Here is a 55,955-nt window from a genome sequence, read left to right as displayed (position 1 = left end):
AGCGACTATGTAAGGACCTCCAGAGAGAACACAGCTCGTGAGGTCCGCTGCCAAGCGCGCCGTTTTCAGCACAGGATGTGGATTGAAGGACGATAAGCTCTTGCTTCAATCCGGTGATGATGTCGCAAAAGCCGACATCCGGAGAATCTTATCGTGCATCTACCTGCACTGGCCTAATTGTTGCAAACTTTCTTGCATCGGTGACGACGTTGCGTATCTCACCAAGTCTCGAGGAGCTCGCTTGCCCCTTCATGGATTAGATGGAGACGGTGTTGTTAATCGAACCCCTGTGCCGGATCTCGCGCTCTGTCCGTTTCACGACGATAGGTCGCGTGCACGAGGTGGCGAGGGGAAGACGCTTGTACTAACCGGCGCCTCGCGCGGCATTGGTCATGCGACGGGTAGATTGTTCTCGGAAGCCGGATGGCGAGTCATCTCCTGTTCTAGGCAGCCTTTTGATCGCAGTCGATGTCCCTGGGAGTCGGGCATCAATAACCACGTCCAGGTGGAATTGAGCGATCATCGCGCATTGCCCGGCGCGATCACCGAAATCAAGCAGAGGCTCAACGGAGAGCCGATTCACGCGCTGGTCAATAATGCCGGCATCTCCCCAAAGGCGCCCGACGGCAGTCGATTGAACTCCCTAACAACATCCATCGAAACCTGGATGAGCGTGTTTCACGTCAACCTTGTCGCGCCTATTCTACTTGCTCAAGGCCTGTTCGAAGAATTGAAAGTGGCATCCGGATCGATCGTCAATGTCACGTCAATTGTCGGCAGTCGCGTGCATCCGTTCGCCGGTACTGCCTATGCGACCTCCAAGGCAGCGCTCGCCTGCCTCACGCGCGAGATGGCGCATGACTACGCTCCATTTGGAATTCGGGTCAATGCGATTGCGCCGGGCGAGATCAAGACCGATATCTTGTCGCCGGAAACCGAGGCAAAGTTGGCGCCGATTATACCGCTGCACCGTGTCGGCACGCCGGACGAGGTTGCGAAGGTTATTTTCTTCCTCTGCTCGAGCGCGGCGAGCTACGTCACTGGTGCGGAAGTGCCGATCAATGGCGGACAGCACGTGTGATATTGCGGCGCGGATGACGTCGATAAGTCGCGTGAGATTAATTGGAGATATCCGCTAGAAACTGGACGAAGGCAACGAAGCCGTTGTCGGTAAGTCGACAGCGTGGGTATGACTGTCTACATAACCCACAGTGGTGCGGAGTCCGAAATGGGGGCCAAGGTCGTCGCGCTTGCGCGGGTCCACGCCAGGTCGGGCGTACCCGAAGACCCGCGCGGGTTCGAGAGGCCACGCCAATTCGTCGTGGCATCGCGCAGATCGGGTGCGGGCTCAAGACCTTCGCTCTTGGGGTCAGACATTTCCGGTGGGGTCACCACGGGGTGTGACGTGCTGTATGGCTCACGACGACCGTCGCAGCCACATGTCATATCGGGATTTCAAGTGTCTGGAATGTGGCACGCGGCTTGAAAGGGGATATCCAACGGCATCATTTATCTCCTAGGAGTCGCAATCCATGGCTTACAAGATCGTCGCCTCGCAATGCTCGGTTTGCGGTGCATGTGAGTTCGAGTGTCCGAACGGCGCGATCAGCCTAAAGCGCGACATTTATGTGATCGATCCGAAAAAGTGCACAGAGTGCGAGGGACATTGCGATACGCCGCAATGCGCGGTCGTCTGTCCAATCGAGGACACATGCGTCCCCGCCTGAAGATGTCCAAGAAGATGTCGCCGCCGACGGGCTCAGTCGAAGGATTGTCGGCGCATGCGCGCTGGCTGGCGGCTTGACGCCCGTTGTCGCTGGCTGGTCATGATTGTGCCCACCCAGGGGCGCGTCGATTATCCTAAGGGCGAATTTCAGCTCGCTGTCCGTATCCAGGACTGCCAGCCGGAGCTGAAAAAGGCGTGCGCGATTGTTCCTGCCGATCTTGCAAGCCATTCGCGAGCATCCCGAGAGGGCGTAGGTCGAAACAATTTGGCCGATCGAAGGTTGGGCTAGAAGCTCCTGTCGAACGCGATGCGAATGAGACGGGATGGCTTATCAGGAGCGATCGATGCACCGAGAGCTATGCTGACGGCACTGCAGACGGAATCGTAGGAGATTGGCTTGCGGATGACGCCGTGTGCGCCCCGTTCAAGCCCGGCCCGTACCACAGGATCGGAATTCCGTTCCGCGATGAGCAGGATCTTAGCACGCGCAAAGACGTTGCCGAGCTCTGCCAGGACCGCGTCGCCTCGCTCCCGCAGGATAGCAATACCCAGCAACATTGCGTCGGGAGCTGTTATCGGACAGGTCATGGCCCCTTTCACAGAGGAAAAAGCATGTGTCTGATAGCGTTCGCGCAGAATGTAGTCGAGCGCGGAACGCACCACCTGTTCGCGCTCGATCAGGAAGACGGTCGGACGGTCTCGGCTCGCATCAACCTCGGTCGCGAAGTGCATGATACCCTCGGTGTATTGATTGATACACATCGAGCAAGCTCCGTACCTTGACGTGCCGAAAAGGAAAACTACCGATTTCGTTAGTCGGACAAAGCGATCATTGCTTTGTTTCTGACAGGCGTGTGTGACCGCTCAGTCAAACTTGCCGATGTCAGACTTACAACAATGCCTATCTGCACCACCATTATCTATCTCTACTGACACCATTTTTCGCCTCGAGCCGGCGCTGGCACGCAGGTTGCAAAAGTCGTTACGCAAGGGCTCGGCTATCGCCTTTTCACCGAGCTGCCAATGCGGCGCGCTAGGCGATAGGATCAGAGAGAGCGCAGTCCGCAGATCATTAACCGGTTGACGGAGAGCAACATGTCTTCACTGAGACAAATCGCGTTTTACGGCAAGGGTGGTATCGGCAAGTCCACGACCTCGCAGAATACGCTCGCAGCCCTGGCCGAGTTGGGTCACAAGATCCTGATCGTCGGCTGCGACCCGAAGGCGGACTCGACCCGTCTGATCCTGCACGCCAAGGCACAGGACACGATCTTGAGTCTCGCGGCGAGCGCCGGCAGCGTCGAGGACCTCGAGATCGAGGATGTCTTGAAGGTCGGCTACAAGGATATTCGCTGCGTCGAATCCGGCGGTCCGGAGCCGGGTGTCGGGTGCGCCGGCCGTGGCGTCATCACCTCGATCAACTTCCTCGAAGAGAACGGCGCCTACGAGGACATCGATTACGTGTCATACGACGTGCTCGGCGACGTCGTCTGCGGCGGCTTTGCGATGCCGATACGCGAGAACAAAGCGCAGGAGATCTACATCGTCATGTCCGGCGAGATGATGGCGATGTACGCCGCCAACAACATCTCCAAGGGCATTCTGAAGTATGCCAATTCAGGCGGCGTGCGGCTCGGTGGCCTGATCTGCAACGAGCGGCAGACCGACAAGGAGCTGGAGCTGGCGGAAGCACTCGCCAAAAAGCTCGGCACCCAGCTGATTCACTTCGTGCCCCGCGACAATGTCGTCCAGCACGCCGAGCTGCGCCGCATGACGGTGCTGGAATATGCGCCGGACTCCAAGCAGGCGGACCACTATCGCAATCTCGCGACCAAGATCCATAACAATGGCGGCAAGGGAATCATCCCGACCCCGATCAGCATGGACGAGCTTGAGGACATGCTGATGGAGCACGGCATCATGAAGCCGATCGACGAAAGTCAGGTCGGCAAGACTGCTTCCGAGCTCGCCGCGCTGTCGGCGTAACGCAGACCTCACATTCGGCGTGCGTCGAGAAAACGTCGGCCCCTAACGCGCACAGGACAATTGGAAGGGATATTCGTATGAGCTTGGCATCCACCAAGAGCGTTGCAGAGATTAAGGCCCGCAACAAGGATCTGATTAGCGAAGTCTTGAAAGCCTACCCCGATAAGACCGCCAAACGGCGTGCCAAGCACCTTAATGTGCACGAGGCTGGTAAGTCCGACTGCGGTGTCAAATCGAATCTTAAATCGATCCCCGGCGTGATGACCATTCGAGGCTGTGCCTATGCCGGCTCCAAGGGCGTCGTGTGGGGTCCGATCAAGGACATGATCCACATCAGCCATGGTCCGGTCGGCTGCGGCCAGTATTCCTGGGGATCGCGGCGCAATTATTATGTCGGCACCACCGGCATCGACACCTTTGGGACTATGCAGTTCACCTCCGACTTCCAGGAGAAGGACATTGTCTTCGGCGGCGACAAGAAGCTCACCAAGGTCATCGACGAGATCCAGGATCTATTTCCGCTCAACCGCGGAATCACCATCCAGTCGGAATGCCCGATCGGTCTGATTGGCGATGACATTGAGGCGGTGTCGAGAGTAAAGTCGAAGGAGTATGACGGCAAGACTATCGTGCCGGTGCGCTGCGAAGGTTTCCGCGGCGTGTCTCAGTCGCTCGGGCACCACATCGCCAACGACGCGGTACGCGACTGGATTTTCGACAAAATCAACCCTGAGACAGAGCGGCGATTCGACCCAACGCCCTATGACGTTGCCATCATCGGCGACTATAACATCGGCGGCGACGCCTGGTCCTCTCGCATTCTCTTGGAGGAGATGGGCTTGCGCGTGATTGCGCAATGGTCAGGCGACGGCAGTCTCGCCGAGCTTGAGGCGACGCCAAAGGCGAAGCTGAACATCCTGCACTGCTATCGCTCGATGAACTACATCTCTCGCCACATGGAGGAGAAGTTCGGCATTCCGTGGTGCGAGTACAACTTCTTCGGCCCATCCAAGATCGCGGAGTCGCTGCGCAAGATCGCGAGCTTCTTCGACGACAAGATCAAGGAGGGCGCCGAAAGCGTCATCGCGAAGTACCAGCCGCTGATGGATGCCGTCGTCGCCAAGTATCGACCGCGGCTAACGGGCAAATCCGTGATGCTGTTCGTTGGTGGTTTGCGCCCTCGGCACGTAATTGGTGCCTATGAAGATCTTGGTATGGAAGTTATCGGGACCGGCTACGAATTCGGTCACAACGACGATTATCAGCGCACCGCCCAACATTACGTCAAGGACGGCACATTGATATATGACGACGTCACTGGCTACGAATTCGAGCGCTTTGTCGAAAAGATTCAGCCCGACCTCGTTGGTTCCGGCATCAAGGAGAAGTACGTGTTCCAGAAGATGGGCGTGCCGTTCCGGCAAATGCACTCGTGGGACTATTCGGGTCCTTATCATGGCTACGATGGGTTCGCGATCTTCGCCCGCGACATGGACATGGCAATCAATTCCCCGATCTGGAAGAAGACCAAGGCGCCGTGGAAGGACGCTCCGCGTCCGAGCCTTATGGCGGCGGAATAAGCGAGCCGGGCCACAGATCGAACACGAATCCAACAAGGACGCCATGATGCCCCAGAATGCCGAAAACGTGCTCGATCATTTCGAGCTGTTCCGAGGTCCGGAATACCAGCAGATGCTGGCCAACAAACGAGCGCTCTTTGAGAATGCGCATGATCCCGCCGAGGTCGCGCGTATCCGCGAATGGGCCAAAACCCCCGAATATCGCGAGAAGAACTTCGCGCGTGAGGAACTGACCATCAATCCGGCCAAGGCCTGCCAGCCGCTAGGTGCGGTGTTTGCCTCAGTCGGCTTCGAGAGCACGTTGCCTTTCGTGCACGGTTCACAGGGCTGCGTCGCCTACTATCGGAGCCACTTGTCGCGGCACTTCAAGGAGCCGACCTCCTGTGTTTCCTCGTCCATGACCGAAGACGCGGCCGTATTCGGTGGCCTCAATAACATGATCGACGGGCTAGCCAACAGCTACAATATGTACAAACCGAAGATGATCGCGGTTTCTACCACCTGCATGGCGGAAGTGATTGGCGACGATCTCAACGCATTCATCAAGACGTCGAAGGAAAAGGGGTCGGTGCCGGCTGAGTTCGACGTTTCCTTTGCTCATACGCCCGCCTTCGTCGGTAGCCATGTCACCGGCTATGATAACGCTTTGAAAGGCATCATCGAACATTTCTGGGACGGCAAATCCGGATCTGAGCCCAAGCTCGAGCGCGAGCCGAACGAGAAGATCAACTTCATCGGCGGCTTCGACGGTTACACCGTAGGCAACATCCGCGAGATAAAGCGGATCTTCGAATTGATGGGGATTGGGTACACGATCCTGGCGGACAACAGTGACGTGTTCGACACGCCCACTGATGGTGAGTTCCGCATGTATGACGGTGGCACGACACTGAAGGACACCGCGGACGCCATCCACGCAAGGGCGACCATCTCCATGCAGCAATATTGTACGGAGAAAACGCTACCGTTCATCGAGGGGCATGGCCAGCAGGTCGTTGCGTTTAACCATCCGGTCGGCGTCAGCGCGACCGATGACTTCCTAATGACGCTGTCGCGTATTACTGGCAAGGAAATCCCAGAGGTCCTGGAGCGGGAGCGCGGTCGTCTGGTCGACGCCATGGCAGACTCCAGCGCACACATCCACGGTAAGAAGTTCGCAATCTATGGCGATCCGGACCTTTGCTATGGCCTGGCTGCCTTCCTGCTCGAGCTCGGGGCCGAACCAACCCACGTCCTGTCAACCAACGGCAACAAGGCCTGGGAAGGGAAGATGCAGGCGCTATTTGCCAGTTCGCAGTTCGGCAAAGACTGCCACGCCTATCCTGGTAAGGACCTCTGGCACATGCGTTCGCTGCTGTTCACCGAGCCAGTCGATTTTCTGATCGGCAACACCTACGGGAAGTACCTGGAGCGCGATACCGGAACACCGCTGATCCGCATCGGCTTCCCCGTGTTCGATCGGCACCATCATCACCGCTATCCGGTGTGGGGCTATCAGGGGGGATTGAATGTGCTGGTGAAGATACTTGATCGGATCTTTGAGGAGATCGACAGGAATACCAACGCGGTGGGTAAAACCGACTACAGCTTCGACATTATCCGCTGATGCGGGCGAGTGCCCGCCTCATAGCCGCTTGTCGCGGCTGTGAGGTGGGGATGTAAACACCAGTCGGGCCATCGTCCGTGCTGACCGGAAAACGTCCGCGCAAGGAGAAAACCGTGACTTCGCTGTCGTCCACAATCCAGAACGTCTTCGACCAGGCGGACTGCGTCAAGAACGCCAACAAATCGGAGGCTGCCCGCAAGAAAGGCTGCACCAAGCAGCTGCAGCCGGGCGGGGCCGCCGGAGGTTGCGCTTTTGATGGCGCCAAGATTGCGCTGCAGCCATTTACCGACGTAGCCCATCTCGTTCATGGCCCGATCGCGTGCGAAGGAAATTCCTGGGACAATCGCGGCTCCGTCTCCTCAGGCTGTGATCTCTGGCGCAGGAGCTTCACGACGGACATGCATGAGATTGACGTCGTGTTCGGTGGCGAGAAGCGGCTATACAAAGCCATAAAGGAAATCATTGAGAAGTATGATCCCTCGGCGATCTTTGTCTACCAGACTTGCGTGCCGGCCATGATCGGTGACGATATCAATGCGGTCTGCAAGTTCGCCGCGACGAAATTCAGCAAGCCCGTCATTCCTGTCAATTCGCCGGGGTTTGTTGGTTCGAAGAATCTTGGCAACAAGCTCGCCGGCGAAGCTCTGTTGGAATACGTGATCGGCACGCAGGAGCCCGACTCCACCACGCCCTACGACATCAATCTCATCGGCGAATTCAACCTATCCGGCGAACTCTGGCAGATCAAGCCACTGCTCGACGAACTCGGTATTCGCATCCTGTCCTGCATCTCCGGCGATGGAAAATATCGCGAGGTTGCCTGCTCACATCGGGCTCGCGCCGCGATGATGGTGTGCTCGAAGTCCTTGATCAATGTCGCGAGCAAGATGAGGGATCGTTACGGCGTCCCCTTCTTTGAAGGATCATTCTATGGCATCCAGGACTCGAGCGAATCTTTGCGCCAGATCGCGCGCCTGCTGATCGAGCGCGGCGCGCCGACCGAGTTGATGGAACGAACCGACGCCGTAATTGCACGCGAGGAGGCAAAGGCCACGGCTGCAATCGAGCGCTTCAAGCCACGCCTTACCGGCAAGAAGGTGCTGCTGTTCACTGGCGGCGTGAAATCGTGGTCGGTCGTCTCAGCTTTGCAGGAGGTGGGGCTCGAGATCGTTGGCACTTCAGTGAAAAAATCGACCACGGAAGACAAGGAGCGCATCCATAGATTGATGGGCCATGATGCCCACATGATCGAGGATCTGAGGCCGCGTGAAATGTACAAGATGCTCAAGGAAGCAAAAGCGGACATCATGCTCTCCGGTGGCAAGTCGCAGTTTGTCGCCCTGAAGGCTGCGACGCCATGGCTCGACATCAATCAGGAGCGCTGCCACGCCTATATGGGGTATCTCGGAATCGTGAAGTTGATGGAAGAGATCGACAAGGCGCTCTACAACCCGATATGGGATCAGCTCCGAAAGCCCGCGCCGTGGGATGATCCCGACATTAATTGGCAAAGTAAGGCGCCTTTGCAGGTGGATGTGGCGACCGCCGATGTTGCTCCGAATCGGGGCCGCGCCGAAAAGGCCGCTCGCGCCAAGAGAGCCTTCCGTCGCGTCGATCTCGGCGTCATCAAGGATGGCGTTGTCCTTCACGGCTTGACTGCGATCCACGACGTCGCGCAGCACACCGAGGCTTCCGGCATCTGCGGCGCCCGCAAGCAAGCCATCGAGGATATTACCGCGGCCCAGCCTGCGCCCATGCAGCAGGCGGCGGAGTAGGATGGCGAAGCAGGTTCCTGGCCATGGCTATCGTTACCAATTCCAATAAGGCCTGCTCGATCAATCCGCTTAAGATGAGCCAGCCGATCGGCGGCTCTTTCGCCTTCCTGGGCGTTCGGGGCGCAATGCCGCTCTTGCACGGCTCTCAGGGCTGCACGTCCTTCGGCTTGACCCTGTTTGTCCGCCATTTCAAGGAGGCGGTGCCGCTGCAGACCACGGCGATGAGCGAGGTTGCTACCGTGCTCGGCGGGTATGAGAATGTTGAGCAGGCGATTCTCAATATCTACAACCGCACCAAGCCCGAAATTATTGGAATCAATTCGACCGGTGTTACCGAGACCAAGGGCGACGACGTCGAGGCGTTCATTCGTCTTGTTCGACGGAAGCATCCGCAGCTCGAAAAAGTTCCGCTCGTCTACGTTTCGACACCGGATTTCAAAGACGCATTTCAGGATGGCTGGGAAAAGACCGTGGCGCGAATGATTGACGTGCTTGTCGAGCCTGCCTACGCGGTTGCGCCGCGTGACTGCTCGCGCATCAATGTCTTGCCTGGCTGCCATCTTACCCCCGGCGATCTTGACGAACTGCGGACAATCTTTGAGGACTTTGGGCTAAAGGCGTCCTTTCTGCCGGATATTGCGGGTTCGCTCGATGGTCACATTCCCGATGAGTTCACACCAACCACGATCGGCGGGATCGGGGTCGACGAGATCGCCACCATGGGGCAGGCGGGCTGGACGATCGGGATCGGAGCGCAGATGAGGCGCGCGGCCGAGGCGATGCAGGCGAGGACGGGCGTGCCGTTCCGGCTGTTCGAGCGGCTCTGTGGCCTCGTCCCCAATGATGAATTCATCACTTTCCTGAGCAAGATCAGTGACAAACCGGTGCCTGCAAAATATCGCCGCCAGCGTGGCCAGCTCGCGGACGCCATGCTGGATGCGCATTTCCATATCGGCGGTCGAAAGCTCGCCATTGGGGCCGAACCGGACCTCTTGTTCGATATCTCCAGTATGCTCTATGAGATGGGCGCGCAGGTGACCGCGGCGGTTACGACGACGGCCTCTCCGGTGCTCGAACGCGTCAAGGCTCGAGAGGTCCTCATCGGGGATCTCGAAGATCTGGAGCAGCGTGCCAAGGCGTATGACTGCGATCTCCTGATCTCTCATTCGCACGGCCGCCAAGCAGCAGCACGGCTGAACATTCCATTCTTCCGTGCCGGCTTTCCGATGTTCGATCGCCTCGGCGCGGGCCACCAGATGACGGTTGGCTATCGTGGCACGCGCGAGCTGATCTTTGACCTCGCCAATCTGATCATTACTGACCGCGAGGACAACCGTCAGCCGACGCCGGAAACCTGGCGGAACGCCGATGCGGGTCTGCATGTCGATCCGTCGCAGCTGAACTGACGCGAATAGAGGAATTACTCAGATGAAAGTCGCATTCGCCACCCAGGATCTGAAGCGCGTCGATGCACATTTTGGCTGGGCTAAAAACATTGCCATCTATGATGTCAAGCCCGAAGGGCATCGCCTGATCGAAGCTATTCAGTTCGATGGCGACTTGAGTGAGGACGGTAATGAGGACAAGCTCGCGCCGAAGATTGAAGCCATCAAAGACTGCGCCATTCTCTACGTTGCAGCGATCGGCGGCTCCGGCGCTGCGCGCGTCGTCGCAAACAACATCCATCCGATGAAGGTAAGCGAGCCTGAAGCGATCGACGATCTCTGTATCAAGCTCGAAGGTGTCTTGAAAGGCTCGCCGCCACCCTGGCTACGCAAGGTACTCGCCAAGGCCCACGAACGATCGTTTGATTTCGAGGACTGAGAGAAGCGACTATGACAGAGGCGGCTGAATTGAGCGAGCCTGACCCCGCGGGGGAGGCGCCCTTTGTGAGAGAGCTCGTCAAGATTTGGCGCGCCGAGGACAGCCATGGCGCTTGGGAGGGTAAGAAAGATCTCGAGCTGCTCGAGCCTTATGTTCTCGATAGGGAAAAGCGCCGTGCATTGCCGATCGTTGGCGATCCCGATCCGGACACGATCTGGCGGTTGGAATTGTTCTTCAACGCCGTTGCAGTGTCCATTGAGAAGGCGACCGGCCTGATGATCTCGCCGATGCTGAAGATGCACCATGAAGGCTTTGGCCGCATCGTGCTGATCGGCGGCCGGCTCATTGTCGTAAATAAGCAGCTGCGCGACGTTCATCGCTTCGGTTTTGATAGTCTCTCAAAGCTCGTCGCGGAAGGTGACAGATACGTCGACAGCGCAGTTGAGATGGTCCGCAGGTTCCCGGAAGTTGCGAATTACTGAGGTAACGAATGAGCGATCTTGAAGAACTTAAGGCCGAAATCAAAAAGCTCTCGGCCAAGGCGACCCGGGCAAAGATGGATCTCCACGATCTGGCGGAGGAACTGCCGGTCAACTGGACCTCGATCCCGAGTGTTGCCCAAAAGGTCCACGATGCCTTCGACGAGCTCGAGCGCAAGCGCGAGGATCTCAAGGCGAAGGAAAAAGCATACGGATCCTGACCATGTCATTTGCAACACGAGATGGTCGCGACTGGCGGCCGGAATTTTTGGTATGCATCGATCCCAAGAAGTGCATCGGCTGTGGCCGCTGCTACAAGGTGTGCGGCCGCGAGGTCATGATGCTGAAGGGCCTCAACGAGAAGGGCGAGATGATCGACCTCGAAGACGACGATGACGAGATCGAGAAAAAGGTCATGGTGCTAAGCGATGACGGTGCGTGCATCGGCTGCGGCGCCTGCGCCCGGGTGTGTCCGACCAACTGCCAGACCCACGCTCCGGCTGCTTGAGCCGAGCCATTGCGAGCAGCGAAGCGGAAAATGTCAGGGTCTTTCTGCAGCTGTCAGCGCCGGAAAACGTAACAAGAGTGCGAGTAGCATTGTTCCTCCTGGCGCAGACGTTAGGATCAGAACGAGTCGACGACGTAGTTGGTCCTGCCATTTCTCCGAACTCATCGCGGTTGTGCCCGAGCGATTTGGCATGCGGCGGAGAGCTCGGCGCTTGGAATTCTTGATGCCAGCCTCGGGGGCACGACAAGCAAGTTATGGCCCCTCAGCCCGGCGGCTACTCGATCCCCTGTTCACATGCCTTCATCATCGCAGCAATCCGAAACCGCTCGTGGATTGCTGCCGGATTGGCGAGCATATCGGCCTCGGCCTTTTTGAAAGCTGCAAGAACGATCTCCGCTTCCTCGCGCGTCAGCGGGACGCGGCCAGCCATATGGGTAGCTTCGGGCACTACGGCCAGGATCGCTTGGCGGTAAGGATGGTTCGCGACCTGGATGAGTTCGTTAGCTTCGAGCTTGCCCCCAAGCATGATTGCGAGCCCGACGACTTCGAGCTTGCGGCCGTCGTTGGTGTTCTTGACCAGCGTGGTCATCTCAATTCTGTCTCCTGTTCGGCAACCCACATATGTCTCTGCAATCCCTGAGCTGCGCCAGACCGTGCGCCTGACTCCCCCGCGCGGGGTGCTACAACCAGACCACGAGGTAATATCCTTGAAGCGAAACGCGTTCGCGCAGATCCGCCATCTGGGAATCTGCCTTGGATCACAGCACGAAGTCGGGCGGGTCTGCCGAGGCCACCAACTGGAATAGACTCCCTCCAACGGCAGGCGCGCTGGAGCTCCACCTGTCATCTCCTGCTTCTTCGCGGTGGGGATTCATTAGCGCGGCAAAACCTTGACGGTAATGGGCTTCGTAGTAGTCAGCCGCTCTCCAGCCAGCCGTCTTCAGTGATGAACTGAAATTACACCATCTGCCACCCGGGGCGCCTTGCGCGCCCGTCACGCAAACGGCTTTGCCGCGTAGAAGAAGAGATCTGGCGCGATAACGTCAGACAGGGCGATTTTCGTTACGGTTCTTCACCGGCTTCATCTTGGCGAGGACTTCCTCGTAGGAGAGTTCGGCATAGGAGGCGTCGACGGACTTGGCGGCATCGAGCAGATAGTCGAGCTTGCCGGCAGTATCGAGTTTCTTGATGTCGTTTTTATCGACGCCGGCGAGATCCATCATCTCCTTCCACACCGTCGACTCGTCACATGGCAGAACGCAAAATGTGATGTCGCCGATCTTGGTGCGGTATTTCGCTAATAGATCAATGTTGTTGCAAAACATGAAGTAGCTGCCCTTCGGGCTTAATGCGCCGTCCAGCACCTTTGCGACATCGGCAAGATAGGCAACGGAATGCAGGTAGCCGGCCAGTACCGGGATCGTGGTCTCTCCCTCGTCCGCGACCGTTAGTACCTGCTCGATCGAATAGTCGGGTGGACGCTTTTCGTCGGCGACCTGGGCCTGGAACCTTAGCGCGATATCGCCGCGGAAGCCGAATCGACCGGGCTTCTTGGTGTCACCCTTCAGCACCGCATTAAGCAAACGGCCTTCCTTATCAAGCCGGCCAAGAACGGTGTTGTCGATCAATGTCATGAAGTCCTCCTCGTCTGATGTGCTGGCGCGGATGTCGCACCGTGTGAACTCAACTTTGCCCCCCTATGCAAATTTTTTGCCGTCTGCCCACGTATGCGGCGAACGTCAAAGGCTCCGCTTCGTTTGTGCGGCTTACGCAGAGATGAGGCGCCGGCCACGACGGTGTCTCGCTCGGGTCCTCCCAGGTCGCAAAGCCTCGTGTCGCAAGCCCGACATGGCTTGCAACGCAAACAGGCGACAATAGCAAAAGCCGAGCATTGTCAGGAGTGCGATCCTTGGCATGGGACTTGCCAAAAGTATCCCGGACCGGCGCTGATGGTGAGTGATAGCGATGATTAATCTGACGAAGAGCGCGGAGAATGCCATGAAGAGCGCGATCTCTGGGGGAGCGCAGGGGACGAGGGGCGTGCGGATCATGGTCGAAGAGGGCGGCTGCGCCGGGTTCAAATACACGATGGGACTTGCCGATGAGCCGAAGCCCGATGAGACCGTGATCGAGCGAGGCGGCATCAAGGTGTTTGTCGACAACAATAGTCACGAGCATCTTGCCGGAACTACGATTGACTTTGTGGCGGCGCTGGAAGGGTCCGGCTTCACCTTTGACAATCCCAACGCAAATTCGAGCTGCTCATGTGGCAAGTCATTCAGCTAGGGCCGGTAAACCAAGAAACGACAGAGATATCAGAAGATGCTTGTCGAGACCGAACGAACGAGACAATCGGCAGCCGATGAACCCTCCGAACGGGAACAAATCGTTCGCGTTGTGCTCGAGGAAATCCGGCCGAATTTGAAGCGTGATGGCGGAGATTGCGAGTTTGTTGGGATCGATGGTAACAAAATCATGGTTCAGCTCACGGGCGCCTGCGTCTACTGCAAGCTCGCGAGTGCGACGCTAGAAGGCATCCAGACGCGCCTCATCGAACGGCTGGGCGAGTTCGTCCGCCTGATCCCGGTCGCTGGCCCCGCCAAAGCCCGACACTAAAGAAGGCGTACGGTGCAGCCGGTCTACCTCGATAACAACGCGACGACTCGCACGGATCCGTCCGTCGTCGCGGCGATGCTGCCGTTTTTCTCCGAGCGATTCGGCAATGCCTCGTCCACGCATGCGGTAGGCAGAGAAGTCGCGGAAAGCATCAGAGAGGCGCGCAGGTGCGTGCAGGCGCTGATCGGTGCTGCCTTTGATCATGAAGTCGTCTTCACCTCGGGCGGCACCGAATCAGATAATACAGCGATCCTCTCGGCGCTTGCCGTGCAGGAGCGACGCGACGAACTCGTCACGACGAGTGTGGAGCATCCGGCCGTGCTGTCCCTCGCAGACGAGCTCGGCCGTCGCGGCAACAAATGTCATCTAATTCCTGTCGACCGCTCCGGGCGGCTCGACATTGATGCCTATCGCCGCGCGTTATCCGCCCGTACCGCGATTGTCTCCGTCATGTGGGCCAATAATGAGACCGGAACGATCTTTCCGGTCGAGCTCCTCGCCAAAATGGCGCGCTCGGTCGGCGCACTGTTCCACACTGATGCGGTACAAGCCGCGGGGCGAATTCCGATCGACGTGAAGACCACGGAGATCGACATGCTGTCGCTCTCCGGCCACAAGCTGCATGGTCCGAAGGGCGTCGGCGCGCTCTATGTGCGCAAGGACACCAAGTTCAGGCGGCTGATCTTCGGAGGGCCGCAAGAGCGCCGCCGACGTTCCGGCACCGAGAACGTGCCCGGGATCATTGGGCTGGGTAAGGCTGCGGAACTTGCTGCCTTGGAGCTCGAACGCGAGGCGGGCAAAATAGCCGCGCTGCGCGACCGGCTGGAGCATGGCGTTCTGAGGTTTGGCAATTGCGCCGTGCTCGGCGACAACGAGAGCCGCCTACCTAACACCTCCAATATCGCATTTGAGAATCTCGAAGGTGAAGCAATTATCCATCATCTGAATAGCGCCGGTGTTGCTGTCTCCCTCGGATCGGCCTGTGCATCGGGCTCCATGGAGCCGTCGCATGTGCTTCGCGCGATGAATGTACCATCAGCCTCGTTACGCGGCGCGATCCGCTTCTCGCTGTCCCGCGAGACCACCAGCGAGGAGATCGATCATGTCCTTTTTGTGCTACGAAGTATCATCGCGAAACTAAGAGAGGCGTCACCTACGTGACCGGAGCGGGCAAAATCGACCTCTTGATGCAATGAGTATATACCATGAAAGTTATCATTCGGCGTTCACCTGAAACCGGCCTGTCGATTTACGTGCCCAAGAAGGATCTTGAAGAACCGATCGTTGAATTCGAGCACGAGACGCTGTGGGGCGGATGGATCAGAATAGCCAATGGCTGGGTGCTCGATCTGCCGCCGATGACGAACGACACAACCTTGCCGGTTACGATCAACGCCAAGAAACGTGGCGGCGACAGGGAAGAGACGTGAACGCGCCGGCTTCGCAGATCGAGTTCGTTATTCGGTCGGTTGCCGAAGCCATTCTCGGCAAGGTCGCCGAGAAGCTTCGCAGCGGCAATGTCGTTCCCTATCTCGGGCCCGGCCTAGCTGAGTTGTCGAACGCGAGTGCGCCGATAAATCTGGAGGAACTGGCGGAATTCTTCGGTACAAAGGTGGCGCTGCCAAAGCGCGCGAGAGGGAACGCCTCGGCCTCCGCACAGTATATCGAAACCACGAGGCACCGCACCACCCTGACAGCGATGATGGCGGACGCCTTTAGTGCGCCGATCGAGCCTACGCAGCTACAGCGGTATCTTGGAACGCTGCCGCTGCCACTGATCGTTGACAGCTGGTACGATGGCGCGATGCGAAATGCGTTGGCCGGCCGTCGCAATTGGGGCGAGATCCAGGGAATCACCCGCGCCGGCCTCAGTGAAGATCGCTGGTACCGCTTCTACGACGCCGCAGGCACCGAAGTCGATTGCTCTCTGGCAAAAAAGTGGACAACGATCCTCTATAAGCCGCACGGTGGCGTCGCCCCGGCTAGAAATTTCCTGGTCTCCGACGCCGACTATGTTGAGGTGCTCACCGAAATCGATATACAGACGCCGATTCCCGACGAGGTGAAGGCTCGCCGCGCTGGCCGCAGCTTCCTGTTTTTGGGCTGCCGCTTCAACGACCAGCTCCTGCGCACCTATGCGCGACAGGCGTTAAAGCGCTCGTCCGAGGTCCACTATGCGGTCGTCGAACCCGACGTGCTTTCCAAGAATGAGCGCCGCTTTCTGGTTGACCAGGCCCTGACGCCACTCGCAATTCCGCTTGCACGTGCCATTCAGATCATTTTGGCGGATTAGCTGACGCTTCTCGCATGGTTAGGTGACCAGCAAGTCGCGCAAGTACCCCTCACGGCGTCTCGAAGCCATCTGACCAGCCATCCTTCCGACAAAAGACAAGAAAAAGAGCGGCGATACTTCAATCAACATCGCTTCTCGCACCGCTGCGTGCCGTTTCAATCACAACGCATGTCAGCTTTCCAACACAGGGCGGCGGCAATACGGCACTCGACGCGTTAACTCATTGAACGCAGACACGAAAGACGCCTGCCGCTGCCGTGGCACGCCGGTTGCTGAGACCCGTACCTGGGAAGCTTTTCACACCTTAAATGGAGAAACTGACAGATGGATGCCCCATCGCAACGGGAAGCATCGCGCGGTGCCATCGAGATCGGCAAGATCACGCAGGCGTTTGCCGAACACAAAGGCTGCGGCACCGGTAACCGCAGCGGCACAGCTAGATGCGGCTCGCCGAAAGTCCGCGGCGATTTGCCAGCCGAGACATGGGAGAAGGTGAGAAAGCACCCCTGCTACAGCGAGGACGCGCATCATCACTACGCGCGCATGCATGTTGCGGTCGCGCCAGCCTGTAACATCCAGTGCAACTACTGCAACCGCAAATATGATTGTGCCAATGAATCGCGTCCGGGTGTGGTCAGCGAGAGGCTCACGCCCGAGCAGGCCGCCAGGAAGGTAGTGACTGTCGCCTCTACCATTCCACAGATGACCGTGCTCGGCATCGCCGGTCCCGGCGACCCACTCGCTAACCCGGAAAAGACTTTCAAGACGTTCGAGCTTGTCCACAAGGCCGCACCGGATCTCAAGCTGTGCCTGTCAACCAATGGTCTTGCGGTACCCGATCACATCGACACCATCGCCGAACTCAATGTCGACCACGTCACGATCACAATCAATATGATTGCCCCCGAGATCGGCGCAAAGATCTATTCCTGGATCTTCTACAAGCACAAACGCTACACCGGCGTCGAAGCGGCAGAGATCCTCACCGATCGCCAGCTCCAGGGCCTGGAGATGCTCACTGGCCGCGGCATCCTCTGCAAGATCAACTCGGTCATGATCCCTGGGATCAACGATCAACACCTCGTCGAGGTCAATAAGGCCGTGAAGTCGCGCGGTGCCCTCCTGCACAACATCATGCCGTTGATCTCTTCTCCCAAGCACGGAACCGTGTTCGGTCTAAACGGCCAGCGCAGCCCGACGGCGCTCGAATTGAAGGCGCTGCAAGATAGCTGCGAGGGTGAGATGCGCATGATGCGCCACTGCCGACAGTGCCGTGCTGATGCTGTCGGACTTCTCGGCGAAGACCGCAGTACCGAGTTCACCACCGAAAAGATCATGGCTATGGATACCAAATACGATGTCGAGAGTCGCAGCGCTTATCAAGACAAAGTTGAGAAAGTTCGCGCAGCCAGATCAGAAGTCATGCGCGCGGCCGCTGCGGAAATCCAAGATGGATTCGGCGACATTAAGGTGTTGGTGGCCGTCGCGACCAAAGGCTCGGGCCTGATAAACGAGCACTTTGGTCACGCCAAGGAATTTCAGATCTATGAGCTCTCTAGCGGCGGCACCAAATTCATAGGCCATCGCCGCGTTGATCTGTATTGTCAGGGTGGCTATGCCGAGGATGGAAAGCTCGAGACCGTCATCCGCGCCATTAATGATTGCCACGCGGTGTTCATCGCCAAGATTGGCGGCTGTCCCAGAGCCGGCCTGATCAAAGCCGGCGTTGAGCCAGTCGATCAATACGCGCATGAGCTTATCGATAGGTCGACGCTCGCCTGGTTCAAGGCCTATCTCGGCAGGGTTAGCAGTGGTGCCATCAAACATGAGGAACGCGGCGATGCTGCGATCCGCCAGGGCGCGTTGATTTCCGCGGCATGAGAGAGGGCAGAAACAATGCCGTTTAAGATCATCGCCTCTCAGTGCACGAGCTGCTCGGCGTGCGAGCCGGAATGTCCGAACGTCGCGATCGCGGAGAAGAATGGAACATTCATGATTGATCCTCAAAAATGTACCGAGTGCATCGGCCATTTTGACGAACCGCAATGCGTGGCGGTCTGCCCAGTCGACAACACCTGTGTCGTCGACACCTCGCTTGCGCGCTACCAGGCGCGCGCTTGAGCGAAAGACAGGACATGAACTTTGGGAATATTCGAGTGGTGCGGCGAGCCATCCGAATGATGCTCCAAGCCGGCGGGTCCGCCGGCTGCGACCTTTGCCTTGCGATTAGCCCGAGCGGATGTTCCGGGCTTGCCTGCGGTGCCAGTCCGCCCGAAAAGCCGCGGGTCCCGGATGGCCTGGTCGAGCGCACGGAGGGTCCGCTGCCGAACGACGGTTTGACCATCGATTTCGTCGATATGCCGAAGCGTATAGGGCTCGTGTTGGAAGATCGTAAGCAGGTCTCCCGCCCGCACGATTGATTGCAATAGGCGACCCGCGATGCCAGATGCTCTGTTCAACCCACAATCCGAGATCAACGAGGCGCTCCTCACCAGCACCTTGCTTGGACCTGGGCTGCCCAGCGAGGCCGAGCACCACCTATGGCAAGCGAGCCTCTCCTATCACGTTGATGAAGTCGCCGAAAACCATCTGCGAGAGGCCGAGGCGCTCGCCCCGGGCCACGCGGCAGTGCTGATCGGCCTCTTTCGTTTCCATTTCTACAAGGCGCAGCTCGCCGAGGCGCTTCAGGTCGCCAAGCGGTGCATTAGCAAGGCGGCCGAGATGAACAATCTCTCGTCCGACTGGCACCTTGTCCGCGCCCATGATGCGGAGTTCGGTCGATATGACGATATTCGGCCGCGCTTCTTTCTGTTTTCGCTGAAAGGATACGCTTATTTGCAGATGCGCCTCGGTCAAACTGAGGAAGGGCGGATAGCCGTTCAAAAGCTTCTGGAGCTCGATCCCACCGACAAGATCGGCGCCAAGGTCCTCCAGCGTGTGCTCGAACGCATGGGGCAGGAAGATGACTAACAACATCGACGAGGCAAGAAATTGGCAGGGCGATCAGATCGATTGCGCCTGCTGTGTGCATATTGCTCTGAATCGCACTGGCTGCTGTCAACTCAAGCATGCTTGCGTCAACGACCGCTATGCCCGACGTATCGACCGTTTCTTCGACCGGAATCCGGGTCTCGCCGACGCCTACCTCGCTCACCCGCATTTTGAGGTACGCGCGATCGCGGCGAGATTCGCCAGCGTCTTTCTGCTGCCGCCGTTGCTCCACGACCAAGATGAAACCGTACGTTGTAGCGCCGTCCGTCGTCTGCCCAAGCGCTTCGCTGTGCAAGTTCGCAACGACCCTCATCACGAAGTTAGGATGTGGGTCGCGACACTGCTTGAAGGTGACGAACTGCTGCCGATGGCCTCGGATGAATATTACTACGTGCGCCTTGTCGTTGCGCGGCGGATCACGCCCTTGCTACTCCGCGGAATGACCCACGACGAGGAAGCAGAGGTCCGTCGCGCGGTGGCGCGACGCCTCCCGGAGGAATGGTTGCTCAGCATGGTCGATGACCGTGACGCATTGGTGCGGTTGGAGGTCGCTCAACGCCTGTCGGCGCAGTTATTGTCGCTTCTGCGCCACGACCCGGATTGGCGTATCCGGCATGAGGTAGCAAGCCGGATTTTGCCGTCCGAACTCATAGGCCTTGTCGATGATCCATATAGCCTGGTGCGCGAGGTCGCGCGCTCGCGACTTGCCCTGTAGCTGGGACAAGAACAAGGGAACTCCGGCATGAACAATATTGTTGCTGACGATGACATCATCGAGCTGACGGCGCCACCCTTCTTCGACTTTGGAGAGAAGGTGCGGGCTAACCGCACCATCCGCAATGACGGCACCTATGCCGGCAAAGAGATCGGCGACATCCTGGCCAAAAAGGACGAGGTCGGCTACGTCGTATCGATCGGCACTTTCCTGCAGCGCTTTTACATTTACGGCGTCGAATTCATCGAAAGTGGAAACCGGGTCGGCATGAAGCGCAAGGAGCTCGATCCTGTCATCCCACGCGACGAAGTCGAGGACCTGCCTTTGCGGGAGGCAATATCACGATGATTGAATCCAGCCCGGCAAAATATCAGCGCGGCCAACGCGTCAAGGCGATGTTCGACCTGATCAATGATGGGTCCTTCCCCAATGCTCCAGCGCAAGGAGTCCTGGTCAGCCTCGGTGACATCGGCGAGATTGTCCAAGTCGGGCGGCACACGGAAGCAAACCTGCCGATCTATCTCGTTGAGTTCGGTGAGCGGTTGGTGGTCGGCTGCCTCGAAAGAGAAATTGGGCTGATCTAGGATATCGACGCGATGCACGCCGCCTTAGGCACAAATCCAGGGCTACCCACGCACCCTAACGACATCGATCGCAGGCGAATCGAGCGCGCGCTTAAGTCGAGAGAACGCTATCGTTATGTCTCGGCGAACATCACCGGCGTTGCCGGCGGCTACTTGATTGAAAGTCCATGCTGCTCACGCAACATTGACGTTAAGGGCGGCATAATTGACGTGGCCATGCTGCACCACGACGGGGCAAGCGCCAGCTGGCAGCTGTTCCGAAAGGATCACAAGCATGGCGTCTGGAAGCTGCACTCGACGCACCAGCGCCTGGCATCGGTTACCGATCTCTTGAACACCGATCCGGAACGCGTGTTTTGGCAATAAGGACCCGCTCGATGGCTTTGGGAGCAGACGAAATTGCGGACATCGAGCAGACGCTCGCGTCATTCGATGATGCTGCTCGAGCCTCTGCGACGTTGCGAAAGAGGTACCCGCATCTCGACTGGGTCCGCTGCGACTCCTCCGACTTCACCGAAACACCTTTTCGCAGTGCCGGGCAATTCGACCTGCATTTGCTCGATAGTGCTGATCGTTGTGCGCGGATCACGGACGATCCGACACGGGCGACCGGCATTGTGCTGGTCAAGCGCACGGTCGAGCCGTGACCCGACCAACCCTAGCCAATGGCTGCGTTGCAAAGGCCGACGAAGAGCCGGGGCCAACAAGACTGGAATCGTTAATTCCATTTTCGGACCCTGACATTACCCTGGCCGAAATCGCGGCAGTAGATCGCGTGTTGCGCTCGCCGCGGCTCTCTAACGGCCCGCTCACCGAACAATTCGAGGCAGCATTTGCCGCCTATCTCGGGCGGAATTATGCTGTTGCGGTAGCAAGCGGCACCATCGGCCTTCTACTTTCTCTGAAGGCCTGCGGCATTGCCGCTGGCGACGAAGTGATCGCCTCGTCCTATTCATATCGTGAAGCTGCGCACGCCATCAGCCTGGCGGGTGCGCGGCCGGTATTTGCCGACATCGACTATTGGTCCGGGACGCTCGCACCGCAGAAAGTCGAGGAGCGCATCACGCCAAAAACCCGCGCCATTCTCGCCGGCAACGTTAATGGCCATCCTGCAGCCTGGTCGGAGCTGCGCGCTATCGCGAGAAGGCACAATCTGCTGCTGTTAGAAGATTCCACTGAGGCCATCGGCTCTCGTTATAAAGGCCAACTGGTCGGCACCTTTGGCGATGTCGCCGTGTTTGACTTCGCCCAGCCCTCGCTTCTGACCTGCGGCGAGGGCGGCATAGTGGTGACCAATGATATCGACCTTGCAGTGGCGCTGCGCCGTCACCGGTCGCATCGGATGGATGAGCGTGCTTCCGTTACCGTCGGCTCGGCTGCACCATATCAGGCCGGGATGAGCGATCTCTCCGCTGCGCTGGGGCTTACGCAGCTTAGTCGCATCGATGAGATCCTGGAGCGGCGCCGCTTGATCGAACAGCTTTACACGATACACATGCAGTCGTTCGAAGGCATCAAGCCGCCCTATGTCGAGCCCGATGTGACCGAAGTGAACTGGTTTCTCTATGTTGTCCATCTCGGGACGCGTTTCACGCGCTCCAGCCGCGACGCTATCGTCGAAGATCTATGCGTGGAGCAGGTCGAAGCTGCAGCCTACAGCCGTCCCCTGCACCTGCAACGGCACTATTTCGATCTCGGCTATCGCCGCGGCGATCTGCCGGTGACGGAAAAGATTGCCGATCGCGCCGTGACATTGCCATTTCATACGCATCTCACTGATAGGCAGATCGAATTCATTGTCGAGACCATGAAAGATGCTTCAATCAATGTAGGCGCGGGCGCGGCGATCTACTGAACAGCGGAGAAATGCAGCAGAGAAGACGTGCAAATGACGATGCGGCCGGTGAAAGTCCGCCATTTACGATCGTCGTGACCGTGGTACTCGAGGACGCGAAGATCGAGTAATCAACGCTTGTCCCGCGTGCCGGGGCTGGGCTCAATATCGGCAGGAGCTACTCAAGTGTGGCCGCGATGACGTGATCTTTGAGATCCAGGCTGGACAATCGATCGCCTTCGTGGCCCTCGATGGCTGCGGCCGGGGATTGGTCGACGCCGCAACGGGAGATGATGTCGGCAATCGACATGTTCTTGTTGTCTCCGCGACAGTCCCTTCGCAGCCTCGTCCAAGGGCAGACATCAGATTGGCATCGGGCGTCGGGAAACCCCTCCAATGGCCCTCACCACAGTTGGTTTAGTGCTTGCATGAAAGTGTTGGTGAACAGCGAAGTGAGCGATATGGTGATGGCCGGACCGGCAATTGAGGCCCTGATCTGCGAAGTGAGTCCGAGGGTCGGATGTGATCGTGACCAATCTGGGCGGGCACCGGACACGACTGTGGGCACAAATCGTCTAAAGCTTGTGCAGGCAAGAGCCGCATCCAACATCATCGGATGATCTATGCCGCGTTAGCCAGAACAGTGATCGACCACTCGTGCTCAAAATCGCCGCGCCGAAATGAGCCAACTATAAGAAAGACACAATGAGCGATCTAACCGAACAATGCTTTGAGCACTTCAGTTCTGGAGGTGGCATCAAGCCATATTTCGAGTGGCCGATCATCCTGCAGCTTTGTGTCAAAGCACGATTTCCCGCGATTGGGACATCGCTGCCGAGAGTTCCAGCGCGGGTGAGCTCACCACTCTTGACGATCAATGCATTGCGGTAACATAAGCATGAGCTACAGCATGAACGAGTTCGAAGTCCCGCAGCTCTACCGGCATCACGTTTTTGCCTGCCACACTCAGCGCCCACCTGACCATCCGCACGGCAGCTGCGGGGCGGCGGGCGCTCGACCGTTGTGGGAACGGCTCAGCAAAGCGATCGAGGCGAGAGGGCTGACCGATATCGGCTTCACCGCAGCTGACTGTCTCGGCTTTTGCAGCTCCGGTCCTCTGATGGTCGTCTATCCTGACGGCATCTGGTATCGTCCGAGGACTCCTGAAGATATCGACGAGATCGTCGAGTCCCACCTCAAGAACGGCCGCCGCGTCGACCGGCTCGTCATCGTGCTCACGCGGAGTTAGCGTCTCCTTGCGTTCCGCTTGCGGGAGAAGGTGCCATCGGCCGTCTCGGGCCACAGGGACGCCGATGCATAGCATCGGCGATGGCGCGGATAAGGATGTCTCGTTGCACTCGCGCGGAAGAAGTCAGGCGCTGAATGAACGAATCCGCCCTCATGCCAATCCCGGTTGTCTTGCGATAGAGATGGACAGAATTACGTGGATGGAGTGTGCTTCTGACCCTGATCAGCAACAGTTACCAAGTACTTGCGATATTGTGCGGTTGTACGGCAGCTGTCCATACACAGCTTTGAAGCCTATGCCGCGGATCTGTGAGTTTCGTCGCTTTGTAGGCGTGAATCATTCAGCGGAATCGGTAGGTCGTGCGGATCTCAGAACGTAACTTACCGATCAGTGAGAGAAGCGAACGCTTTCGATGTCAACGGCGTGCCGACGCTTCGCTCGGCTACGACATTTTACTGGCGGAAGGCACCTTCGGAGGCCGCTTCCATGCTGGCAGGCGCCTGCTTCGCTCGCTCGCCACTCGGTGCGGCTTCTTTTGCACAGAATCTCCTCGATGGCAGCTTGGCCGCGGTAAGCCAATGGCGACGCTTTCATTCCGGGCATCCCAGTCTGGCCCAAAGAACCTGATTTCCCGCGGGTGTCAGGCATAGCTTGTACGCCATAAGCATCGGCCCGCTGGGATCCTTGTCCTGTTTCTGACGGAACAACATAAACACCGTGCCGGTCGGTCAGGTCTGTCGATTAATTCCAAGCATGGGCAAACGCTTAACGCACGCGCGGCGAATGGCACGCCAGTTGCTACTTAAATGCAGCAACTGCGAGTAGGGGCTGAGGCCACGCCGGCGCTTATGGCGAGCGATGTTCTCCTTCCCGACGCCCGTGTGCCCACGTTTCTGAGAAAAGAAACAAACCCGCGTAAGTCCCGCGCGACAAATTGGCAATCGGTTGATGGAGAGCGACATGTCTTCACTGAGACAAATCGCGTTTTACGGCAAGGGTGGTATCGGCAAGTCGACGACGTCGCAGAATACGCTCGCAGCCCTGGCCGAGTTGGGTCACAAGATCCTGATCGTCGGCTGCGACCCGAAGGCGGACTCGACCCGTCTGATCCTGCACGCCAAGGCGCAGGACACGATCTTGAGTCTCGCGGCGAGCGCCGGCAGCGTCGAGGACCTCGAGATCGAGGACGTCTTGAAGGTCGGCTACAAGGATATTCGCTGCGTCGAATCCGGCGGTCCGGAGCCGGGCGTCGGGTGCGCCGGTCGTGGCGTCATCACCTCGATCAATTTCCTCGAAGAGAACGGCGCCTACGAGGACATCGATTACGTGTCATACGACGTGCTCGGCGACGTCGTCTGCGGCGGCTTTGCGATGCCGATACGCGAGAACAAAGCGCAGGAGATCTACATCGTCATGTCCGGCGAGATGATGGCGATGTACGCCGCCAACAACATCTCCAAGGGCATTCTGAAGTATGCCAATTCAGGCGGCGTGCGGCTCGGTGGCCTGATCTGCAACGAGCGGCAGACCGACAAGGAGCTGGAGCTGGCGGAAGCACTCGCCAAAAAGCTCGGCACCCAGCTGATCCACTTCGTGCCCCGCGACAATGTCGTCCAGCACGCCGAGCTGCGCCGCATGACGGTGCTGGAATATGCGCCGGACTCCAAGCAGGCGGACCACTATCGCAATCTCGCGACCAAGATCCATAGCAATGGCGGCAAGGGCATCATCCCGACCCCGATCAGCATGGACGAGCTTGAGGACATGCTGATGGAGCACGGTATCATGAAGCCGATCGACGAAAGTCAGGTCGGCAAGACTGCTTCCGAGCTCGCCGCGCTGTCGGCGTAGCCCTTCGTACCGGCCTTCAAAGGGCCGGCATCATAATTGACAAGATCCAACCGATGGAGTTGTCCGTGATTGCAGCGCGAGCTGATCCAATCGATGCGATGTCAACTCTATCGCGGGAAACCCCTGCTGACAGACGGCATGCCGGAATTGAACTCTACCGCCTCCTTACTGGCTGCGATCCAGCAGACGCCGACATAAAGGATAACGACAATTTTGACCGGCATGTGCTCGCCTCAGTTCTTTGTGCCGCCGTGATGGATGGCGGCCCGCTTTCCGAACGTGCGGGCCTGACCGCGGAGGAGCTCAATGAACTCCTGATGCAATGTTTCCCATCCGTGCCTGCGCGGGCCATCATCTCGATGGAAAAGTCCGGTTCGATCTGTGACGAGGAGATGATCTTGGTCCGCGATCTCCTGCTCGGACAGCGATCGACCAAGGGTAAGATCAGTCGCTGGTTGGCGGCCATGATCGCGCGGCGTGTGATGGAGCCGAACCATTTATGGGAGGACCTCGGATTACGTGAACGGACTGAGTTGACGCGCTTGCTGACGCGCCATTTCGCGCCGCTGGCGATTCGGAACACCAAGAATATGCGCTGGAAGCGCTTCTTCTATCGCACGTTGTGCGAAAACGAAGGACTCTTGATGTGCACGACGCCTGTGTGTACGCAATGCAACGACTTCTACCTCTGTTTCGGTGAGGAGAGCGGCGAGAGCCGAATGGCGGGCCGCCGCCGCGACCATTTGCGCGGGGGCGGCGGTCATGTCGAAGCCGTTGATAATCCGCAGGCGTGAGTAATCGACAATGCTCGCGCGCTCCGCCAACTGTCTCACAGATGCCCCAGAAGCAGCGCTCTCCGAAGCCTCGTGCGACGGCTTTGCCGAAAATTCCGCTGCAGTGTGCATGCGACGGTTGCTTGACGCAGGCCTGCGCGCGACGCGCCGGCGCGTGCTGTTGGCTCAGTTACTCTTCGCAAGCAGCGACCGGCACGTCACCGCTGAGATACTCTTCAACGAGGCGATCGCAGCCAACATTAAACTCTCGATTGCGACCGTATACAACACACTCAACCGGTTCACACAAGTTGGCTTGTTGCGCCGGATCAAGCCCGACAGCTCAAGGACATTCTTTGACACTGATACCAGGACACATGCGCATTTCTATCTCGTCGGCGAAGACATTTTGATGGATATCCCCGAAAAGCTCGTGCTCGCGCAGATGCCAGAGACCGTGCCGGACCACGAGATTTCCCGCATCGACATCATCGTCCACATCCGCCGTAGGTTAGTCGACACCTGACACGTCAGATCTGCGACATCGTCGTATTTGCGACAATTTCAGTCGCGGCGCAGAAGCGCCTTAATCTAAGCGGTCTGCGTCATTCATCGCGCTGGCACAGCTGTTGCTCAGATTTAGCTGGAAAGGCGGAACGCGCGCATGACCTTCGGTGGAACAGATCTGTCTGGCAAGTCGCATATGAGGCAGATAGTCCTGAACGACACCACGTTACGCGACGGCGAGCAAGCTCCCGGCGTGGCTTTTACAACAGCGGAAAAGGTATCAATTGCGTCGGCGCTCTCAAAGGCCGGGATCACGGAGATCGAAGCCGGTACGCCGGCGATGGGCCATGAAGAAGTCAGCGCGATCCGCGCTATTGTCGAAGCCGGCCTGGCGGCCTCGATCATCGGCTGGTGCCGGATGAAATCTTCCGATGTCGACGCGGCAATCGAATCCGGCGTCTCAATGGTCAATGTTTCGATCCCATGCTCCGACGTGCAGATAGCTGCCAAGCTCGGCAGCGCCCGGGTCGCCGCGCTCGAGCAGGTGAAGCGGGTCGTCGGCTATGCTCGAGATAGGGCGCTCGATGTCACGGTTGGAGGGGAAGACTCCTCGCGCGCCGACGTCAACTTTCTGGTTGAGCTGATCACCACCGCAAAAGGCGCCGGCGCCCGGCGCTTTCGCGTCGCCGATACGCTCAGCGTGCTGGATCCCGATGCAGCCTTTGCGTTGGTGGCGGCGCTGCGTGCCACCACCGACCTCGAGATCGAATTCCACGGTCACGACGATCTGGGCCTCGCGACCGCTAACACGCTCGCTGCAATCAAGGCCGGCGCAACGCACGCATCTGTCACCGTGATTGGCCTCGGCGAGCGCGCAGGCAATGCCCCGCTGGAGGAGATCGCTGTCGCGCTCAAGCAGCTCTATGGGTGCGACACGGGCGTCGTGTTACCAGAACTCAAAAATGTCGCGGCTGTTGTCGCGGCCGCCGCCGTCCGCATCGTTCCGCTCAACAAGGCGATCGTCGGCGAGCATGTCTTTACCCACGAATCCGGTATCCATGTCGATGGCCTCTTGAAGGACCAGCGCAGCTATCAAGCGCTCGATCCGCGGCTGCTTGGTCGCTCTAATCGCTTTGTGATTGGTAAGCATTCAGGGCTCGCCGCTATCACCGCGCTGCTGTCCGAATTGCAGCTTTCGGTCAGCGCCGAGGAGAGCCGGGCGATCCTTGCCCGCGTTCGCAAGCATGCCGTCGAGCACAAGGGCGGGGTCGCGCGCGAGACTGTGATGGCGATCTGGCGCGAGGTCCGTGAGCAATATCGGCTTGACGGAATGTGAGGCCAGCATGTCGCGAACATCCGCCATCTCGAACAGGTCGTTAAGGCGGCATGCCAACCTCACCGGGACGAGAAGCAGGCCGGGCCGTGCCCAATATTGCGCCATGGCAGATGGAGACGACGAATGACTGACGGAATCCTTTCGCAATTAAAAAAGACAGCCGCGGCCGAGGAACTCTTCGACCTGCTCGGCGTCAAGTACGATTCCAAAATCCTCAACGTGGCCAGGCTTCACATCCTGCAGCGCATGGGACAGTATCTCGCAGGCGAAGACTTGAGCGCTGCAACCGATGTAGCGGTCGCGGAACGGTGTAGGGCGGTGCTGGAACGAGCATATGCGGACTTCGTTGCCTCCTCTCCTATCGACCAACGCGTATTCAAGGTCCTGAAGGACGCCGTCGCACCACAGTCGAAGAAGGCGACGTTCGTGCAACTTGACTTGAAGTGACAGCACTTCACTTTACCCAGCTTTAAGGTTCGGTCCTGTTCGTCGTCGAACCGCCAGGAAGCGTAGATTCGGGATTTACTCGGAGAGCTTTGTGGTCATGAAGGTGCGATTTACGAACTCGGGCTAACATTCCTTCCCGTGACAGATGTCGGTCTGTGGGATGACCAAAAGGGTGGACCTAGCGCCTCTGTTCGAATTCCGACGCGTGTCGCGGCAGCCATGTCGGCTGCGCTGTCGCAGTCAGACGAAGGTCATGCCGCAGTTGTCGTAAACCTCTGTACTGACGCTAAAATTCGATCGCGCGCACAGTTGGTACGACACTTGCTGTCTCCATTCGCAGCCAAGCCTTGGAGAAGCGCATGCACATCGTCGACGGCATCGAGCAAGTTCCCGTTTCCGCGCAGAGTCAAGTGCATCCTGTGAGCAACGCCATAATCCCTCGAAGGAAAACGACCAACCGCCTAGACCCATTTGTGCCTCTGCAATGCGGCCTCCGCGGCTCGCAGCCTGCGCCAAACGCATCGTTGGGCCGGCCCAGCGCAACAAGGTGGGACTAATCGAAGTTCGGCGAGCACCGGCCGAGGCGATTAAAGCGGCGACCCTCGAGCGCGAGCAGAACCTGGAAGCCGATCTCGCGACGCTGGCGCACGGCTAGCAAAGCAAGGAAATCAATACCATGAGTACTACGCCAAAAACTCGCGCTCCGGCCGCCGCCTCTGGCCGCGCCGCGACCAAGAAGGAGTTGCCTGAGCGCTTTAAGGCCTACAAGCATGTCTGGGTCTTCGTCGAGCAGGAACGCGGAGTTGTGCACCCCGTGTCCTGGGAGCTCATGGGGGCCGGCCGCAAGCTCGCCGACAAGCTCAAGGTCGATCTCGCCGCAGTCATCATCGGTCCGGAAGGCGAGGCGACCCAGCAGGCGGCTGCCCAGTCCTTCTGCTATGGCGCCAACCTCGTGTACATGGTTGCACACAATCTTTTGGCCGACTACCGCAACGAATCTTACACCAAGGCGCTGACCGATGTCGTTAACACCTACAAGCCGGAGATCCTGCTGTTGGGGGCCACTACGCTCGGCCGCGATCTCGCGGGCTCGGTTGCGACTACGCTGCTTACGGGACTTACCGCCGATTGCACAGAGCTCGATGTCGATGCCGACGGATCGCTCGCTGCGACGCGACCGACCTTCGGCGGCTCTTTGCTCTGCACGATCTATACGCTGAACTACCGCCCGCAGATGGCAACGGTCCGCCCCCGTGTAATGCCGATGCCAAAGCGCGTCGCGCGCCCCGTCGGCCGGATCATCACCCATCCACTCGGCCTCGTCGAACACGACATCGTCACAAAGGTTCTCTCCTTCCTGCCGGACCGTAACTCAGCAAAATCGAATCTCGCTTATGCTGACGTGGTCGTTGCGGGGGGGCTTGGGCTCGGATCACCGGAGAATTTTCAACTGGTGCACCAACTCGCGACAGTACTTGGGGCCGAATACGGCAGTTCGCGACCGCTGGTGCAGAAGGGCTGGGTCACCTCCGATCGCCAGATCGGCCAGACCGGCAAGACGATTCGGCCGAAACTCTATGTTGCGGCCGGCATTTCGGGCGCGATCCAGCACCGTGTCGGCGTCGAGGGTTCCGACCTTATCGTCGCTATCAACACCGACAAGAATGCTCCGATCTTCGACTTTGCCCATATAGGGATCGTTACCGATGCCATCGATCTGTTGCCGCCGCTCACCGCCGCGTTCCGCGCACGGCTGTCGCCGCATTCCCGCGGCCGGATTGCAGGTTAAAGGAGCACGATCATGATCGAAGAAAAATTCGATGCCATCGTCGTTGGCGCGGGCATGGCCGGCAATGCGGCAGCGCTTACCATGGCGCAGCGTGGCATGAAGGTGCTGCAACTCGAACGCGGTGAGTATTCTGGCTCGAAGAACGTGCAGGGTGCGATTCTGTATGCCGACATGCTGGAAAAGCTGATCCCCGATTTCCGGGATGATGCTCCGCTTGAGCGACACTTGGTCGAACAGCGCTTCTGGATGATGGACGACCGCTCTCACACTGGTTTGCACTACCGCTCCGAGGACTTCAATGAGGAGAAGCCGAATCGCTACACCATCATCCGCGCTCAGTTCGACAAATGGTTCTCGCAAAAGGTTCGTGAAGCGGGCGCCACGGTACTATGCGAAACGACGGTCACGGAGCTTGCTCAAGATGCACAAGGCAATGTCATTGGCGTGCGGACCGATCGTCGCGACGGCGAGATCCATGCCGACGTCGTGGTGCTGGCGGAGGGCGTCAACGGCATGCTCGGTACACGCGCGGGCCTGCGCGAGCGGCCGAAGCCCGAAAAGGTCGCGCTCGCAGTCAAGGAAATGCACTTCCTGCCGCGAGAGACAATTGAGGCGCGCTTCAATCTCAAGGGCGACGAAGGCGCGGTGATCGAGGCCGTTGGCACGATTTCTCGTGGCATGACCGGCATGGGATTCATCTATGCCAACAAGGAGTGTATCTCGCTGGGTATCGGCTGCCTGGTCGCCGACTTCCAGCGCACCGGCGAGACGCCTTATGGCCTGCTCGATCATTTTAAGCGGCATCCTTCAGTCGCGCCGCTGATAGAAGGTTCCGAGGTGAAGGAATATTCCGCCCATCTGATCCCCGAGGGCGGCTTCAAGGCGATCCCGCAACTCTACGGCAAGGGGTGGGTCGTGGTCGGCGACGCCGCGCAGCTTAACAACACAATTCATCGCGAAGGATCTAATCTTGCGATGACCTCCGGCCGGATTGCGGCGGAAGCGATCCTTCAGATCAAGTCACGGAATCAACCGATGATCCCGCAGAACCTAGCGCTATACAAGACGATGCTCGATGAATCCTTCGTGATCAAGGATCTAAGGAAATACAAGGATATGCCAGCGTTGATGCACACCCGATCGCAAAACTTCTTCCTGACCTATCCGCAGCTGGTCTCCAAGGCTATGCAAAACTTTCTGCGTGTCGACGGTACGCCTAAGGTCGAAAAGGAGAAACTTGCAGTCAAGTCGTTCACCAAGGCGCGTTCGCGGAGAGGTCTGTTCGGCGACGCCTTTCACCTCGTGCGCGCGTGGCGGTGAACGAAAACGACAGTGTCAACGACGGAGACCAAATGATGTCGATCGAGCTATCCATGCGTGTCGAGGACAAACTATTCTACAACCGCTATCTCGTTGATACCGGCCGACCCCACATCAAGGTGCGGCCGCATGCCAAGCCATCGCCGCAGCTCTTGTCAATGCTCAAGGCCTGCCCAGCACGCTGCTACGACCTTAACGAACAACGCCAAGTTGAGATTACCGTCGATGGCTGCATCGAATGCGGAACTTGCCGGATCATCTGCGAGGAGAGCGGCGATATTGAATGGAGCTATCCGCGAGGTGGCTACGGCGTGCTGTTCAAATTTGGCTAAGTCAAAATGCCGAGGCGTGCTTGGCGATTTCCAGCAAGCGATGTTCCCCACGCTCTCGAGGTGCTTCCGGGGACTGCCGGCTATGACGAGAGAATGATCGGGCCTCCGGGCGAATGGGAAGGGCCGAGGGAATCCGCGCACGATCAGAGCAGACCAATTTCAACCGCATAGGACCTAGATGAAGACCGAACATCTCGCCCCCTACGTGCTGCAGGGTGGAGAAGCAGGGCTGGCGCGACTTGCAGTGATCGCCCGCGTGCTGGCTGAGCCAACACGGTTACTGCTCGATCAATCTGAACCGCTCGAGGGGTGCATAGCCGTCGATGCAGGCTGCGGCGGCGGCGATGTAGCTTTCGAATTGGCAAAGAGAGTTGGCCGAGCCGGTCATGTCATCGGTTTGGACTTCGACGAGGACAAAATCGTCATGGCGCGAGGCGAGGCGAGGCGGCGCGGCATCCCCAATGTCGAATTCTGCTGCTCAAACGTCGCACGTCATTGGCCAGTACGCGGCGTGTCCTTGGTGAGCGTGCGGTTCGTGCTCACCCATCTCGTCGATCCTGGAGAGGCGCTGAAACAAGCTTACGCGGCACTCCGACGTGGAGGCATGATCGTCGTACAGGATATCGATTGTGACGGCGAGTTCTGCGATCCACCGTCAGCTGCATTTCGGCGCAAGGGCGAACTCTTCATTGCGGCGGTGCGGAGGCGGGGCGGAGATCCCTTGATCGGCCGCAGTCTCGTCCGTCTCCTGGAAGCGGCTGGCTTCTCTGACGTTCACTCCTCAATGACTCAGCCATGCGGGCGCAATGGTGACGTCAAACGAGTCCCATTGCTGACTTTCGTGGCAATTCGCGATGCGCTGATGAAGCTGGGGCTCACCAGCATCCAGGAGATCGGCGCCATCGAGAGTGAACTCGAAGCGTTTCTCGTTCGGCCCGACACAACCGTCGGGTTGCCACGCATTTTCCACGCCTGGGGCCGAAAGCGGTGAAGCTTTGGTCTGCTGCTTTTTATCAACTCAAACTGGTTCCGCGATTGTTCGGCAGCGGGTGACGGTAGGTACAGCTGGCCTAATCTTACCTGCGTCGAGCGGACGAGCGACGCGTAACGAACGCAGGCGCTACGTACCTCGCGAATAGCCTTTCTCTTTTCATCGAACGAAGTACGCAAGGATAAAGGTGTGACGACGATGATCGAGGAGGAGTTTGCCGCCATGCGCAGTCATCGTAACCGCATTCACCGCTATCGCCGTTTACTTGAAAATCAGCCAGGTGAACGTGAGCGACGATATCTCGAACATCGTTTATCCGAGGAGTGTTCTGCTTTCGATGCCTTAGTGGCGGCTAGCTTTCCTCTCATTTTTAGGATCTCGCACCTGATTGGTCCGGAGCCGTCCGTTTCAGCCACATCAAACAGCGCTACCCTATGACCAGAGTCCCTGATTTCTGGGCTCCTCAACGCCCTCGAGATGGCGTTCGCCATGCCAGCGCGCGCATATGCTGCAAGCCACGCCGTTGTGGCGTTCGCGTTCGTTGGCTGCGCCTTTCGCGAGGAAGGCGCAACGCAGTAGGCTATCCGTCTGGCACTGAGTACCAAGCAACGACCATGTGGCATGTGTCCGGCGCACGAACAATCAGGCGTGTCGCCCCACATCGTCAAACGCTGTATGCGAAGTACGAATCTTCCCTGTAGTCGAATATGCGAGCTTCGCGACGCATAACCTTTACCGAAAAGCAGGATGACGTGTCGTGATCAAAGCCGCTGTACGCGCCGGAGCCGTTCGGCATGAGCGCGAAATGCGATCCCTCACCGTGGTGGTGTACGTTCGCTAACTCGCCACTGACATAACAATGGCCGATGTAGTCATATCCCCAAACCCTATTGTCCCTTACGGAGACGCTGATCCTATAGGCGTGGGTCTCGTATTCGTACACCCTGGTGACAAGGCGTCCGAGACTATGAGCCAGGGCGACAGCTGCTGCAGCCGCCCGAATACGCGGTTTCACGCCGCCTCCTTGCTAATTGAGGGAAACTTGAGCGAGGGGCCGATAGTGAGGCCGCAGACGCGCCGACCCCCTCTATATGATCTGCTGATTGTGTGCCTCACGAAGCAAGCAGTATGCCGAACTTGGGCTGAAGCGACCGCAGGCGCCCCCGTCCGAGGGCCGGTTTGTAAGGATCTAGCGTCCGAGTCATCTTGCGTCGAGACCATCGACGCCTTCGCGATAACCTCCAGATGCGAGCCGCCGAGTCGTCAAATGCGAGGAGATGAGCCTCTCCGAAGAGGGCTTGAATCGGACGTTGCGTCAGGTTGTACGTAGCGGCTAAAATTCGTTCCAGAAGCGGTAACCAGATGACACAGCGCTTTCTTGTCACCATACTATGTTCCGCATTCGGCTTGATTGGGATGAGCGGAGCTGCGCTCGCGGACACAATCGGCCGCTACGACTGCAATATCGTCGCCACAGCTCGAGAGCCGGTGGGTGATCGCAATGAACACGACATCGTCAGCTTTCAGTATACGTGTCGCGGCGTGGATGGGCTATTCAAGGACGCTATCGCGACCATGATATCCGTCGCTGAGTCTGATAATGAGGAGGGAACCTATTTGGCGTCTTTCGGACTTCATCGCTCGACCGACGGCTTTGCAGCTGAGCAACTCCTGGACGGCATCGGCGACATTGTCATGGAGGACGGCAAAGTCGTGGGGCTCGAAGCGTACGGTAAGACGACATTTAAGTTCGCATCCGGTACCTTGGAGAGTCTTGCGGAGAAGACCGTCAAGTTCACAACAAAGCCTACCGGAGTGGGTCGATTTGAGCTGAAGTTCACAGAGTTTCTCGGCAAGTGAAGTTATCGCCGTCCGCTCCGAAATCGAGCTTTAGCAAGATCTCGCTGACCTTATCCTCCTGGTGAGGTAAGCTTGTCGACCCTGAAGGTTTACGGTCCTGAATCGCCATACGACAAATCCGCGTGAAGCGCAGCGCGTTGAGCGATGTGAGTGAGGTACCTGGTAATCCCGATGTTGACTGTCTACCACAGGATTTGTGCGTTTCTGCTGGTGATGCAGTGCGCTTGCCGATGGTCGTCGGCGAAGCCGCTAACTCGCTGGTTCAGCAAGTTGACGATCGTGACGCAATTCTGCGAACATCATATGGAAGAGATACTTAGGTCGGCGTACGTGCACGGCGCTCATAATCCGCGTGGCCTTTAAGACATCAAGATGGTCGTGACCGTGTTCAGCTCTTCGACCGATTGCTTGGGTGACACAGCTCCAAAACATCCCGCGTTTGGCTGTCCGACGCTGAACGTGCGATCTCATTAATTCACGGTCGCCAGACGTTGCGTTGGCCCGCAAAGGCCAAACGCGTGTTCGTCTGTATTTCACTGGCCCAAATCCTGCACTGCACAAATGCGAAATGCCGCGGCTTGCGCAACGGAGGCGCATTTGAGTCTCGATCCGCCAAAACGACCGTGTGGTGGCGGCTTCACTGCTGGCGAACACCGGTGGCGCTTGCGCGCGGGCGCACCCGGTTTCTGGCGCCGGACGTGCCGACCGCGGTGATGCGGACTCTGGAGATCTCGATGGTCAATCAATTGGATTTGGCGTCGTTCAAGCTGCACCCTGAGCGGGAGGCTGTGCTCGGCGAAGTGCATGCGCGCCCGTTTACGGGTCTCGTTTCGTCTCTCGGCATGGTCCGCTTCGTGTTTCTAGCAAAGGGGGACGATGCCGCAGGCGATCGCCGCCGGTTTGTCGATTTCTGTCGGGAGCACAAGGTACCCCCGCCGGAGCCGTCCGCGAAACATCATCAGATCGGGTTCGGGCCAGTGGTGCTAAGGTGGGAGCAGCATTCGGAATTTGCGACTTTCACATGGATATGGAGTACCGCGAACAGTTCAGCCGTTCGTGAATTTGGTGACATCCCTAGAAGCGTTCAATCACTGATCCGCGCACTATCGCAGACTGGAGAATTGCTCGCCGCGATCAAGTTAGAGGCAGAGCGGGGGACTTGTCCGACCGAGCGCGCCGAGCAGATTTTTGACAAAAGTAGCCTGGCGATGGTGAACGTCAAAGGCGGAGCAGGCGTTGTGGCCTCGGACTTTCGCGCTGACGACAAAGGTTTCACGAGAATTCTAGTCTACGATCTAGGCTTGACGCCGCACGATCTCGGCGCGCTAGTGCAACGTCTTCTAGAAATCGAAACCTACCGCTCGCTAGCGCTGCTTGGTCTGTCGACCGCGCTAGAGCTGGCGCCGTCGGTCGATCGCATCGATCGCCGTCTCGTCGAAGTGCTCGAGGAGATGCAGGGTGCCGAAGGGCTGAAAGTCAACAACCATCTACTTGAGGAACTGACGGCGTTAGCCGTATCCTTCGAACGGGACGTCGCCGGAAGTCTGACCCGTTTCGGTGCCAGCAGAGCATATAATGAGCTGGTGCAATCGCGCCTGTCGATTGTTGAAGGCAAGGACGTCGCGGACTATCCGACATGGTCGTCCTTCCTGGGACGTCGTATGGCGCCTGCGATACGAACCTGTGCGACCATGGAAGAGCGTCAGGCCAATCTATCGGACAAGCTGGCTCGCGCTGCCGATCTCTTGCGAACGCGCGTCGACGTCGAAATCGAGCAACAGAATCGCGATCTGTTGCACTCGATCAACGAGCGTACGAGACAGCAACTTCGGCTGCAGTCCACGGTCGAAGGCTTGTCAGTTGGGGCGATCGGATACTATGTGGTCAGCCTGTTTGCCTATCTCGCCAAGGGCGCGCAGGATGTCGGACTGCATGTAGAGCCCGCGTCCGTGACCGCGGCCTTCGTGCCGATTGCCGTCGGCGTGATCTGGCTCGTCAGTTACAATATTCGAAAGCGGCACCTCAAGCCCGATGACGCATCGTCCAGAGGAGGCAAATAAGCTTTCATGGCAAAGCGCATCGACACAAAATCTCGCTGTGCGCGTGAGGCGCGCCAAAGGGCGTGTTTCAATCTCGCGTTGGCGCCCGTGTGGCGCGCCTTTGCGTAGTCTGCAGTTGTGAAAGTCGATTATTCGGCGAGCTTCGGCCGGTAGCATGAGATACCTTTTCTCTTATCGGCGAGGCAACGGCAGACGATCGCCTGCAGGAGTTCTCGATTTCGGACTCAACTTGATTAGATCGGATAGCTCGGCCTCGCTGATCCATGGCGATCCAACAAGTCCCTCTCGCGGGTCAACATCTAGCAAGTTTATTCCCGAGCTGTCCCGAGCGGTGCCGCTTAATAAGGTCGGCGTTTGCACGGCTTCGCGGGAGTGAGGCCTGCCAGAGCCCTCATGGTCGCCGGGGCCGCGGGCCTAGCTATCCGCCGGCTTGGTAATACCTCGCCGGACGACGACGGAATCAATGGGATTGATCGCAGTTGCCCCTTATGAATCAACGCCGGATGACGACCATAGGCCGCGCGAGGCGGCGTAGGTCGATGCGTATCAAGCTTCTGCATGTGTATATCGATAATGACCGAGGAAGAACATAGCTCATCGCGCAGCGGCAGTTGCGCGGTCGCCGACGAGTATTGTCATGAACATGACGACGTTCTGTATTGTCCTGGATACGACAGGTCGACGAAGCAGTCAAACAGCGGCGGCTGTTGTTCTGTAGGAGCGCGGCAACTTCGAGCGGTTCATCTCCTCCGCGTTCACTCTATCAGACGGAGCGATGTTCGTTTTGTTACTGAATTGTCCAAGAACGACTGAGGGGAGCGCGTCAACGCGGGTGAAGGAGCGGGCTCAGCCGGGCCATGCGAAGATAAAGCTGAAATCTGTGCTCTGGGTTTGCACGAAGGGGCACGTTCAAGATCATCGTACGAGTGAAGAACGGCGCCCCGACAGAAGTTGAGGACACGAACTTGGATTTCAAATTGTGGCCAATATTGCCGCAAGGAAAGAGCGACCGAACAGAAATGTATCACTGAAAATCGTCGACAAAGCCCAGCTGAGATCGCTCTGATCTTGATGAACCTATCGCAATCGGTGCGAATACTTGGAACATACGCGTTGACGTCAGCTGCAATTCAAGCGCCCTCGAGCGCGCTTTTCGCAGAAGAACCTTGCAGTAGATGTAGGCTCGGCTCGGCACACCACTTGCTTTGTTCAACATAGCATCACCAGGCCCCCCCGGTGGTGTAGGGGCGGGCTCGGCGTGATTCCAGGTCCAGGCGTCGGGGCCGCCCCGCGGGTTTTTCTACACTCCACCGTCGGGAGGCGATGTGAAAGCGTATGTTGGGATGCGGGCGTTGGCCGCCCTTGCGCGACGACGAAGGAAAGTCGTCGTCAGACGGCGAGCCCGGCGGCGACAAGTACGTTAAAAATGCGGACGGAACATATGCCTACGTGGGCCGCAGCGACGACATGGTCAAGGTCAGTGGAATCTATGTGAGCCCGTTCGAAGTTATTTCGACGCTTGTTCAATATCCAGCCGTTCTCGAAGCCGCCGTGATCGCCGTGCCGGACGCGGAAGGTCTGACCAAGAAAGGTATTGGTCGTATTGAAGCCGGAGCCCGCAACGAATGAGTGAAGGCCTTCGTCAAGGCCGTCTTGCGCCGCACAAGTACCCGCGGATCATCCAGTATGTCGATGAACCGCCGAACGGAGACTGGAAGAATCCTCCGCTTCAGGCTGAGAGAAGGTGGTCGTCTAGGCGGCCCGGCTCGTGAAGTCATCGCCAAGAGCGCTCGTGATCGCCAGATTGGAAACGATGGTGCTCGCGCAACTGAGGGGTTGGCCCGCTTCTTGCTGCCCGTGCGTCCATCGATAGGTCAAAGCAGAAGACGGGAGGGGCCATGGGCGCGGCGGCGGAAACGTTCTACAGCGTGATCAGGCGACAGGGCATCACGCGTCGAAGCTTTCACAAATTCTGCGCCCTGACGGCGACGAGCCTCGGGCTTGGACCGCTGGCGGCTAGCCGCATTGCAACTGCGCTCGAAACAAAGCCACGAATGCCGGTGATCTGGATGCACGGGCTCGAATGCACCTGCTGCTCGGAGAGCTTCATCCGCTCTGCCCATCCCCTCGTGAAGGATGTCATTCTGTCGATGATCTCGCTGGATTATGACGACACCATTATGGCCGCAGCCGGACATCAGGCCGAGGCGATCCTCGAGGATACCCGCGCCAAGTACAGCGGCCGATATGTGCTCGCGGTTGAAGGTAATCCGCCGCTGAACGAGGGCGGCATGTTCTGCATCCACGGCGGCAAGCCGTTTGTCGAGAAACTGAAGACGATGGCCGAGGACGCGATGGCGATCATTGCCTGGGGTACCTGCGCCTCCTGGGGCTGTGTGCAAGCGGCCAGGCCTAATCCGACGCAGGCGACCCCGATCGACAGGGTCATAAACAACAAGCCGGTCATCAAAGTACCGGGATGCCCGCCGATTGCGGAGGTGATGACCGGCATCGTCACCTTCATCACCACCTTCGGCAAATTGCCGGAGCTCGATCGCCATGGCCGGCCAAAGATGTTCTATTCGCAGCGCGTCCACGACAAGTGCTACCGGAGGTCGCATTTTAACGCAGGCCAGTTCGTCGAAGAATGGGACGATGAGGCGGCGCGCAAAGGATATTGCCTGTATAAGATAGGCTGCAAGGGACCGACCACCTACAACGCCTGCTCGACGGTGCGCTGGAACGGCGGGATCTCCTTCCCGATCCAGTCCGGACACGGCTGCATCGGCTGCTCGGAAGACGGCTTCTGGGACAAGGGGTCGTTCTACGACCGCCTCACCAACATCAAGCAGTTCGGCATCGAGAAGAATGCCGACCAGATCGGCATGGCTGCGGCGGGCGCGGTTGGAGCTGCGGTCGCGGCGCATGCGGCTGTGACGGCCGTGAAACAGCTCGCCAGCAAGCGCGAAGACGCAAACCAACATCAATAATCGATCTCACGAAACGCAACGATGGGCATCCAAACACCCAACGGGTTCAAACTCGACGATTCCGGCAAGCGCATCGTCGTCGATCCGCTGACCCGAATCGAAGGACATATGCGGGTCGAGGTCAATGTCGACTCCGACAACGTGATCCGCAACGCGGTCTCCACCGGCACGATGTGGCGCGGCATCGAGACCATCCTGAAGGGGCGCGATCCGCGCGACGCCTGGGCCTTTACCGAGCGGATCTGCGGCGTCTGCACCGGAACGCATGCGCTAACCTCGGTACGCACGGTCGAGAACGCGCTCGGCGTCACCATTCCGGAGAACGCCAACTCGATCCGCAACATCATGCAGCTCTGTCTCCAGATGCATGACCACCTCGTGCACTTTTACCACCTGCATGCACTCGACTGGGTCGACGTGATCTCGGCGCTCAAGGCCGATCCGAAGGCAACATCGGCGCTAGCGCAATCGGTCTCGTCCTGGCCGTTGTCCTCGCCCGGTTACTTCAAGGATCTCCAGATCCGGCTGACGAAGTTCGTCGAGTCCGGCCAGCTCGGACCGTTCAAGAACGGTTATTGGGGCCATGCCGCCTATAAGCTGCCGCCTGAAGCGAACCTGATGGTGTTCGCGCATTATTTGGAAGCGCTCGATTTCCAAAGGGAGATTGTCAAGATCCACACCATCTATGGCGGCAAGAACCCACATCCGAACTGGCTGGTCGGCGGCGTGCCCTGCGCCATCAACGTCGACGGCACCGGCGCGGTCGGTGCCATCAACATGGAGCGGCTCAACCTCGTCTCTTCCGTCGTCGACCGCTGCATCGAGTTCGCCGAAAAGGTCTACTCGCCCGACATCCTCACGATCGGCTCATTCTACAAGGACTGGCTCTATGGCGGGGGCCTCTCCAGCACGAGTGTGATGGCCTATGGTGACATCCCCGAGAACGCCAACGACTATTCCGCGAAGAACCTCAGGGTGCCGCGGGGCGTGATCATCAACGGCAATCTCAATGACGTGCTGCCCATTGACCACGCGGACCCCGAGCAGATTCAGGAGTTCGTCACCCACTCCTGGTACAAATATGCCGACGAGTCCCAGGGGCTGCATCCCTGGGACGGCGTCACGGAGCCAAACTATGTGCTTGGTCGTAACGCCAAGGGCACCAAGACCAACATCAAGGAGCTCGACGAGGGCGGCAAATATTCTTGGATCAAGGCGCCGCGTTGGCGCGGCAATGCGGTCGAAGTCGGGCCGCTCGCCCGCTACATCGTCGGATATGCGCAGAACAACCCCGAGTTCAAGGATCCGACCGAGAAGCTGCTCAAGACACTTGGTCTTCCCGTTACCGCGCTGTTCTCCACGCTCGGCCGCACCGCGGCACGCGCGCTGGAATGCGAATGGGCAGCGCGACAGATGCGCTACTTCCAGGACAAGCTAGTCGCGCGCATTAAAGCCGGTGACTCCTCGACGGCAAATGTCGACAAGTGGAAGCCGGAGAGCTGGCCGAAGGAGGCCAAGGGCTTTGGTTTCGCGGAGGCCCCGCGCGGGGCGCTCGCGCATTGGATCAAGATCAAGGAAACAAGAATCGACAACTACCAGTGCGTGGTGCCGACCACCTGGAACGGCTCACCGCGAGATCCCAAGGGCAATATCGGCGCTTTTGAAGCCTCGCTCGTGGATACGCCGATGGCGAATCTGGAGCAGCCGCTAGAGATCCTGCGCACCATCCACTCCTTCGATCCGTGCCTTGCCTGTTCGACGCACGTGATGTCGCCAGATGGCCGCGAAATGGCGACGGTCAAGGCCCGGTAAGGGAGAAAGGAACGCCATGAAGGATGCAGTTGCGCGCCCCGCGGAAACCGAGCGGGACCTTGTTGCGATCGCGACCGATGCCGCCGGCGAGCAGACCGTCACCCGGGCCGTCTATGTCTACGAAGCGCCGGTGCGGATCTGGCATTGGGTGAATGCGTTATCGATTCTCGCGTTGATGGTAACCGGCTATCTGATCGGAGCACCGCTCCCAACGATCGCGCGCGAGACGTCCCAAAACTTCGCGATGGGCTATATCCGCTTTGCGCATTTCGCGGCGGGGCAGGTGCTCGCGGTATTCTTTCTCGCCCGCATCCTGTGGGCCTTCGCCGGCAACTACCAGTCCCGGCAGATATTCTTCATTCCGATGCATCGCAAGCAGTTTTGGAAGGACGTGCTGCACGAGATCCGCTGGTACGCCTTCCTGGAGCGCGAGCCGAAGATGTATGTCGGCCATAATCCCCTGGCGCACATCGCGATGTTCTCGGGCTTCACGTTGGTCGCGGCCTTCATGATTGTCACGGGCTTTGCCCTGTATTCGGAAGGAGCCGGGAACGACAGCTGGCAGCACAAGCTGTTCGGCTGGGTCTTCGCGGTCTGGCCGAACGGCCAGGACGTACATACTTGGCACCATCTGGGCATGTGGGCGCTGGTCATATTCTTGATCGTCCACATCTATGCTGTCATTCGCGAAGACATCATGTCGCGCCAGAGCATCATCTCCTCGATGATCTCGGGTGTACGTCAGCGCCGTGACTCTTGGGCGATCAGGCCGAGGCCGGCATGTCAACAGCCAAGGCGCGTCCTAGTGCTCGGTATCGGTAACATTCTTTGGGCAGATGAAGGCTTTGGGGTGCGAGCCGTGGAAGAATTTCATCGCCGCTATGCCGTGCCGGACAACGTCACCATTCTGGACGGCGGTACGCAGGGGCTTCAGCTCGTGAACTACCTTCAGGAATCTGACTGCCTGATCGTATTCGACGCGATCGATTATGGCCTTAAGCCCGGAGAGTTAAAGCTCGTGCGCGACAAGGAAGTGCCGCGCTTCACCGGCGCTAGGAAGATGAGTCTGCATCATACCACTTTTCAGGAAGTTATCAGTGCAACTGATCTCCTTGGACAATGCCCGAAAGATCTCGTGCTGATCGGCTGTCAGCCGCTCGACCTCGAGTACTGGGGTGGCCCCCTGACACCTGCGGTACGCAATCAGATCGCTCCTGCGGTCGAAGTTGCCTGCAAAATCCTAGCCGAGTGGGGCGTGGAGGTAACGCCACGCACCGCACCGTTACGTGAATCCGAGTGGTTGCTCGCCAACGGTATCGATCACCTTCATTACGAGACGAGGCGGACCTGAAGCTGTCGGAGACATCGCGGATGTGTCTTGGTTTGCCAATGACGGTCATTGAAACCGACGGCATCTCGGCGCTTTGCGAGTTTCGCGGCGTACGGCGGCGTGTCTCGGTGCTCTTGCTCTCCAATCCGCCGACCCATGCCAAGGTGCTGGTCTGTCTCGATACTGCAATTCGGCTTCTGGAGGATGAAGAGGCGAGGCTGATTGCCGATGCGATTGAAGGCATCGACGCAGCGCTCAATGGTGAGAATTGCGACAGCTTTTTCGCCGACCTGGTCGGCCGCGAGCCGATCCTGCCCGCGCATCTCCGGATCGACCTGACCAATGACCATCTTCGGCATTCCAGGACGAGCCTCACGACAAGCACCGGCTTGATGGAGACTGTCGCGAAGTTGGAAGACAAGTCTCCGTTCCAGAAAAATGACTCTCAACCGTCCATGACAAGCGCCCCTTCATCTGAAAACGCGGCGTCGTATGCATAGGAGAATATCTGACTTGTCGTCAGCGAGGGAGCACGCAAGCCTTGCGGAAGCGACCGACGTTGCCGTCGTTCGGCCCGAGTTGAGCAATGAGTTTCAGGGGCCGCTGCGTGGCGAGGTGATCGCGCGAGAGGCCGCGAGTGCGCTTGCTCAGCGTTTTGTCGTACGCGCTCATCTGATGCTGATTTTGTTCGCCAGGAAGAAGATACCTGGGCTGATCGTAAAAATCCGGGATCGGTCGATCTATTTCGACCGCATCTCCGCGCCCGTGAGCCGACCGCGCAGGAGCACCGTCGTAGCCGTAGAAACCGTCGTCCCCTACCCTAGATTACAGGGTGTCGAAGTATGAAGGTGGGTTTCTATACAGCACTCGACCATGCGAAGCGGCCGATCTACGGCGAGGAGAGGCTCGAGGCGGCGGGCGGCCGCCTGACCGCAGTGGGCGCTTTGGCGAAGCTTGCGTCACTCGATAGTGCGGAGCTGGCTAGGAGCTGCCCGAACGCGGTCGAGCTGTTGTCGAAGGTCGCCGCCACCATCGCCAGCCAAAAGACCGATGTGCCGACACGATTGTTTCGACTCGGCGATCTCAACGATCTCGAACGCAAGCTGATTGCCGATGTGATCGGCGAAGGCGAGGTGGCCGGCGTCGTCGCACTGCCGGACGGATCGCTGGCGCAAATCCAGGAATCGGTGCTGGCCGGGATCTGGCGCGTGCGGCTCGATACGAACGAGGCATCCGAATATCTCGAGGTGGGCGCCATCCCCGAGATCGTCAAACGGACGGCTATCGATCTGACGGCTGTGAATTTCGAGATCGGGCACGCGCCGGAAGGGGCGATGAACGTGCTGCCGGTGCTCGCCGAAATCCGCGAGCGCGCGCTGGCCTGGCGCCCCGGCATCCGCTCACAAGTCATCAATTTCACGCTGCTGCCAATGAGCCCGTTCGATATGAGCTTCCTCCAGGAGACCCTCAAGAACGGACCGATCCAGCTCGTCTCGCGCGGCTACGGCACCTGTCGCGTGCTTGCGACCGGAATCCGCAATGTCTGGTCGGTGCAGTTCTTTAATGCCGTGGACGCGATCATCGTCGACACGCTCGAGGTGGGCAGCGTGCCGGTGGTCACGATTGCCGCCGACGAGGATTTTCAGGATTCCGCCGCGCGCTTGGAGGAAATAATTGAGGCCTATTTCAAATGAACGGGTTCGAGAATCTTGCCGTGCGCCAGGAAGTTGCCGACGGCACGCGGCTGGAATGCGGCATCCGCTGGACGGTCTATGGTCCCGCCCACGGCAACGAGTTTGTGCAGGTAACGCCCGGCACGCCCTTCGCGGCGTTGCCGGAGGACTGGCACTGTCGCAATCGTGACGCCCCCAAAAATGCAAGCTCATGGGCGATCGAGTCATGATGTTTGACGCAGTAACCGCCACCAGTGAAGTCGACGCGGTGGCGCGGGGTAAGCGGTTGGCAGACGCGCCTAGCGCTTCGCCGATCGGATTTCGCCTGGTTAACCGCACGATCCTTGGCATCATGTGCCCTCTTGTCGTGGTTCCCGCGGGCGAAATTGCGCGGGAAGTCGCCGGCTCGACGCTGCGTGTCCGCTTTTCTGCCGGCAATATCGAATTCTCCTCCGGCGAGGTCGCCGACATCGACCGGATCGCGAGCTGCTCGCTGCTCTCGCCGATGTTCGCCGTCACCGACGTGGCGTCGGTACCGGCGGAAGCCGCCCTGGCCGAGCCGATGCTGCGGCCCGACGGCGAGGAGGCGGTCCGTCGCAGCGCCTTCGCAACAAACGCGTCGATCGGCGTAACGTCCTGCGTGGTGCTCTGACGGAGTGGCACACATAAGCATGAGCCTGGCCTTCAGCAACGAGATCGACATCACCGTCTGGCTCGCCGGCAGCACCATCGCGGACGTCACGATCCTGCCGCGCAGCCGGCCACCTTTGGCGCGCCTGTTTACGGGAAAGCAGGTCACATCGCTGACGGGCGTGCTGCCGCGGCTGTTCTCGCTCTGCGCGACGGCCCATCAGGTGGCATTCCTATCGGCGGTCGAGGCCGCATATCGCGAACGACCGTCTGCCGAGACGCTCCGGCGCCGTGTCACCGTTGTGGTTGCCGAGCGCCTGACTGAGCTGTTGCGGGGCCTCTTCGTCGGCCGCTTCGCGCTGGATAGCAGAAGTGCCGCCGTCGTTCGTGCCATGATGCTGGCGACGACCGCGCTCGGCGGCAACGAGGAGCCACCGCGTGGCGAGGCCGTGTCGCAGATCAGAGCGTGGCTCAACACATTGGGGATCACGGGCGAGGAACTGGCGCCGACGACCGGCAGCGCGCTGGCCATGCATCTTGCGAGCCTCAAAGGCAATTCGCTGTCGCTTACTATGATCAAGCCGTCGTTCCTGTCGGCGGCCGAGGATCTTGACGTCGTCATGCGGATGCTGGCGGACAGCCCGACCTTCTCCGAGGCTCCCGATCTTCACGGCCGGATTCCGGAGACCGGCGTTTGGGCGCGCCGGGTTATGCGTGGGGCGTGTCTGCCGCGAGACGCCGGTCCCGCCGAGCGCCTGAAGGCGCGGATTTCTGAGATAGTCCGACTTTGCGTTTGGCTTGAGGGCAGCGAGAAAGTGCCGGAAAACGGCGTTATCGAGAGCTATCGCCTCGGCAACGGCAGGGGTGCGGCAGCTGTCGAATGCGCTCGCGGCCGACTTTACCACGCCATTGTTCTCGATGACGAGGATTGCATCGCCCGTTTCGAATTCCTGGCCCCCACTGAATGGAATTTCCATGCGCGCGGGCCGCTGGTCCAGAGTCTGCAAGGCTCGCTGCTGGCCGGCGGCCGGCACGGACAGGACGCGGTGCGCGCCCTCGTCGGCTCGTTCGATCCATGCGTCGATTTCAAACTCGAATTCCGCGAGGTGGACCATGCATGAAATGGCGCTGTGCGAAGGCATCATCGGCATCGTCGAGGAAGAGGCGCGTAAGCGCCCGTTCTCCCGGGTGAAAGTGGTATGCCTCGAGATCGGAGCGCTCAGCCATGTCGCGCCGACGGCTATGACGTTCTCCTTCGAAGCCGCCGCCGCGCGGACCATCGCGCGAGGAGCCAGGCTCGAGATCGTCGAGATGCCCGGAATAGCCTGGTGCATGGCTTGCTCGACGAGCGTCGAGATCAGGCAACGCTATGAGCCGTGTCCTTCCTGCGGCAGCCATCAATTGCAGGTAACCGGGGGGGAAGAAATGCGCGTCAAGGAACTGGAGGTCGACTAATGTGTACGGTTTGCGGCTGCGGTGACGGAAAGTCGGTCGTCGAGCATGCGCATCATCACCATCCTGATCGTGGTCATCATCAACTTTGTGGACCTGGCCACGATTTCGATCATCACCATGGTGCGGCCAATGATCATGGGCATGGCCACGTCGGGCTGCCCGATCGCGGCACAAATCCGGTTGGCCAGAAGGCGCCCGGCATGAGCAGCGATCGTATCATACAGGTCGAGCGCAATATCCTGAGCAAGAATCAAAGGCTTGCCAACGAGAACCGTGCACGCTTCCATGCCGACAATGTGCTCACGTTCAACCTGGTTTCGAGCCCGGGCGCCGGCAAGACCTCGCTGCTGGTTCGCGCTGTCTGTGAATTGAAAGACAGCTTTCCGATCGGAGTAATTGAGGGCGATCAGCAGACATCGAACGATGCCGAGCGGATCCGCGCAACCGGCGTACAGGCTATCCAGGTCAACACCGGCAAGGGTTGCCATCTCGATGCTGCGATGGTGAACGAGGCCTATGACCGGCTGGCTCGGCTCAACGGCGGCATCCTTTTTATCGAGAATGTCGGCAACCTCGTCTGTCCTGCCGCCTTCGATCTTGGCGAAGCCTGCAAGATCGTGGTGTTATCGACCACCGAGGGTGAAGACAAGCCGCTCAAATATCCGGACATGTTCGCTGTCTCGTGCCTGTTGCTGATCAACAAAATCGATCTTGCCCCCGTGCTCGATTTTGATCTCGCCAGGACCATCGAATACGCGCTGCGGGTTAATCCCAGGCTCGAGGTGCTGACGGTGTCGGCGCGCACCGGTGAAGGGTTCGCGGCATTCTATGCCTGGATCTGCAAGCAAGCGGCGAAGATGACGCCGGTCGATTTGGCCACTGCGGGATGATCGTGCACGGTGAGGCCACGGCTCAGAGCGGACAGCGACTGCGCCTGCATGTGCGCGGCGCCGTGCAGGGCGTCGGCTTTCGTCCATATGTCTACGGCCTCGCCGCACGCTATCACCTCGGCGGCTTCGTCGCTAACGATCCACACGGCGTGGTGATCGAGGTCGAGGGCGAGCGCGTGTCTGATTTCGTCGCCGCGCTGCCGGCGGAAAAGCCGCCGCTCGCGCGGATCGATGAGATTTCCGTCCAGAGCATCGGTGCTGTCTTGAGCGACGAATTCAGCATCCGTGCCAGCGAGCAGGGCAAGGTGTCGACGCGGATGGTCGCGGACGCCGCGACCTGTCCGCAGTGCCTGAGCGAGCTGTTCGATCCCAGCAGCCGCTTCCACCTTTATCCCTTCATCAATTGCACTCATTGCGGGCCGCGCTACACCATCTCCGAGCGGCTACCCTATGATCGCTCGACCACGACGATGAAGCATTTCGCCATGTGCGCGGCCTGCGCAAGCGACTATGCCGATCCCACGAGCCGGCGATTCCATGCCGCGGCGATCGCCTGCCCGCAATGCGGTCCGAGGCTCAGCCATGGCGTGGAGGAGGTCGCAGCCGCGGTCGCCGCGGGCAAGATCGTCGCGATCAAGGGGCTCGGCGGCTATCAGCTCGTCTGCGACGCCCGCGACGATGACGTCGTGCAGTGCCTGCGGCGGCGGAAGCAGCGGGACCAGAAGCCTTTTGCCGTCATGGTCGGCTTCGTGGATGCGGTCTCGGAGATCGCCGAAGCCAATAAGGCTGAGCTTGCCCTGCTGGAATCTACGCCGCGGCCGATCGTGCTGATGACGTCACGCCTTCGGCTTGCACGTGCTATCGCGCCGGAGCTATCGCGAATCGGCGTCATGCTGCCGGTCGCGCCGCTGCAACATCTGGTGTTCCATGCGCTGAATTCGAGGTATCTGCGCAAAGACGGAAGCTGGGTCATGGTGACGACCAGCGCCAATCCTGGTGGCGAGCCGCTTTTGATCGACAACCGGGAGGCAGAACAGCGCCTTGTTGCCATTGCGGATCTCATCGTCACCCATGATCGCGACATCGTAACCCGCGTAGACGATTCCGTTGCGTCGGTTGCGGCAGGACGGACGCAGTTCGTCCGCCGGGCTCGAGGGTATGTTCCCGAACCGGTCCGGCTTGCGCGGTCAGTGCCGCCCGTGCTCGCCGTCGGCGGCGCTTTGAAGTCGACCGTTGCGGTCACGCGCGGCGATGAGGCATTCGTCTCCCAGCACATCGGCGATCTCGACACCCGGCAAGGGATCCGCTTCTTTGAGGAAACGGTGCGGCACCTGACCTCGACACTGGGCGTCGAGCCCGTGGTTATCGCACATGACCAGCATCCCAATATGGCATCGACCCGCTTTGCCCAAGCGAGCGGGCAGCGGCTGATTGCGGTCCAGCATCATCATGCCCATGCTGCCTCGGTGATGGCGGAGCACGGTATCGAGGGATCGGCGCTCGCGCTTGTGCTCGACGGCTTCGGTTATGGAAGCGATGGTGGCAATTGGGGCGGGGAGCTCCTGCTCTGCGAAGGAGCGCGCTTCCAGCGGATCGGACATCTGGCGCCGCTGAAGATGCCTGGTGGCGACCGCGCTGCCCGTGAGCCGTGGCGAATGGCGGCGAGCGTGCTGCATTCCCTGGGGCGCGGCGAGGTGATTCCGCGCCGGTTCGCTAGCCGACCGCAGGCCGAGAGCCTCTCCGCGTTGCTCAACCAATCCGACGTGCCCGTGACGACCAGCGCCGGCCGGCTATTCGACGCTGCGGCAGGACTGCTCGGTCTCTCCTCCGTTCAGAGCTATGAGGGCGAGGCGGCATTGAAGCTGGAGGCCCCCGTGCGCAGCTCCCGCGTTGCGGACGGTGGCTGGGGGATCAAGGATGGCGTGCTGTCAATGCATCCGCTGCTTGATTACCTCAGCGCCAATACGCTCGATCCGACGGAAGGAGCCGAGCTCTTCCACGGCACGTTTGCCGTCGCTTGTGTTGACTGGATCGCGCGTGCGGTGCAGCAGACCGGCCTCACGACCATCACTCTGAGCGGCGGCTGCTTCCTTAATGCCATCCTGGCCCAGCAGATCGAGCGCGGCTGTCTTGCCGCCGGTCTCAAGCCATTGCTTCCACGCCAGGTGCCACCCAATGATGGCGGCCTGAGCCTCGGGCAGGCTTGGATCGCGGCCCTGTCGCTGCTCGAACACCAAGGCCTGGAAGGAAGCGTCTGATGTGTCTCGCCATACCCGCTGAGATCACGAAGCTTCTTGCTGACGACATGGCCGTGGTCTCCATCGACGGCGTTAGCAAGGCGATATCCGTAGCGCTGATCGAGGATATCGCCATTGGCGAATACGTGATCATCCACGTCGGCTACGCTCTGACCAAGATCGATCCGGAAGAAGCGAGACGCACGCTCGACCTTCTGCGCGAGTTCAGCATCGATGTGCAGGGGGCCGCGCAATGAAGTATGTCGACGAGTTTCGCGACAAGGCGATCGCGCTTGGCCTGGCGAAGGCCATCTGCGCCGAGGCCGTTCCGGAAAGAGCCTATCGTTTCATGGAATTTTGCGGCGGCCATACGCATGCGATCTCGCGCTATGGCCTCGAGGACATGCTGCCGAGCAATGTGCGGATGATCCACGGCCCCGGCTGCCCGGTCTGCGTGCTGCCGGCAGGACGGATCGACATGGCGATCCGGCTCGCCGAGCGGCCCGAGGTCATCCTGTGCGTTTATGGCGACCTGATGCGTGTGCCGGGCTCGCAAGGTACTTCACTGCTAAAGGCAAAGGCCCGCGGCGCTGATATCCGCGTGGTCTATTCCACCATCGATGCGATCCGGATCACAGAGGAGAACCCGACCCGCGAGCTCGTGTTCTTCGCCATCGGCTTTGAGACCACGACGCCACCGACGGCCGTCATGATACGTCTGGCCAAAAAAAAGCAGCTTTCGAACTTCAGCGTGTTCTGCAACCACGTGCTGACGCCGCCGGCGATGCAGAACATTCTGGAGAGCCCCGACATCCGCAATATCGGCCGCGTCAATATCGACGGTTTCCTCGGGCCGGCCCACGTCTCGACCATCATCGGTACGGCGCCTTACGAGTTTTTCGCGAAGGAGTTCGGCAAGCCGATCGTGATCGCCGGTTTCGAGCCGCTCGACATGATGCAGGCCATCCTGATGCTGGTCCGGCAAGTCAACGATCATCGCCACGAAGTGGAAAACCAGTATCGCCGCGCGGTGACCCGCGACGGCAATCTGCGCGCCAAAGAGGAGATCTCCAACATTTTCGAGCTGCGAGACCGGTTCGAATGGCGCGGGCTCGGTCAAGTTCCCTACAGCGGGCTGAAGCTGAACCGCGCGTACGCCGTATACGATGCGGAGGTACGCTTCGACATGCGCGAGCTGTGCGTTGCCGACAATCCGGCCTGTGAATGCGGCGCCATTTTGCGCGGGGTAAAGAAGCCGATGGATTGCAAGCTGTTCGGGACGGTCTGCACGCCGGACACGCCGATGGGATCCTGCATGGTCTCCTCCGAAGGCACCTGCTCTGCGCATTGGACCTACGGTCGCTTCCGCGATCATCGGCAGAGACGAGCGTCATGAGAGAACATCAGCGCAAGCTCGATATCAGGAACGGCTGCATCGACCTATCTCACGGCGGCGGCGGCCGTGCGATGGCACAGCTGATTTCGGGGCTGTTCCACGAGGCCTTCGGCAATGAATGGCTGGCACGCGGCAATGATCAGTCGGCCTTCGACGTCAGGGCCGGGCGTATGGTGATGACGACCGATGGCTACGTCGTTTCGCCACTGTTCTTTCCGGGCGGAAATATCGGTTCGCTGGCCGTGCACGGCACGGTCAACGACATCGCAATGGCCGGGGCGCGGCCGCTTTACCTGGCCGCGAGCTTCATCATCGAGGAGGGGTTTTGTTTCTCCGACCTCAAGATGATCGCCGAGTCCATGGGAAAAGCAGCGCGATCGGCCGGCGTCCACATCATCACTGGCGACACCAAGGTAGTCGAGCGCGGCAAGGCCGACGGCCTGTTCATCTCGACAGCTGGCGTCGGTGTGGTGCCTGACGGGCTCGATCTCTCCGCGCAGAACGCGCGCGTCGGAGACCGCGTGCTGATCTCGGGTACGCTCGGCGATCATGGCGTTGCCATCATGTCCAAGCGGCGGAACCTCGCTTTTGACACCGAGATCGTATCGGATTCAGCGGCGTTGGCCGACCTCGTCGTGAAGATGGTTGAGGTCGGAGGTCACGGCATCCGTCTGATGCGCGACCCCACGCGCGGCGGGCTTGCCGCCAGCCTGAACGAGATCGCCCAGCAATCCGACCTCGGATTTCGCTTGCAGGAAGAGGCAATTCCGGTGAAGCCCGGCGTGACCGCTGCTTGTGAGCTTTTGGGGCTCGATCCGCTCCATGTCGCCAATGAAGGCAAGCTGGTTGCGATCGTGTCACCCGAGGTCGCCAATGCCGTGCTCGCTGCCATGCGGGCGCATCCCCTCGGCTCCGATGCCGCCGACATCGGCGAGGCAATTGCCGATAACCACCGTTTCGTACAGATGGCGACCAGCTTTGGCGGCGGCTGCATCGTCGACTGGCTATCGGGCGAGCAACTGCCGCGCATCTGCTGAGGCTCAGGCATGCAAGTTCGGAACGCTGCGGTCGCACAGATCCGGCTAGGGCACGTTGACCGGTGGCATGGATTCGGTCGCGCGGGGCACGAAAGGATCTTGGTGGCGGCCCCGTGCCGCCACCATGATTGCAAATGCCATAATGAAAAGTAGGAGCCTGCGCATTCGAAGAAGTCATTCCGGAAGCTGTATCGAAATTGGGATACTTATAGCATCCTGCGTTGAATAGAGGCCTGAACAATATTAGCACGGAAAGGCCAGGTGTTTGATTGGCCAGCTCCTGCAAAGTTCTCAAACTCGATTCTCGTCGGTCTCGTCGTAAGACGGCAAACCGTCCGCAGATCGCGCAGAAAAACTGCACCTCCTGCCGGCAACAGCAGGATTATTGCGCCGGATTCGAATATAATCATTGATTATCACGCGGTCGACCGGGCAAACCACGGCACCGCCTTCCCTCTTGCTGTGCAATTGAGGGCTAATAAATGAACAATCACGACCTTATTTCCGGTAGCCTGCTGGCGCTGACCGCGACGGGCCTTGCGTTGCTCTGCTCGAGCCTGCTCGCCTTTGTCTTCATTTGAAGTCACAGTAGCGTTTGCGCCATGCGGCTTCAGGTTGGGGCCGGCAAAGGGTGGCTAAGGATTGACTGAGATCAAGAAAACTCAAGTCGGATCCGTTAGCTTCGCCAAAGTTAAGTTAGACAGGAGAGTCCCATGCGCTACTTTCTCTTGTTAGTTGTTATCCTCACAGTCCCCATGCTCGTTGGCTCTGGGTCGCGTTCGATCGCCGCTCCGCGTGATCGTTCGGGATACATGCCCGCCGCTCGACAAGACGTTTATTGCCTGCAAGGGCGCATCTGGGGATATCCGGGCAACTGCCAGTTCTCGAGCTATGGCCAATGCATGGCCAGCGCGTCCGGTACAGACGCTTATTGCGGAATTAATCCGGTCTATGCTTTCGAGCGGCACAGATCACAATCACGCTGATGGATTCGCAAGGCTAGAGAATTAAAACGAATCCTGCGGTGCGCGCTCAAAAACTTGTCGGTCAAGGCGGCAGAGCCGGACTGCATCGGCTGTCCTAGATCTTCCTGATCTTGGCATTGATTCATCTGAATCCGATCGCGCCGTCCAATCAGCCGCGATCTTCAACAGACAGCGAATGACGGCACCATCTTGGCCGGTCTGCGCAAGTTCGTCCAAGATCAGCGACGCCGCTTGGCGCTTTGAGAGCGCTCCGCCCGTTGTCGCATCTTTGCCTTTCAGAAAACGCTTGATGAGATTGTCGAGGATTCTCGCGGGTCTTAGTAGGCGATCTGCGGCGATCCTCTTGACGTAAGCGAGCGTAGCAACGCTCTCCAGAGCCGCTTTGCGCCTCTGTGTCCGTAGACGAGCTCAAGCCGTTTTCAGTCATTAGTCGTGTGCTCCGGAAATAGTCCAGGCATCCATCGCGAGGCGAGGGTGGCAGGGAAAGCCAGCAGCAATGGATCGCGCAGGCCCCTTGAGGTAAGGACGCCTCGGCTGAGGAGTTCCGATACGATGCGCCGAGCGTGACGCGGTGTGAGATCGAGAAGACTAGCAACGTCGCCGCGCGGAAGCTCGCCTCGATAGAGAAGTGCTTCAACCACCGCGCTCGCTTTGGGGGGGAGTTTGCTGAGGCGCGTTTCCTCCTCCGCCCATAGCAATATGCGTGTGCGCAGCCGATCTGGCTGCATCAGCGATTCCATGAAGTTGACTTGGTCAATGCAAGTCTCAAGAAAGAAACGCGTGAACGACGCAAGCGCTTCCTCACTGAGGTTGCCACGGCCGTCCAGGTCATTCCGCCGCGGAAGGTCGCATTGAGTAAGATGCTGCCGATACGCGCCGTCGCTTCGAGCAAGCCCGCGAGCCACTGACCAAGCAGCCCCGGTATCGAGCGCTTCCAACAGCATTGCGTGCGACATCAGCCGCGTCACTCGGCCATTGCCATCGAGAAAGGGGTGAATCCACAAAAGACGATGATGCGCGGCTGCGGCAGCTAAAATGGCGTCGGCCTTTCCAACACGGCTGTAAGCTTTCTCGAAATAAGCAAGAAAGCGTGGAACGGCGCCGGGGCTGACAGCGATATGACGTCCCACTTTGACGTCGCGAAGCCGTAGTTCGCCGGGCACAACACGAATTCGTTCTTTTGTGTCGGGCTCCTCGATCCATAACATCGCGTCGGGAAGGTGCTCGCAGAAGCGACGGTGGATATCCCGGATACCGTCTATGGTTACAACGCGACCGCGGAGGTGACCTTCGTCTATCCATCGTTGCACCGCGATGTGCGCCGTGGCCTCAAGCTGAAGATCGCGCTTTTTGGGATCGGCGCTATAGTCGTTTTTCAAGGCCCGTTCGATGTCGACCGGGTGTGTGTCGTGCCCCTCGATGAGGTTGCTGTAATAGCAGTTCATAGCTCGGACGAGATCGGCCAAGGACCCCAGGAGGCTTTGCGGTAAGCTCCTCTTGAAACCGGCCGACTTGCCGACTAACTCAACCGCCAAATCGGTCAGCTGGCTCCGATGGCGGGAGTCCTCTCTGATGAGAAGCGGTTCCATTGAGAAAACCGCGTCGCCGCGATCAGTAGCCGCAGGAATGTCCTCTTTTTTGTCCTCTGAAGCTTTTGTCATAAAGGCAATTATATCATATAGATAAATAGATTTCATCTACGGAATTGAGTCGACTTAAGTCCTCAAGAATGACCGGACTCTCGATGGTTGAGTTTTTTCGATCTTCGCCAATACATTGAAATTGTTCTCAAAATGTTCTTTGGGTCCATCCTCGAACCCAAATAGTGAGTCGAAACAATCGGTCCATGTCTGACGAACAACTTCGTCCGCCGGGCAAGCTGGGATAAATTCGAAGAGATCTGCGCCGATCTCTTTTCGCGCGTTTGGAACGACCCAGAACTCGTCCGTTACGGGGCGAAGCGGCCAGAGGCAAAAGGGCTTCGACATATACGGAAAGCAAAATGGCGCCGACTCCGGCGTTCAATGCAAAGGAAAACGCATTTGGCCGCCGACCAAGCTGACGATTGCGGAACTTAATGCCGAGATCAGGAAGCCAAGAAATTCCGCCCCGCCTCGAGACCCACATTATTGCGACCACCGCGGATAACGACGTCGCTGTCACGGACCACGTCAATGCGATTTCCGAGAGACATGCCGCAGAAGGGCTTTTTCGCGTAACTGTTTTTGGCTGGCGTGAGCTCACGCGCCGTATTGATGATTTTCCTCAATTAAAAGAAAAGCATTTTGATATTATCACGCTTCGGTAACTGAAGCGCACAATACCGGGCGAGATTGCCGAGCGTTGTCGAAGGACTGAAAAAACTCGAATATCGTCATTCCGGCAGGCGCGGATCATGCGGGCCAGCCCTAATCCAGATGCTATGGGGTAAGCGGCGACTGGGGTAAGCGGCGGTGAGGGTGTGGACACCCCTCGAACGCCGTGATC

At 58.9% G+C, this 55,955-nt stretch carries 61 protein-coding genes and 2 pseudogenes; 58 read left to right on the top strand and 5 right to left on the bottom strand.

Annotated elements, in window-relative coordinates; translation table 11 throughout:
• The first annotated feature begins 289 nt into the window (after positions 1-289).
• Positions 290-1,081: an SDR family NAD(P)-dependent oxidoreductase gene (locus SO139_RS20645; RefSeq protein ID WP_449384018.1), complete on the top strand. Its 792-nt coding sequence runs from the start codon at positions 290-292 to the stop codon at positions 1,079-1,081.
• A gap of 451 nt (positions 1,082-1,532) precedes the next feature.
• Positions 1,533-1,727: a 4Fe-4S binding protein gene (locus SO139_RS20640; protein ID WP_449384006.1), complete on the top strand. Its 195-nt coding sequence runs from the start codon at positions 1,533-1,535 to the stop codon at positions 1,725-1,727.
• Between the two features lie 284 nt (positions 1,728-2,011).
• On the opposite strand, the gene SO139_RS20635 is transcribed toward SO139_RS20640, so the two are convergent.
• Positions 2,012-2,458 carry a response regulator gene (locus SO139_RS20635; protein ID WP_498540519.1) on the bottom strand — a complete coding sequence of 149 codons (447 nt, stop codon included), beginning with the start codon at positions 2,456-2,458 and terminating at the stop codon, positions 2,012-2,014.
• A 363-nt stretch (positions 2,459-2,821) separates the two neighbouring features.
• On the opposite strand from SO139_RS20635, the gene nifH (SO139_RS20630) reads away from it, so the two are divergent.
• The 9 genes from nifH (SO139_RS20630) to fdxB all read left to right on the top strand — a co-directional run bounded on the left by nifH (SO139_RS20630) (position 2,822) and on the right by fdxB (position 11,484).
• Positions 2,822-3,712 (top strand): nitrogenase iron protein, encoded by an 891-nt coding sequence (gene nifH, locus SO139_RS20630; protein WP_498540518.1) that lies wholly within the window; start codon positions 2,822-2,824, stop codon positions 3,710-3,712.
• Between the two features lie 77 nt (positions 3,713-3,789).
• On the top strand, positions 3,790-5,292 hold the full coding sequence (gene nifD, locus SO139_RS20625; RefSeq protein WP_498540517.1) for a nitrogenase molybdenum-iron protein alpha chain: 1,503 nt from the start codon (positions 3,790-3,792) through the stop codon (positions 5,290-5,292).
• Positions 5,293-5,338: 46 nt separating this feature from the next.
• Positions 5,339-6,898, top strand: a complete 1,560-nt coding sequence (nifK, locus tag SO139_RS20620) for a nitrogenase molybdenum-iron protein subunit beta (RefSeq protein ID WP_498540516.1) — start codon at positions 5,339-5,341, stop codon at positions 6,896-6,898.
• A 113-nt stretch (positions 6,899-7,011) separates the two neighbouring features.
• Positions 7,012-8,673, top strand: a complete 1,662-nt coding sequence (gene nifE, locus SO139_RS20615; protein ID WP_498540515.1) for a nitrogenase iron-molybdenum cofactor biosynthesis protein NifE — start codon at positions 7,012-7,014, stop codon at positions 8,671-8,673.
• Between the two features lie 23 nt (positions 8,674-8,696).
• Positions 8,697-10,079 (top strand): nitrogenase iron-molybdenum cofactor biosynthesis protein NifN, encoded by a 1,383-nt coding sequence (gene nifN, locus SO139_RS20610; RefSeq protein WP_498540514.1) that lies wholly within the window; start codon positions 8,697-8,699, stop codon positions 10,077-10,079.
• Positions 10,080-10,101: 22 nt separating this feature from the next.
• Entirely contained in the window at positions 10,102-10,497 is a 396-nt protein-coding gene (nifX, locus tag SO139_RS20605; RefSeq protein WP_449383983.1) for a nitrogen fixation protein NifX, read from the top strand.
• An 11-nt stretch (positions 10,498-10,508) separates the two neighbouring features.
• The gene (locus SO139_RS20600; protein WP_498540513.1) at positions 10,509-10,979 is read left to right on the top strand and encodes a NifX-associated nitrogen fixation protein; all 471 of its coding nucleotides are present in this window, start codon (positions 10,509-10,511) and stop codon (positions 10,977-10,979) included.
• A gap of 8 nt (positions 10,980-10,987) precedes the next feature.
• Positions 10,988-11,197, top strand: a complete 210-nt coding sequence (locus tag SO139_RS20595; protein ID WP_449383985.1) for a CCE_0567 family metalloprotein — start codon at positions 10,988-10,990, stop codon at positions 11,195-11,197.
• Between the two features lie 2 nt (positions 11,198-11,199).
• Positions 11,200-11,484, top strand: a complete 285-nt coding sequence (fdxB, locus tag SO139_RS20590; protein ID WP_449383986.1) for a ferredoxin III, nif-specific — start codon at positions 11,200-11,202, stop codon at positions 11,482-11,484.
• A 274-nt stretch (positions 11,485-11,758) separates the two neighbouring features.
• Here fdxB and SO139_RS20585 read toward each other — a convergent pair whose 3' ends face one another.
• Both SO139_RS20585 and SO139_RS20580 read right to left on the bottom strand, forming a co-directional pair.
• On the bottom strand, positions 11,759-12,073 hold the full coding sequence (locus SO139_RS20585) for a hypothetical protein (protein WP_498540512.1): 315 nt from the start codon (positions 12,071-12,073) through the stop codon (positions 11,759-11,761).
• Positions 12,074-12,527: 454 nt separating this feature from the next.
• Positions 12,528-13,118, bottom strand: coding sequence for a hypothetical protein (locus tag SO139_RS20580; protein ID WP_498540511.1), 591 nt, complete (start codon positions 13,116-13,118; stop codon positions 12,528-12,530).
• Positions 13,119-13,449: 331 nt separating this feature from the next.
• On the opposite strand from SO139_RS20580, the gene SO139_RS20575 reads away from it, so the two are divergent.
• The 14 genes from SO139_RS20575 to SO139_RS20510 all read left to right on the top strand — a co-directional run bounded on the left by SO139_RS20575 (position 13,450) and on the right by SO139_RS20510 (position 22,538).
• Positions 13,450-13,770 carry a HesB/IscA family protein gene (locus SO139_RS20575; RefSeq protein ID WP_449383988.1) on the top strand — a complete coding sequence of 107 codons (321 nt, stop codon included), beginning with the start codon at positions 13,450-13,452 and terminating at the stop codon, positions 13,768-13,770.
• Positions 13,771-13,806: 36 nt separating this feature from the next.
• Entirely contained in the window at positions 13,807-14,100 is a 294-nt protein-coding gene (locus tag SO139_RS20570; RefSeq protein WP_498540510.1) for a NifU family protein, read from the top strand.
• A gap of 12 nt (positions 14,101-14,112) precedes the next feature.
• Positions 14,113-15,261, top strand: coding sequence for a cysteine desulfurase NifS (gene nifS / locus SO139_RS20565; protein WP_498540509.1), 1,149 nt, complete (start codon positions 14,113-14,115; stop codon positions 15,259-15,261).
• A 44-nt stretch (positions 15,262-15,305) separates the two neighbouring features.
• A complete protein-coding gene (gene nifT, locus SO139_RS20560; protein ID WP_449383991.1) occupies positions 15,306-15,530 on the top strand; it encodes a putative nitrogen fixation protein NifT in 225 nt (74 codons plus the stop codon).
• Complete coding sequence (locus tag SO139_RS20555) at positions 15,527-16,393, top strand: SIR2 family NAD-dependent protein deacylase (protein WP_498540534.1); 867 nt, start codon at positions 15,527-15,529, stop codon at positions 16,391-16,393. Before nifT ends, SO139_RS20555 begins: the two co-directional genes overlap by 4 nt.
• Before the next feature lie 324 nt (positions 16,394-16,717).
• Entirely contained in the window at positions 16,718-18,274 is a 1,557-nt protein-coding gene (gene nifB / locus SO139_RS20550; RefSeq protein WP_498540508.1) for a nitrogenase cofactor biosynthesis protein NifB, read from the top strand.
• A gap of 15 nt (positions 18,275-18,289) precedes the next feature.
• The gene (locus SO139_RS20545; RefSeq protein ID WP_449383994.1) at positions 18,290-18,514 is read left to right on the top strand and encodes a 4Fe-4S binding protein; all 225 of its coding nucleotides are present in this window, start codon (positions 18,290-18,292) and stop codon (positions 18,512-18,514) included.
• A 318-nt stretch (positions 18,515-18,832) separates the two neighbouring features.
• Positions 18,833-19,363 carry a hypothetical protein gene (locus SO139_RS20540; protein WP_498540507.1) on the top strand — a complete coding sequence of 177 codons (531 nt, stop codon included), beginning with the start codon at positions 18,833-18,835 and terminating at the stop codon, positions 19,361-19,363.
• Positions 19,356-20,099 (top strand): 4Fe4S-binding leucine-rich repeat protein, encoded by a 744-nt coding sequence (locus tag SO139_RS20535; RefSeq protein WP_498540506.1) that lies wholly within the window; start codon positions 19,356-19,358, stop codon positions 20,097-20,099. Before SO139_RS20540 ends, SO139_RS20535 begins: the two co-directional genes overlap by 8 nt.
• A 27-nt stretch (positions 20,100-20,126) precedes the next feature.
• On the top strand, positions 20,127-20,447 hold the full coding sequence (locus SO139_RS20530; protein WP_449383997.1) for a nitrogen fixation protein NifZ: 321 nt from the start codon (positions 20,127-20,129) through the stop codon (positions 20,445-20,447).
• Positions 20,444-20,683 carry a nitrogen fixation protein NifZ gene (locus SO139_RS20525; RefSeq protein WP_449383998.1) on the top strand — a complete coding sequence of 80 codons (240 nt, stop codon included), beginning with the start codon at positions 20,444-20,446 and terminating at the stop codon, positions 20,681-20,683. The genes SO139_RS20530 and SO139_RS20525 overlap by 4 nt, the downstream gene beginning before the upstream one ends.
• A gap of 12 nt (positions 20,684-20,695) precedes the next feature.
• Entirely contained in the window at positions 20,696-21,049 is a 354-nt protein-coding gene (locus SO139_RS20520; protein WP_498540505.1) for a DUF3024 domain-containing protein, read from the top strand.
• Between the two features lie 11 nt (positions 21,050-21,060).
• Positions 21,061-21,330: a DUF6129 family protein gene (locus tag SO139_RS20515; protein WP_498540504.1), complete on the top strand. Its 270-nt coding sequence runs from the start codon at positions 21,061-21,063 to the stop codon at positions 21,328-21,330.
• A 62-nt stretch (positions 21,331-21,392) separates the two neighbouring features.
• Complete coding sequence (locus SO139_RS20510; RefSeq protein WP_498540533.1) at positions 21,393-22,538, top strand: DegT/DnrJ/EryC1/StrS family aminotransferase; 1,146 nt, start codon at positions 21,393-21,395, stop codon at positions 22,536-22,538.
• Positions 22,539-22,695: 157 nt separating this feature from the next.
• Here the strand turns inward: SO139_RS20510 and SO139_RS20505 are convergent, their stop codons facing one another.
• Positions 22,696-22,827, bottom strand: a complete 132-nt coding sequence (locus SO139_RS20505) for a hypothetical protein (protein WP_449384001.1) — start codon at positions 22,825-22,827, stop codon at positions 22,696-22,698.
• A 600-nt stretch (positions 22,828-23,427) separates the two neighbouring features.
• Here SO139_RS20505 and SO139_RS20500 point away from each other — a divergent pair.
• The 32 genes and pseudogenes from SO139_RS20500 to SO139_RS20345 all read left to right on the top strand — a co-directional run bounded on the left by SO139_RS20500 (position 23,428) and on the right by SO139_RS20345 (position 53,468).
• Positions 23,428-23,766, top strand: coding sequence for a (2Fe-2S) ferredoxin domain-containing protein (locus tag SO139_RS20500; protein ID WP_498540503.1), 339 nt, complete (start codon positions 23,428-23,430; stop codon positions 23,764-23,766).
• Between the two features lie 960 nt (positions 23,767-24,726).
• Positions 24,727-25,617, top strand: a complete 891-nt coding sequence (gene nifH, locus SO139_RS20495) for a nitrogenase iron protein (protein ID WP_498540502.1) — start codon at positions 24,727-24,729, stop codon at positions 25,615-25,617.
• A gap of 53 nt (positions 25,618-25,670) precedes the next feature.
• A complete protein-coding gene (locus tag SO139_RS20490) occupies positions 25,671-26,411 on the top strand; it encodes a nitrogen fixation protein NifQ (RefSeq protein WP_498540501.1) in 741 nt (246 codons plus the stop codon).
• Between the two features lie 10 nt (positions 26,412-26,421).
• On the top strand, positions 26,422-26,916 hold the full coding sequence (gene irrA / locus SO139_RS20485; RefSeq protein WP_449383637.1) for an iron response transcriptional regulator IrrA: 495 nt from the start codon (positions 26,422-26,424) through the stop codon (positions 26,914-26,916).
• Between the two features lie 177 nt (positions 26,917-27,093).
• On the top strand, positions 27,094-28,233 hold the full coding sequence (gene nifV, locus SO139_RS20480) for a homocitrate synthase (RefSeq protein ID WP_449383636.1): 1,140 nt from the start codon (positions 27,094-27,096) through the stop codon (positions 28,231-28,233).
• 123 nt (positions 28,234-28,356) lie between these two features.
• Entirely contained in the window at positions 28,357-28,680 is a 324-nt protein-coding gene (gene nifW, locus SO139_RS20475) for a nitrogenase stabilizing/protective protein NifW (protein ID WP_449383635.1), read from the top strand.
• A gap of 484 nt (positions 28,681-29,164) precedes the next feature.
• Positions 29,165-29,335: a hypothetical protein gene (locus tag SO139_RS20470; protein WP_449383634.1), complete on the top strand. Its 171-nt coding sequence runs from the start codon at positions 29,165-29,167 to the stop codon at positions 29,333-29,335.
• 21 nt (positions 29,336-29,356) lie between these two features.
• Positions 29,357-30,469 carry an electron transfer flavoprotein subunit alpha/FixB family protein gene (locus SO139_RS20465; protein WP_449383633.1) on the top strand — a complete coding sequence of 371 codons (1,113 nt, stop codon included), beginning with the start codon at positions 29,357-29,359 and terminating at the stop codon, positions 30,467-30,469.
• A 12-nt stretch (positions 30,470-30,481) separates the two neighbouring features.
• Positions 30,482-31,789 carry an FAD-dependent monooxygenase gene (locus SO139_RS20460; protein WP_449383632.1) on the top strand — a complete coding sequence of 436 codons (1,308 nt, stop codon included), beginning with the start codon at positions 30,482-30,484 and terminating at the stop codon, positions 31,787-31,789.
• A 35-nt stretch (positions 31,790-31,824) separates the two neighbouring features.
• Positions 31,825-32,121, top strand: a complete 297-nt coding sequence (locus tag SO139_RS20455; RefSeq protein ID WP_449383642.1) for a ferredoxin family protein — start codon at positions 31,825-31,827, stop codon at positions 32,119-32,121.
• Between the two features lie 178 nt (positions 32,122-32,299).
• Positions 32,300-33,112: a class I SAM-dependent methyltransferase gene (locus SO139_RS20450; RefSeq protein ID WP_498540500.1), complete on the top strand. Its 813-nt coding sequence runs from the start codon at positions 32,300-32,302 to the stop codon at positions 33,110-33,112.
• A 189-nt stretch (positions 33,113-33,301) separates the two neighbouring features.
• Positions 33,302-33,550 (top strand): hypothetical protein, encoded by a 249-nt coding sequence (locus tag SO139_RS20445; RefSeq protein WP_449383630.1) that lies wholly within the window; start codon positions 33,302-33,304, stop codon positions 33,548-33,550.
• Between the two features lie 924 nt (positions 33,551-34,474).
• Positions 34,475-34,972 carry a hypothetical protein gene (locus SO139_RS20440; RefSeq protein WP_449383629.1) on the top strand — a complete coding sequence of 166 codons (498 nt, stop codon included), beginning with the start codon at positions 34,475-34,477 and terminating at the stop codon, positions 34,970-34,972.
• A 734-nt stretch (positions 34,973-35,706) separates the two neighbouring features.
• Complete coding sequence (locus tag SO139_RS20435) at positions 35,707-37,032, top strand: DUF3422 family protein (protein ID WP_498540532.1); 1,326 nt, start codon at positions 35,707-35,709, stop codon at positions 37,030-37,032.
• 1,362 nt (positions 37,033-38,394) lie between these two features.
• Entirely contained in the window at positions 38,395-38,661 is a 267-nt protein-coding gene (locus tag SO139_RS20430; protein WP_449383628.1) for a hypothetical protein, read from the top strand.
• A gap of 269 nt (positions 38,662-38,930) precedes the next feature.
• Positions 38,931-40,022: a hydrogenase small subunit gene (locus tag SO139_RS20425; RefSeq protein ID WP_449383627.1), complete on the top strand. Its 1,092-nt coding sequence runs from the start codon at positions 38,931-38,933 to the stop codon at positions 40,020-40,022.
• A gap of 21 nt (positions 40,023-40,043) precedes the next feature.
• Entirely contained in the window at positions 40,044-41,834 is a 1,791-nt protein-coding gene (locus SO139_RS20420; RefSeq protein ID WP_449383626.1) for a nickel-dependent hydrogenase large subunit, read from the top strand.
• Positions 41,835-41,850: 16 nt separating this feature from the next.
• Positions 41,851-42,588: pseudogene (gene cybH / locus SO139_RS20415) on the top strand (Ni/Fe-hydrogenase, b-type cytochrome subunit); the annotation flags it as partial.
• A 9-nt stretch (positions 42,589-42,597) separates the two neighbouring features.
• Positions 42,598-43,185 (top strand): HyaD/HybD family hydrogenase maturation endopeptidase, encoded by a 588-nt coding sequence (locus tag SO139_RS20410; protein ID WP_498540531.1) that lies wholly within the window; start codon positions 42,598-42,600, stop codon positions 43,183-43,185.
• A gap of 20 nt (positions 43,186-43,205) precedes the next feature.
• Positions 43,206-43,493: pseudogene (locus SO139_RS20405) on the top strand (HypC/HybG/HupF family hydrogenase formation chaperone); the annotation flags it as partial.
• A 163-nt stretch (positions 43,494-43,656) separates the two neighbouring features.
• Complete coding sequence (locus tag SO139_RS20400; RefSeq protein ID WP_498540499.1) at positions 43,657-44,010, top strand: thioredoxin domain-containing protein; 354 nt, start codon at positions 43,657-43,659, stop codon at positions 44,008-44,010.
• Positions 44,007-44,858 (top strand): hydrogenase expression/formation protein, encoded by an 852-nt coding sequence (locus SO139_RS20395; RefSeq protein ID WP_498540498.1) that lies wholly within the window; start codon positions 44,007-44,009, stop codon positions 44,856-44,858. Before SO139_RS20400 ends, SO139_RS20395 begins: the two co-directional genes overlap by 4 nt.
• Positions 44,855-45,067 carry a rubredoxin gene (locus SO139_RS20390; protein WP_449383623.1) on the top strand — a complete coding sequence of 71 codons (213 nt, stop codon included), beginning with the start codon at positions 44,855-44,857 and terminating at the stop codon, positions 45,065-45,067. The genes SO139_RS20395 and SO139_RS20390 overlap by 4 nt, the downstream gene beginning before the upstream one ends.
• Positions 45,064-45,489 (top strand): [NiFe]-hydrogenase assembly chaperone HybE, encoded by a 426-nt coding sequence (gene hybE / locus SO139_RS20385; RefSeq protein ID WP_449383622.1) that lies wholly within the window; start codon positions 45,064-45,066, stop codon positions 45,487-45,489. Before SO139_RS20390 ends, hybE begins: the two co-directional genes overlap by 4 nt.
• A 19-nt stretch (positions 45,490-45,508) precedes the next feature.
• Positions 45,509-46,588, top strand: coding sequence for a nickel-dependent hydrogenase large subunit (locus SO139_RS20380; protein WP_498540497.1), 1,080 nt, complete (start codon positions 45,509-45,511; stop codon positions 46,586-46,588).
• Positions 46,581-46,922 carry a hydrogenase maturation nickel metallochaperone HypA gene (hypA, locus tag SO139_RS20375; protein ID WP_449383620.1) on the top strand — a complete coding sequence of 114 codons (342 nt, stop codon included), beginning with the start codon at positions 46,581-46,583 and terminating at the stop codon, positions 46,920-46,922. Before SO139_RS20380 ends, hypA begins: the two co-directional genes overlap by 8 nt.
• A complete protein-coding gene (gene hypB / locus SO139_RS20370) occupies positions 46,922-47,812 on the top strand; it encodes a hydrogenase nickel incorporation protein HypB (protein ID WP_498540530.1) in 891 nt (296 codons plus the stop codon). Before hypA ends, hypB begins: the two co-directional genes overlap by 1 nt.
• Positions 47,809-50,070, top strand: a complete 2,262-nt coding sequence (gene hypF / locus SO139_RS20365) for a carbamoyltransferase HypF (protein ID WP_449383619.1) — start codon at positions 47,809-47,811, stop codon at positions 50,068-50,070. Before hypB ends, hypF begins: the two co-directional genes overlap by 4 nt.
• Positions 50,070-50,306, top strand: coding sequence for a HypC/HybG/HupF family hydrogenase formation chaperone (locus SO139_RS20360; RefSeq protein WP_449383618.1), 237 nt, complete (start codon positions 50,070-50,072; stop codon positions 50,304-50,306). The genes hypF and SO139_RS20360 overlap by 1 nt, the downstream gene beginning before the upstream one ends.
• A complete protein-coding gene (gene hypD / locus SO139_RS20355) occupies positions 50,303-51,445 on the top strand; it encodes a hydrogenase formation protein HypD (protein WP_498540496.1) in 1,143 nt (380 codons plus the stop codon). The genes SO139_RS20360 and hypD overlap by 4 nt, the downstream gene beginning before the upstream one ends.
• Entirely contained in the window at positions 51,442-52,482 is a 1,041-nt protein-coding gene (hypE, locus tag SO139_RS20350; protein ID WP_498540495.1) for a hydrogenase expression/formation protein HypE, read from the top strand. Before hypD ends, hypE begins: the two co-directional genes overlap by 4 nt.
• Positions 52,483-53,237: 755 nt before the next feature.
• Positions 53,238-53,468 carry a DUF3551 domain-containing protein gene (locus SO139_RS20345; protein ID WP_449383639.1) on the top strand — a complete coding sequence of 77 codons (231 nt, stop codon included), beginning with the start codon at positions 53,238-53,240 and terminating at the stop codon, positions 53,466-53,468.
• A gap of 419 nt (positions 53,469-53,887) precedes the next feature.
• Here SO139_RS20345 and SO139_RS20340 read toward each other — a convergent pair whose 3' ends face one another.
• On the bottom strand, positions 53,888-55,165 hold the full coding sequence (locus SO139_RS20340; protein WP_498540494.1) for a Fic family protein: 1,278 nt from the start codon (positions 55,163-55,165) through the stop codon (positions 53,888-53,890).
• Between the two features lie 380 nt (positions 55,166-55,545).
• Between SO139_RS20340 and SO139_RS20335 the strand changes: the two genes are divergently transcribed.
• Positions 55,546-55,776: a hypothetical protein gene (locus SO139_RS20335; RefSeq protein WP_498540493.1), complete on the top strand. Its 231-nt coding sequence runs from the start codon at positions 55,546-55,548 to the stop codon at positions 55,774-55,776.
• Positions 55,777-55,955: the final 179 nt, after the last annotated feature.

It is taken from the genome of Bradyrhizobium sp. UFLA05-89 (genome assembly GCF_059803475.1).
The sequence above is the reverse complement of the archived record's forward strand: the minus strand, read 5'-3'. Positions and strand labels throughout refer to the sequence as shown.

What these genes read in the sequence shown, in the direction of transcription:
- SO139_RS20640 (WP_449384006.1), top strand. Translation starts at nt 1,533, where the DNA reads ATGGCTTACAAGATCGTCGCCTCGCAATGCTCGGTTTGCGGTGCATGT.
- SO139_RS20635 (WP_498540519.1), bottom strand. Translation starts at nt 2,458, where the DNA reads ATGCACTTCGCGACCGAGGTTGATGCGAGCCGAGACCGTCCGACCGTC.
- nifH (WP_498540518.1), top strand. Translation starts at nt 2,822, where the DNA reads ATGTCTTCACTGAGACAAATCGCGTTTTACGGCAAGGGTGGTATCGGC.
- nifD (WP_498540517.1), top strand. Translation starts at nt 3,790, where the DNA reads ATGAGCTTGGCATCCACCAAGAGCGTTGCAGAGATTAAGGCCCGCAAC.
- nifK (WP_498540516.1), top strand. Translation starts at nt 5,339, where the DNA reads ATGCCCCAGAATGCCGAAAACGTGCTCGATCATTTCGAGCTGTTCCGA.
- nifN (WP_498540514.1), top strand. Translation starts at nt 8,697, where the DNA reads ATGGCTATCGTTACCAATTCCAATAAGGCCTGCTCGATCAATCCGCTT.
- nifX (WP_449383983.1), top strand. Translation starts at nt 10,102, where the DNA reads ATGAAAGTCGCATTCGCCACCCAGGATCTGAAGCGCGTCGATGCACAT.
- SO139_RS20600 (WP_498540513.1), top strand. Translation starts at nt 10,509, where the DNA reads ATGACAGAGGCGGCTGAATTGAGCGAGCCTGACCCCGCGGGGGAGGCG.
- SO139_RS20595 (WP_449383985.1), top strand. Translation starts at nt 10,988, where the DNA reads ATGAGCGATCTTGAAGAACTTAAGGCCGAAATCAAAAAGCTCTCGGCC.
- fdxB (WP_449383986.1), top strand. Translation starts at nt 11,200, where the DNA reads ATGTCATTTGCAACACGAGATGGTCGCGACTGGCGGCCGGAATTTTTG.
- SO139_RS20585 (WP_498540512.1), bottom strand. Translation starts at nt 12,073, where the DNA reads ATGACCACGCTGGTCAAGAACACCAACGACGGCCGCAAGCTCGAAGTC.
- SO139_RS20580 (WP_498540511.1), bottom strand. Translation starts at nt 13,118, where the DNA reads ATGACATTGATCGACAACACCGTTCTTGGCCGGCTTGATAAGGAAGGC.
- SO139_RS20575 (WP_449383988.1), top strand. Translation starts at nt 13,450, where the DNA reads ATGATTAATCTGACGAAGAGCGCGGAGAATGCCATGAAGAGCGCGATC.
- SO139_RS20570 (WP_498540510.1), top strand. Translation starts at nt 13,807, where the DNA reads ATGCTTGTCGAGACCGAACGAACGAGACAATCGGCAGCCGATGAACCC.
- nifT (WP_449383991.1), top strand. Translation starts at nt 15,306, where the DNA reads ATGAAAGTTATCATTCGGCGTTCACCTGAAACCGGCCTGTCGATTTAC.
- nifB (WP_498540508.1), top strand. Translation starts at nt 16,718, where the DNA reads ATGGATGCCCCATCGCAACGGGAAGCATCGCGCGGTGCCATCGAGATC.
- SO139_RS20545 (WP_449383994.1), top strand. Translation starts at nt 18,290, where the DNA reads ATGCCGTTTAAGATCATCGCCTCTCAGTGCACGAGCTGCTCGGCGTGC.
- SO139_RS20540 (WP_498540507.1), top strand. Translation starts at nt 18,833, where the DNA reads ATGCCAGATGCTCTGTTCAACCCACAATCCGAGATCAACGAGGCGCTC.
- SO139_RS20535 (WP_498540506.1), top strand. Translation starts at nt 19,356, where the DNA reads ATGACTAACAACATCGACGAGGCAAGAAATTGGCAGGGCGATCAGATC.
- SO139_RS20530 (WP_449383997.1), top strand. Translation starts at nt 20,127, where the DNA reads ATGAACAATATTGTTGCTGACGATGACATCATCGAGCTGACGGCGCCA.
- SO139_RS20525 (WP_449383998.1), top strand. Translation starts at nt 20,444, where the DNA reads ATGATTGAATCCAGCCCGGCAAAATATCAGCGCGGCCAACGCGTCAAG.
- SO139_RS20520 (WP_498540505.1), top strand. Translation starts at nt 20,696, where the DNA reads ATGCACGCCGCCTTAGGCACAAATCCAGGGCTACCCACGCACCCTAAC.
- SO139_RS20515 (WP_498540504.1), top strand. Translation starts at nt 21,061, where the DNA reads ATGGCTTTGGGAGCAGACGAAATTGCGGACATCGAGCAGACGCTCGCG.
- SO139_RS20505 (WP_449384001.1), bottom strand. Translation starts at nt 22,827, where the DNA reads ATGTCGATTGCCGACATCATCTCCCGTTGCGGCGTCGACCAATCCCCG.
- SO139_RS20500 (WP_498540503.1), top strand. Translation starts at nt 23,428, where the DNA reads ATGAACGAGTTCGAAGTCCCGCAGCTCTACCGGCATCACGTTTTTGCC.
- nifH (WP_498540502.1), top strand. Translation starts at nt 24,727, where the DNA reads ATGTCTTCACTGAGACAAATCGCGTTTTACGGCAAGGGTGGTATCGGC.
- SO139_RS20490 (WP_498540501.1), top strand. Translation starts at nt 25,671, where the DNA reads ATGGAGTTGTCCGTGATTGCAGCGCGAGCTGATCCAATCGATGCGATG.
- irrA (WP_449383637.1), top strand. Translation starts at nt 26,422, where the DNA reads ATGCTCGCGCGCTCCGCCAACTGTCTCACAGATGCCCCAGAAGCAGCG.
- nifV (WP_449383636.1), top strand. Translation starts at nt 27,094, where the DNA reads ATGAGGCAGATAGTCCTGAACGACACCACGTTACGCGACGGCGAGCAA.
- nifW (WP_449383635.1), top strand. Translation starts at nt 28,357, where the DNA reads ATGACTGACGGAATCCTTTCGCAATTAAAAAAGACAGCCGCGGCCGAG.
- SO139_RS20470 (WP_449383634.1), top strand. Translation starts at nt 29,165, where the DNA reads ATGCGGCCTCCGCGGCTCGCAGCCTGCGCCAAACGCATCGTTGGGCCG.
- SO139_RS20465 (WP_449383633.1), top strand. Translation starts at nt 29,357, where the DNA reads ATGAGTACTACGCCAAAAACTCGCGCTCCGGCCGCCGCCTCTGGCCGC.
- SO139_RS20460 (WP_449383632.1), top strand. Translation starts at nt 30,482, where the DNA reads ATGATCGAAGAAAAATTCGATGCCATCGTCGTTGGCGCGGGCATGGCC.
- SO139_RS20455 (WP_449383642.1), top strand. Translation starts at nt 31,825, where the DNA reads ATGTCGATCGAGCTATCCATGCGTGTCGAGGACAAACTATTCTACAAC.
- SO139_RS20450 (WP_498540500.1), top strand. Translation starts at nt 32,300, where the DNA reads ATGAAGACCGAACATCTCGCCCCCTACGTGCTGCAGGGTGGAGAAGCA.
- SO139_RS20440 (WP_449383629.1), top strand. Translation starts at nt 34,475, where the DNA reads ATGACACAGCGCTTTCTTGTCACCATACTATGTTCCGCATTCGGCTTG.
- SO139_RS20435 (WP_498540532.1), top strand. Translation starts at nt 35,707, where the DNA reads ATGGTCAATCAATTGGATTTGGCGTCGTTCAAGCTGCACCCTGAGCGG.
- SO139_RS20425 (WP_449383627.1), top strand. Translation starts at nt 38,931, where the DNA reads ATGGGCGCGGCGGCGGAAACGTTCTACAGCGTGATCAGGCGACAGGGC.
- SO139_RS20420 (WP_449383626.1), top strand. Translation starts at nt 40,044, where the DNA reads ATGGGCATCCAAACACCCAACGGGTTCAAACTCGACGATTCCGGCAAG.
- SO139_RS20400 (WP_498540499.1), top strand. Translation starts at nt 43,657, where the DNA reads ATGCATAGGAGAATATCTGACTTGTCGTCAGCGAGGGAGCACGCAAGC.
- SO139_RS20395 (WP_498540498.1), top strand. Translation starts at nt 44,007, where the DNA reads ATGAAGGTGGGTTTCTATACAGCACTCGACCATGCGAAGCGGCCGATC.
- SO139_RS20390 (WP_449383623.1), top strand. Translation starts at nt 44,855, where the DNA reads ATGAACGGGTTCGAGAATCTTGCCGTGCGCCAGGAAGTTGCCGACGGC.
- hybE (WP_449383622.1), top strand. Translation starts at nt 45,064, where the DNA reads ATGATGTTTGACGCAGTAACCGCCACCAGTGAAGTCGACGCGGTGGCG.
- SO139_RS20380 (WP_498540497.1), top strand. Translation starts at nt 45,509, where the DNA reads ATGAGCCTGGCCTTCAGCAACGAGATCGACATCACCGTCTGGCTCGCC.
- hypA (WP_449383620.1), top strand. Translation starts at nt 46,581, where the DNA reads ATGCATGAAATGGCGCTGTGCGAAGGCATCATCGGCATCGTCGAGGAA.
- hypB (WP_498540530.1), top strand. Translation starts at nt 46,922, where the DNA reads ATGTGTACGGTTTGCGGCTGCGGTGACGGAAAGTCGGTCGTCGAGCAT.
- hypF (WP_449383619.1), top strand. Translation starts at nt 47,809, where the DNA reads ATGATCGTGCACGGTGAGGCCACGGCTCAGAGCGGACAGCGACTGCGC.
- SO139_RS20360 (WP_449383618.1), top strand. Translation starts at nt 50,070, where the DNA reads ATGTGTCTCGCCATACCCGCTGAGATCACGAAGCTTCTTGCTGACGAC.
- hypD (WP_498540496.1), top strand. Translation starts at nt 50,303, where the DNA reads ATGAAGTATGTCGACGAGTTTCGCGACAAGGCGATCGCGCTTGGCCTG.
- hypE (WP_498540495.1), top strand. Translation starts at nt 51,442, where the DNA reads ATGAGAGAACATCAGCGCAAGCTCGATATCAGGAACGGCTGCATCGAC.
- SO139_RS20345 (WP_449383639.1), top strand. Translation starts at nt 53,238, where the DNA reads ATGCTCGTTGGCTCTGGGTCGCGTTCGATCGCCGCTCCGCGTGATCGT.
- SO139_RS20340 (WP_498540494.1), bottom strand. Translation starts at nt 55,165, where the DNA reads ATGAAATCTATTTATCTATATGATATAATTGCCTTTATGACAAAAGCT.
- SO139_RS20335 (WP_498540493.1), top strand. Translation starts at nt 55,546, where the DNA reads ATGCCGAGATCAGGAAGCCAAGAAATTCCGCCCCGCCTCGAGACCCAC.